General features: G+C 68.8%; 55 protein-coding genes, 1 pseudogene and 1 riboswitch (2 of these 57 only partly in view). Of the genes and pseudogenes, 25 read left to right on the forward strand and 31 right to left on the reverse strand.

Annotated features, from left to right (window positions below; genetic code table 11):
• The 4 genes from ABT313_RS16230 to ABT313_RS16245 form a co-directional block, all read right to left on the reverse strand.
• Positions 1–417: the beginning of a 3,4-dihydroxy-2-butanone-4-phosphate synthase gene (locus ABT313_RS16230; RefSeq protein ID WP_350853472.1), read on the reverse strand. The gene continues 786 nt to the left of window position 1, outside the view; the window shows 417 of its 1,203 coding nt (coding positions 1–417); the start codon lies at positions 415–417; its stop codon lies beyond the left edge, outside the window.
• 204 nt (positions 418–621) lie between these two features.
• On the reverse strand, positions 622–1,965 hold the full coding sequence (locus ABT313_RS16235) for a threonine/serine exporter family protein (RefSeq protein ID WP_350853475.1): 1,344 nt from the start codon (positions 1,963–1,965) through the stop codon (positions 622–624).
• A complete protein-coding gene (locus tag ABT313_RS16240) occupies positions 1,966–2,940 on the reverse strand; it encodes a sugar-binding transcriptional regulator (protein ID WP_350853478.1) in 975 nt (324 codons plus the stop codon).
• A 31-nt stretch (positions 2,941–2,971) separates the two neighbouring features.
• On the reverse strand, positions 2,972–4,429 hold the full coding sequence (locus ABT313_RS16245) for an apiosidase-like domain-containing protein (protein ID WP_350853481.1): 1,458 nt from the start codon (positions 4,427–4,429) through the stop codon (positions 2,972–2,974).
• A gap of 45 nt (positions 4,430–4,474) precedes the next feature.
• Positions 4,475–4,608, forward strand: a riboswitch (FMN riboswitch).
• A gap of 90 nt (positions 4,609–4,698) precedes the next feature.
• Here ABT313_RS16245 and ribB point away from each other — a divergent pair.
• Positions 4,699–5,328 carry a 3,4-dihydroxy-2-butanone-4-phosphate synthase gene (ribB, locus tag ABT313_RS16250; RefSeq protein ID WP_350853484.1) on the forward strand — a complete coding sequence of 210 codons (630 nt, stop codon included), beginning with the start codon at positions 4,699–4,701 and terminating at the stop codon, positions 5,326–5,328.
• Here the strand turns inward: ribB and ABT313_RS16255 are convergent.
• Genes ABT313_RS16255 through ABT313_RS16285 form a run of 7 tightly spaced genes read right to left on the reverse strand, consistent with a single transcriptional unit; the run spans position 5,312 to position 12,132 of the window.
• Complete coding sequence (locus ABT313_RS16255; RefSeq protein ID WP_350853487.1) at positions 5,312–6,280, reverse strand: transketolase family protein; 969 nt, start codon at positions 6,278–6,280, stop codon at positions 5,312–5,314. The two genes, ribB and ABT313_RS16255, sit on opposite strands and share 17 nt — an antisense overlap.
• Positions 6,277–7,155: a transketolase gene (locus ABT313_RS16260; RefSeq protein WP_350853490.1), complete on the reverse strand. Its 879-nt coding sequence runs from the start codon at positions 7,153–7,155 to the stop codon at positions 6,277–6,279. The genes ABT313_RS16255 and ABT313_RS16260 overlap by 4 nt, the downstream gene beginning before the upstream one ends.
• A complete protein-coding gene (locus ABT313_RS16265; protein WP_350853493.1) occupies positions 7,152–8,147 on the reverse strand; it encodes a sugar phosphate isomerase/epimerase family protein in 996 nt (331 codons plus the stop codon). The genes ABT313_RS16260 and ABT313_RS16265 overlap by 4 nt, the downstream gene beginning before the upstream one ends.
• 9 nt (positions 8,148–8,156) lie before the next feature.
• Positions 8,157–9,053, reverse strand: coding sequence for a carbohydrate ABC transporter permease (locus ABT313_RS16270; protein WP_350853496.1), 897 nt, complete (start codon positions 9,051–9,053; stop codon positions 8,157–8,159).
• Entirely contained in the window at positions 9,050–9,952 is a 903-nt protein-coding gene (locus ABT313_RS16275) for a carbohydrate ABC transporter permease (RefSeq protein ID WP_350853499.1), read from the reverse strand. Before ABT313_RS16275 ends, ABT313_RS16270 begins: the two co-directional genes overlap by 4 nt.
• Before the next feature lie 3 nt (positions 9,953–9,955).
• Positions 9,956–11,242, reverse strand: a complete 1,287-nt coding sequence (locus ABT313_RS16280; RefSeq protein ID WP_350853502.1) for an ABC transporter substrate-binding protein — start codon at positions 11,240–11,242, stop codon at positions 9,956–9,958.
• Complete coding sequence (locus ABT313_RS16285) at positions 11,239–12,132, reverse strand: nucleoside hydrolase (RefSeq protein ID WP_350853505.1); 894 nt, start codon at positions 12,130–12,132, stop codon at positions 11,239–11,241. Before ABT313_RS16285 ends, ABT313_RS16280 begins: the two co-directional genes overlap by 4 nt.
• A gap of 118 nt (positions 12,133–12,250) precedes the next feature.
• Between ABT313_RS16285 and ABT313_RS16290 the strand changes: the two genes are divergently transcribed.
• The 8 genes from ABT313_RS16290 (at position 12,251) to ABT313_RS16325 (ending at position 21,219) form a co-directional block, all read left to right on the forward strand.
• Positions 12,251–13,693, forward strand: coding sequence for an FGGY family carbohydrate kinase (locus ABT313_RS16290; RefSeq protein ID WP_350853509.1), 1,443 nt, complete (start codon positions 12,251–12,253; stop codon positions 13,691–13,693).
• 183 nt (positions 13,694–13,876) lie between these two features.
• Positions 13,877–14,605, forward strand: a complete 729-nt coding sequence (locus ABT313_RS16295; protein WP_350853512.1) for a cupin domain-containing protein — start codon at positions 13,877–13,879, stop codon at positions 14,603–14,605.
• 11 nt (positions 14,606–14,616) lie between these two features.
• A complete protein-coding gene (locus ABT313_RS16300) occupies positions 14,617–15,777 on the forward strand; it encodes a Gfo/Idh/MocA family protein (RefSeq protein ID WP_350853515.1) in 1,161 nt (386 codons plus the stop codon).
• Entirely contained in the window at positions 15,777–16,943 is a 1,167-nt protein-coding gene (locus tag ABT313_RS16305) for a dihydrodipicolinate synthase family protein (protein WP_350853518.1), read from the forward strand. The genes ABT313_RS16300 and ABT313_RS16305 overlap by 1 nt, the downstream gene beginning before the upstream one ends.
• The gene (locus ABT313_RS16310; RefSeq protein WP_350853520.1) at positions 16,940–17,755 is read left to right on the forward strand and encodes a sugar phosphate isomerase/epimerase family protein; all 816 of its coding nucleotides are present in this window, start codon (positions 16,940–16,942) and stop codon (positions 17,753–17,755) included. Before ABT313_RS16305 ends, ABT313_RS16310 begins: the two co-directional genes overlap by 4 nt.
• Before the next feature lie 19 nt (positions 17,756–17,774).
• Entirely contained in the window at positions 17,775–18,521 is a 747-nt protein-coding gene (locus ABT313_RS16315) for a sugar phosphate isomerase/epimerase family protein (RefSeq protein ID WP_350853523.1), read from the forward strand.
• Positions 18,522–18,612: 91 nt separating this feature from the next.
• Positions 18,613–20,052 (forward strand): diguanylate cyclase domain-containing protein, encoded by a 1,440-nt coding sequence (locus tag ABT313_RS16320; protein ID WP_350853526.1) that lies wholly within the window; start codon positions 18,613–18,615, stop codon positions 20,050–20,052.
• 87 nt (positions 20,053–20,139) lie between these two features.
• Positions 20,140–21,219, forward strand: coding sequence for a hypothetical protein (locus ABT313_RS16325; protein WP_350853529.1), 1,080 nt, complete (start codon positions 20,140–20,142; stop codon positions 21,217–21,219).
• Between the two features lie 27 nt (positions 21,220–21,246).
• On the opposite strand, the gene ABT313_RS16330 is transcribed toward ABT313_RS16325, so the two are convergent.
• The 3 genes from ABT313_RS16330 to ABT313_RS16340 form a co-directional block, all read right to left on the reverse strand.
• Positions 21,247–21,849: a DUF6461 domain-containing protein gene (locus ABT313_RS16330; RefSeq protein ID WP_350853531.1), complete on the reverse strand. Its 603-nt coding sequence runs from the start codon at positions 21,847–21,849 to the stop codon at positions 21,247–21,249.
• 240 nt (positions 21,850–22,089) lie between these two features.
• Complete coding sequence (locus tag ABT313_RS16335; protein WP_350853534.1) at positions 22,090–22,572, reverse strand: GNAT family N-acetyltransferase; 483 nt, start codon at positions 22,570–22,572, stop codon at positions 22,090–22,092.
• Positions 22,573–22,606: 34 nt separating this feature from the next.
• The gene (locus ABT313_RS16340) at positions 22,607–22,834 is read right to left on the reverse strand and encodes an antitoxin VbhA family protein (protein ID WP_350853537.1); all 228 of its coding nucleotides are present in this window, start codon (positions 22,832–22,834) and stop codon (positions 22,607–22,609) included.
• Positions 22,835–23,001: 167 nt separating this feature from the next.
• On the opposite strand from ABT313_RS16340, the gene ABT313_RS16345 reads away from it, so the two are divergent.
• On the forward strand, positions 23,002–24,582 hold the full coding sequence (locus ABT313_RS16345) for an alkaline phosphatase D family protein (protein WP_350853540.1): 1,581 nt from the start codon (positions 23,002–23,004) through the stop codon (positions 24,580–24,582).
• Positions 24,583–24,594: 12 nt separating this feature from the next.
• Here ABT313_RS16345 and ABT313_RS16350 read toward each other — a convergent pair whose 3' ends face one another.
• Positions 24,595–25,599 carry an aldo/keto reductase gene (locus tag ABT313_RS16350; RefSeq protein WP_350853543.1) on the reverse strand — a complete coding sequence of 335 codons (1,005 nt, stop codon included), beginning with the start codon at positions 25,597–25,599 and terminating at the stop codon, positions 24,595–24,597.
• Between the two features lie 117 nt (positions 25,600–25,716).
• Between ABT313_RS16350 and ABT313_RS16355 the strand changes: the two genes are divergently transcribed.
• The 6 genes from ABT313_RS16355 (at position 25,717) to ABT313_RS16380 (ending at position 29,983) form a co-directional block, all read left to right on the forward strand.
• Positions 25,717–26,277: a TetR/AcrR family transcriptional regulator gene (locus ABT313_RS16355; protein ID WP_350853546.1), complete on the forward strand. Its 561-nt coding sequence runs from the start codon at positions 25,717–25,719 to the stop codon at positions 26,275–26,277.
• Between the two features lie 67 nt (positions 26,278–26,344).
• A complete protein-coding gene (locus tag ABT313_RS16360; RefSeq protein ID WP_350853549.1) occupies positions 26,345–27,223 on the forward strand; it encodes an aldo/keto reductase in 879 nt (292 codons plus the stop codon).
• A gap of 38 nt (positions 27,224–27,261) precedes the next feature.
• On the forward strand, positions 27,262–27,591 hold the full coding sequence (locus ABT313_RS16365; protein ID WP_350853552.1) for a tetratricopeptide repeat protein: 330 nt from the start codon (positions 27,262–27,264) through the stop codon (positions 27,589–27,591).
• Between the two features lie 177 nt (positions 27,592–27,768).
• Positions 27,769–28,914, forward strand: coding sequence for an LLM class flavin-dependent oxidoreductase (locus tag ABT313_RS16370; RefSeq protein WP_350853555.1), 1,146 nt, complete (start codon positions 27,769–27,771; stop codon positions 28,912–28,914).
• Entirely contained in the window at positions 28,911–29,513 is a 603-nt protein-coding gene (locus ABT313_RS16375) for an FMN reductase (protein ID WP_350853558.1), read from the forward strand. Before ABT313_RS16370 ends, ABT313_RS16375 begins: the two co-directional genes overlap by 4 nt.
• 20 nt (positions 29,514–29,533) lie before the next feature.
• Entirely contained in the window at positions 29,534–29,983 is a 450-nt protein-coding gene (locus ABT313_RS16380; protein ID WP_350853561.1) for a hypothetical protein, read from the forward strand.
• Here the strand turns inward: ABT313_RS16380 and ABT313_RS16385 are convergent.
• Positions 29,909–30,697, reverse strand: a complete 789-nt coding sequence (locus tag ABT313_RS16385) for a TetR/AcrR family transcriptional regulator (RefSeq protein ID WP_350853564.1) — start codon at positions 30,695–30,697, stop codon at positions 29,909–29,911. The genes ABT313_RS16380 and ABT313_RS16385 overlap by 75 nt on opposite strands.
• 94 nt (positions 30,698–30,791) lie before the next feature.
• Between ABT313_RS16385 and ABT313_RS16390 the strand changes: the two genes are divergently transcribed.
• Both ABT313_RS16390 and ABT313_RS16395 read left to right on the forward strand, forming a co-directional pair.
• Positions 30,792–31,739, forward strand: coding sequence for an ATP-binding cassette domain-containing protein (locus tag ABT313_RS16390; protein ID WP_350853567.1), 948 nt, complete (start codon positions 30,792–30,794; stop codon positions 31,737–31,739).
• Entirely contained in the window at positions 31,739–32,521 is a 783-nt protein-coding gene (locus ABT313_RS16395) for an ABC transporter permease (protein WP_350855126.1), read from the forward strand. The genes ABT313_RS16390 and ABT313_RS16395 overlap by 1 nt, the downstream gene beginning before the upstream one ends.
• A gap of 120 nt (positions 32,522–32,641) precedes the next feature.
• Here the strand turns inward: ABT313_RS16395 and ABT313_RS16400 are convergent, their stop codons facing one another.
• Complete coding sequence (locus ABT313_RS16400; RefSeq protein ID WP_350853570.1) at positions 32,642–33,409, reverse strand: SDR family NAD(P)-dependent oxidoreductase; 768 nt, start codon at positions 33,407–33,409, stop codon at positions 32,642–32,644.
• An 82-nt stretch (positions 33,410–33,491) separates the two neighbouring features.
• Between ABT313_RS16400 and ABT313_RS16405 the strand changes: the two genes are divergently transcribed.
• Positions 33,492–34,031 (forward strand): GNAT family N-acetyltransferase, encoded by a 540-nt coding sequence (locus tag ABT313_RS16405; RefSeq protein WP_350853573.1) that lies wholly within the window; start codon positions 33,492–33,494, stop codon positions 34,029–34,031.
• A 173-nt stretch (positions 34,032–34,204) separates the two neighbouring features.
• Here ABT313_RS16405 and ABT313_RS16410 read toward each other — a convergent pair whose 3' ends face one another.
• The 6 genes and pseudogenes from ABT313_RS16410 to ABT313_RS16435 all read right to left on the reverse strand — a co-directional run bounded on the left by ABT313_RS16410 (position 34,205) and on the right by ABT313_RS16435 (position 40,927).
• Positions 34,205–35,020 carry a bifunctional allantoicase/(S)-ureidoglycine aminohydrolase gene (locus tag ABT313_RS16410; protein WP_350853576.1) on the reverse strand — a complete coding sequence of 272 codons (816 nt, stop codon included), beginning with the start codon at positions 35,018–35,020 and terminating at the stop codon, positions 34,205–34,207.
• Positions 35,017–36,357 carry an allantoinase AllB gene (gene allB, locus ABT313_RS16415; protein ID WP_350853579.1) on the reverse strand — a complete coding sequence of 447 codons (1,341 nt, stop codon included), beginning with the start codon at positions 36,355–36,357 and terminating at the stop codon, positions 35,017–35,019. The genes ABT313_RS16410 and allB overlap by 4 nt, the downstream gene beginning before the upstream one ends.
• Complete coding sequence (locus tag ABT313_RS16420; RefSeq protein ID WP_350853582.1) at positions 36,354–37,436, reverse strand: glycerate kinase; 1,083 nt, start codon at positions 37,434–37,436, stop codon at positions 36,354–36,356. Before ABT313_RS16420 ends, allB begins: the two co-directional genes overlap by 4 nt.
• Positions 37,436–39,211: a glyoxylate carboligase gene (gcl, locus tag ABT313_RS16425; RefSeq protein WP_350853584.1), complete on the reverse strand. Its 1,776-nt coding sequence runs from the start codon at positions 39,209–39,211 to the stop codon at positions 37,436–37,438. The genes ABT313_RS16420 and gcl overlap by 1 nt, the downstream gene beginning before the upstream one ends.
• Positions 39,211–40,101 (reverse strand): annotated as a pseudogene (locus ABT313_RS16430) (2-hydroxy-3-oxopropionate reductase); the annotation flags it as partial. The gene gcl and the pseudogene ABT313_RS16430, both read right to left, overlap by 1 nt.
• A 13-nt stretch (positions 40,102–40,114) precedes the next feature.
• Complete coding sequence (locus ABT313_RS16435; protein WP_350853587.1) at positions 40,115–40,927, reverse strand: hydroxypyruvate isomerase family protein; 813 nt, start codon at positions 40,925–40,927, stop codon at positions 40,115–40,117.
• Between the two features lie 153 nt (positions 40,928–41,080).
• Here ABT313_RS16435 and ABT313_RS16440 point away from each other — a divergent pair, with 153 nt between their 5' ends.
• The 6 genes from ABT313_RS16440 to guaD all read left to right on the forward strand — a co-directional run bounded on the left by ABT313_RS16440 (position 41,081) and on the right by guaD (position 50,704).
• Positions 41,081–42,613 (forward strand): PucR family transcriptional regulator, encoded by a 1,533-nt coding sequence (locus tag ABT313_RS16440; RefSeq protein ID WP_350853590.1) that lies wholly within the window; start codon positions 41,081–41,083, stop codon positions 42,611–42,613.
• 142 nt (positions 42,614–42,755) lie between these two features.
• A complete protein-coding gene (gene uraD, locus ABT313_RS16445) occupies positions 42,756–44,669 on the forward strand; it encodes a 2-oxo-4-hydroxy-4-carboxy-5-ureidoimidazoline decarboxylase (RefSeq protein ID WP_350853593.1) in 1,914 nt (637 codons plus the stop codon).
• Entirely contained in the window at positions 44,666–46,102 is a 1,437-nt protein-coding gene (locus ABT313_RS16450; protein ID WP_350853597.1) for a xanthine dehydrogenase small subunit, read from the forward strand. The genes uraD (ABT313_RS16445) and ABT313_RS16450 overlap by 4 nt, the downstream gene beginning before the upstream one ends.
• Positions 46,099–48,558, forward strand: a complete 2,460-nt coding sequence (gene xdhB / locus ABT313_RS16455; protein ID WP_350853600.1) for a xanthine dehydrogenase molybdopterin binding subunit — start codon at positions 46,099–46,101, stop codon at positions 48,556–48,558. Before ABT313_RS16450 ends, xdhB begins: the two co-directional genes overlap by 4 nt.
• Before the next feature lie 5 nt (positions 48,559–48,563).
• Positions 48,564–49,430: a xanthine dehydrogenase accessory protein XdhC gene (gene xdhC, locus ABT313_RS16460; protein WP_350855129.1), complete on the forward strand. Its 867-nt coding sequence runs from the start codon at positions 48,564–48,566 to the stop codon at positions 49,428–49,430.
• Positions 49,427–50,704, forward strand: a complete 1,278-nt coding sequence (gene guaD, locus ABT313_RS16465) for a guanine deaminase (RefSeq protein WP_350853603.1) — start codon at positions 49,427–49,429, stop codon at positions 50,702–50,704. The genes xdhC and guaD overlap by 4 nt, the downstream gene beginning before the upstream one ends.
• Before the next feature lie 25 nt (positions 50,705–50,729).
• On the opposite strand, the gene ABT313_RS16470 is transcribed toward guaD, so the two are convergent.
• The 8 genes from ABT313_RS16470 to ABT313_RS16505 form a co-directional block, all read right to left on the reverse strand.
• Complete coding sequence (locus ABT313_RS16470) at positions 50,730–51,605, reverse strand: type IV toxin-antitoxin system AbiEi family antitoxin domain-containing protein (protein WP_350853605.1); 876 nt, start codon at positions 51,603–51,605, stop codon at positions 50,730–50,732.
• Between the two features lie 114 nt (positions 51,606–51,719).
• A complete protein-coding gene (locus ABT313_RS16475) occupies positions 51,720–53,063 on the reverse strand; it encodes an 8-oxoguanine deaminase (protein WP_350853608.1) in 1,344 nt (447 codons plus the stop codon).
• Positions 53,064–53,065: 2 nt separating this feature from the next.
• Positions 53,066–53,971 (reverse strand): factor-independent urate hydroxylase, encoded by a 906-nt coding sequence (gene pucL, locus ABT313_RS16480; RefSeq protein WP_350853611.1) that lies wholly within the window; start codon positions 53,969–53,971, stop codon positions 53,066–53,068.
• A 4-nt stretch (positions 53,972–53,975) separates the two neighbouring features.
• A complete protein-coding gene (uraH, locus tag ABT313_RS16485; RefSeq protein ID WP_350853614.1) occupies positions 53,976–54,290 on the reverse strand; it encodes a hydroxyisourate hydrolase in 315 nt (104 codons plus the stop codon).
• Positions 54,287–54,781, reverse strand: coding sequence for a 2-oxo-4-hydroxy-4-carboxy-5-ureidoimidazoline decarboxylase (gene uraD / locus ABT313_RS16490; RefSeq protein ID WP_350853617.1), 495 nt, complete (start codon positions 54,779–54,781; stop codon positions 54,287–54,289). Before uraD (ABT313_RS16490) ends, uraH begins: the two co-directional genes overlap by 4 nt.
• 91 nt (positions 54,782–54,872) lie before the next feature.
• Positions 54,873–55,331 (reverse strand): helix-turn-helix domain-containing protein, encoded by a 459-nt coding sequence (locus tag ABT313_RS16495; RefSeq protein WP_350853620.1) that lies wholly within the window; start codon positions 55,329–55,331, stop codon positions 54,873–54,875.
• A complete protein-coding gene (locus tag ABT313_RS16500; RefSeq protein ID WP_350853623.1) occupies positions 55,324–55,563 on the reverse strand; it encodes a thiamine-binding protein in 240 nt (79 codons plus the stop codon). The genes ABT313_RS16495 and ABT313_RS16500 overlap by 8 nt, the downstream gene beginning before the upstream one ends.
• A 9-nt stretch (positions 55,564–55,572) precedes the next feature.
• Positions 55,573–56,203: the 3' portion of a DUF6986 family protein gene (locus tag ABT313_RS16505; protein ID WP_350853626.1), read on the reverse strand. It continues 557 nt past the right edge of the window; the window shows 631 of its 1,188 coding nt (coding positions 558–1,188); its start codon lies off the right edge, out of view — the gene reads right to left on this strand; its stop codon occupies positions 55,573–55,575.

The following is a 56,203-nucleotide window of genomic DNA, read 5'->3' on the forward strand; positions in this document are numbered from 1 at the left end:
GGTGATGCTGACGCCGTCGACCGCCACCGAGGTCTTCGCCACCAACCGCGCCAGCAGTCGCTCCGGCGGCTTGATCCACACCCGATGACCGGCCGGCTCGACGTCGACGCGCAGTACCTTGCCGACACCCTCGACGTGGCCCTGGATCAGATGCCCGTCGATCCGGTCCCCGATCGCAACCGGCAGTTCGACGTGCAGCGTCGTACCGCCGCAGATCCGGTCGAACGTCGTACGCCGGCGGGTCTCGTCCGTGACGACGACGCTGATCTCACCCGGCGGGCCCGGCTCCGCGGTGAACCTGATCCCGTCGAGGCAGACCGCGCCGCCCGGCGCGACCGCGACGTCCGACCGGACCCGCAACAGGTCGCCGGCGATCTCGGCGACGGTGCCTACATTCTCGATTCGTCCTGTGAACATGCTTCGCTCTCCGCCATTCGTTCATGGCCAGGGACCACCATCCGAGGTCCGAGCTGAAGCGGGGTATCACCGCGTGGCCCCGGTCGCACCGGGTCACTCCGCCTTGCGGCAGAGCCGACGGGCCTGGAACCACGTCCAACCGTCACACCGTGGAATCGCACCACTCGGCAGTAAACCACAGCACGATCGCACCGCGCCCAGGAGTTATGCGGAGCGACGCCGGCGGCGCGGTCGGGCGGTTCGCCGGCGGACCGGGCGGCGCGGGCCTACCAGGCGGGGGCCCGCGAGCCGGTCTTCCAGGCGACGGGCCTCGCGGCGGATCGGCTGGGCGAGATACTCGCCCAGGATCAGACCGGAGGCGAGCGCGACGCCGACGGCGACCGCAGTACCGAGGCTGACGATGCCGATCAAATTGCCGAGGCCCATCAACTCGTAGAGGCCTTTGTAGATCGTGAGTCCCGGCAGCAGCGGGATCGAGCCGGCGACGACCACAACCAGCGGCGGCACGCCGACGCGACGCCCGACGGAGTAGCTGCCCAGCCCGACGACACACGCCGCCGCGGCCGTGGACCAAGCGGGGCCGAACGACGCGCGCGTCATCAGCGTAAAGACCAACGACCCCAGCCCGCCCATGACGGCAACCGGCAGCAATGCGCGCAGGGGTGCGTACGTCGCATAGGCGAACGCGACCGCCATCACCGCGCCGGAGAGGACCATCACCGGCAGGTTCCCGAGCTGGATCGTCTCGGCCTCGATACCGACGTGCAGCCCGAGCTTCAGCCCCAGTGCGAGCCCGAGCGAGACGCCCGCGATGATCCCGCCGGTGAGCAGCATCGCTTCGAGGCTGCGGGCCGCCGCGGTCACGTAGTACCCGGTGATCGCGTCCTGGACGGCACCGGTGAGTGCGATCCCGGCCAGCAACATAATGATGCCTGCGGCAACGACCAGCGACGGCTTCACCGGCGCGTGGACGGCGTACAGGATCAAGGCAACCGCGGTCGCGACGAAAGCGCCCGCGACCTGCTGGTAGAACGCGGGCAGCCGCTGCCGGTTGAACCAGCGGTTGCCGACGTCGATCACGATCGCGGTGAGCACCGCCACCAACGTGATCAGCCAGCCACCACCGAGCAGCAGCGTCGCGCCGCCCGCCATCACGCCCCAGGCGAGTACGGCGCTCCACCGCGGGTACGGCGGACCCGCCGACGTCAGCCTGGCCAGCTCACGCGACGCCTCCTCGCGGGTGACGTCGCCGCGGGCGAAGCGCCGTACCAGCTGGTCGACGTCGGTCAGGCGGGAGAAGTCCTGCGAGCGATACCGGACCAGGCGGATGTGGGTCTCGGGCGCGACGTCGGGCGCGGCCTGGTACGACACCGCCATCGAGGTGAACGTGATGTCGACCTCGCATCCGCGCAGTCCCCCGGCCGCGGTGACACCGAGGATCGTCGCGGTCGCGTCCGCCGTACCGGCGCCGCTGGACAGCAGCACCTCACCGACGCGCAAGGCCAGGTCGATGGTGGCGTAGACCTCCCGCTGCTCGTCGGGCTCCATCTACTGCTCGAGCAGCCGGTGGGCCATCGCGAGGTCGGTGATCAGGATGTTGACCCAGCCGCCGAGCATCGCGGCCCGGATCGCGGAGTACTTGCGGTCACCGCCGGCCACCCCGATCCGCCGCGGCACCGCCAGCAGCTCCTTCGCCGTCACTCCGATCACCCGCTGGTCGAACGTCGAACGCACCAGATTTCCCTCTTCGTCGAAGAACCGGAAACACACGTCCCCGACGGCACCGAGCCGGCGCAGCTCGTCCTGGTCGGCCTCCGCGACCGCGTTCCCACTGCGCTGCAGCAGCGGCGAGGGCTCGAGGCTGCCGATCCCGACCAGGGCGTCGGTGAGCTGTCCCCACGTGCCCAGAACGTCGCGAACCGACACGTCGTTCATCATCGCCCGGCGTACGGCGGGGGTCCCGACCAGCCCGGGCGCCGGCAGGTAGACCGGCATCCCGCCGGTCAGCTCGGCGAACCGCGCGGTCAGCCGGGTGGCCTGCATCTGCACCGCCGCGTCGCCCAGACCGCCGACGATCTGGACCACCTTGTCCACCACCGGCACGCTCTTGCGCGGCATCCGGTCGACGGCGCTGATCAACGTCTCGCTCCACGACGAGATCCCGACCACATGCCCGCCGGTGAGCGTCATGTCCAGGTACGCCGCCGCGCCCGAACCGAGCGCCGGCAGTACGTCGTCGCCCACGCCGAGCGTGTCGACGACGACCGCGTCGCGCAGCCCGTACCGTCCCTGCAGCTCGTCCTCGAGGTCGCTGTGTACGCCGCTCGGCATGGTCACCACGGTGTGCACGATGCCGACATCGACGGCCTGCTTGAGCATCCGCGACACCCGCGCCTGCGACAGGTTGAGCTCGGCCGCGATCTGGGGCTGACGGATGCCCTTCTCGTGATACATCCGCGCAACCTTCGCGAGCAGCCGCAGCTCGTCCAGCCCCGGCTGGCGTACTGCGCGGTTCGCGTTCACTCGACCCCCTCGAAACGTTCAGGAATACGGACTATAGGTCAGGCAGACAGAGGTAGACCCGTGGCGCTCCACCGGCGTCCGGGATCGGGGCGTTCCAGGTGTCGCGCTTGCCGGCGGCGACGATCGAGCCGTCGCGCGGGTCCACGATCGTGTAGGCCAGCGGGACCGTGTCGTCGAAGACCATCACCGGGCCGCCGTCCTCGCGGTACACGATCAGCATCCCGTCCGCGCCGCTGAGCGCCCGCCCGGAGAGCACCCGGGTCCAGTCCGGTGCCATATCGGTGGTCGGCAGGCCCGCCAGGATCTTGCCGAGCATCCCGACGTACGCCGAACCCTCGAAGCCGACCGCCTCCCGCCAACCCGCACCCGGCGCCAGGAAGAACTCGGAGTGCCCCGGCTCGTCGGGATGCAGCCGCCATTGCCACAGACTGCCCGCGCCGTAGACGACACCCATCGTCCCGCCCGCGCAGAGGTTGCTCCACGCTTCGTGGCCTTGCCACCAGCCCTCGGCCACACCGGTCCGGCCGGTGTGCTCGTACGTCGGTTCGCCGTTCGCGACCGCCTTCACCGGCTCGTTGCGCCACATGTCCGCGACTCGCTCGGGCACGTGCTCGCCTGTGTGACCGGTCTGGCACCACTGGAAGTCGAGCCAGTCGGCGTCCTGGTGGGCGTTCGCGCGGATGTGCGGGCGGTAGTGGATGCCGGTCGGCTGCTCGTAGCAATCGACGGCGTGTACTTCGGCGCCACCTGCCGCGGTCTGCCGTTCCTCGCCGGAGCCGTCGCCGCCGACCAGGTAGATCGCCGGCCTCGCCCCATAGCGAGCCACGAGGTAGCGGCAGTAGGCGGCGTACTCCTCCGGTGGGACGACTGTTCCAGCGACGTCGAGTCCCTTCCAGCCGAAGCCTTGGAAGACGGGCTGCAGCACGGGGACCAGCCCGTGCTCGACCAAGATGCCGAGCAGCTCGTCGAGGTACTGGAAGTACTCGACGTTCAACTGGTTGATGTGCCCGTCGGGGAGATCCTCGAAGCCGACGTCGAAGCCTTCGTCCTGCGTCCGGTCCCGCGGCCCGACCGCCCGCATATCCGGCTGCACCGTCATCAGCAGGACTGCGTTGAAGCCTTTGGCCTGCCGATCGGCGGCGTACTCACGCACCTGCTCCGGCGTAGCGCGCCACGGAAGCGCCCACGCAGTGTCGGCAACCAGAACCGCCGGCGTCCCATCAGCGTGAACCAGGCTGCGACCCCCGGAAGACATCCGCCAGAACCCATGCCGGTAGAACGGGTTGGATTCGTCAGCGGTCTCGACGTCGAACTGACCACCCGCCCACACCCACCGTCCGGGCAGCGGTGCGGCGAAACGGACACGACAGATATCTCCACCGTCCCAGAACGTAGGCCGCCGGAGTACGAGACCGCTCTCGTGCTCGAAGTCGACCCAGTCGCCGGTCGCCGGCAGTTCGATCTCGCGCCAGACGGATGAGATGGACATGACACTCCCGGGGTGCTGGTTGCCGTTAAGCTGATGATGAAAGACACACGTGCTCTGGGGTCGGTGAAATTCCGAGCCGGCGGTGACAGTCCGCGACCCGTGACTTCGCAAGAAGGAGCGGTTGACCTGGTGGAACTCCGGGACCGACGGTGAAAGTCCGGATGGGAAGACGCACGTGGCAGCCGCACGTTTCCTGCGCGAAAACAGGAGGCGTGAGGTTTGTCGTTGCCCCGGAGTGCTGTCGGAGCACTGCCGAGAGGACAACGACCGTGAACACCATCACCACCAGCCCAGGCATCAGCTTGGACACCGTCGAACGCGCCGTCGCCGAGATCGCGGCCGGACGGCCGGTCGTGGTCGTCGACGACGAGGACCGTGAGAACGAGGGCGACCTGACCTTCGCCGCCAGTCTCGCCACGCCCGAGCTGATGGCCCTGCTCGTCCGCCACACCAGCGGGTACGTCTGCGCGCCCGCTGCGCCGGAGCTGCTGGACCGGCTCGAGCTCCCGTTGATGGTCCCGGACAACCAGGACAGCCTGCGGACGGCGTACACGATCTCCGTGGACGCGGCGACCGGCGTCGGCACCGGCATCTCCGCGGCCGACCGGGCGCGGACCGTCCGCGTGCTGGCCGACCCCGCGGCGCAGCCCACGGACCTGATCCGGCCCGGTCACATCCTTCCGTTGCGCGCGGTCGACGGCGGAGTACGGCAGCGCCCGGGCCACACCGAGGCCACGGTCGAGCTCGTCCGGCTGGCCGGCCTGTCGCCGGTCGGCGTGATCGGCGAACTCATGAACGACGACGGCACGCTGATGACCGGCGCGGACCTGCGCGCGTTCGCCGACGCTCATGACTTCGCGATGATCTCGATCGCCGACCTGGTCAGCTACCTGGGCTGACGAGCTTGCGGGCGGCATCAGCGATGCCGTCCGCCGAAAGCCCGTACCGGTCCAGCAGATAACCGGCCGATCCGGTCGGCGCGAACTCGGGGAACCCGAGGATCGACACCCGCGCCGGATGATGCTGTACGACGGTCTCCGCGACCGCGCCGCCGAGGCCGCCACCGGTCACGGCCTCCTCGGCGGTCACGATGCCGGCCGTCTCCCGCGCGGCCGCGACCACGGCTTCGGTGTCCAACGGCTTCACCGTCGGCATCGACAACACCCGGACCGAGATCCCTTCTTCGGCGAGCCGCTCCGCCGCCACCAGCGCGCGCCACAGGACCGTACCGTTGCTGATCACCGTGACGTCGTTTCCGTCCCGGACCGTGATCGCCTTGCCGAGGTGGAACTCGTAGTCCTCCGAGTACACCTTCGGCACGCTCATCCGGCTGACCCGGATGAACACCGGCCCCTCCGACGCCGCCGCCCACCGCAGCGCGGCGGCCGTCTCGATCGGGTCGGCCGGCACGATGATCCGCATCCCGTCGATCGCCCGCAACCAGGCAATGTCCTCGACGGAGTGGTGGGTCGGCCCGAGTTCGCCGTACGCGACGCCCGGGCTCATGCCGCAGAGCTTCACGTTGGTGCTCGAGTACGCGACGTCGGCCTTGATCTGCTCGAGCGCGCGAGCGGTGAGGAAGCAGGACGCCGCCGAGACGAACGGGATCCGGCCGCCGTTGGCCAGCCCGGACGCGACGCCGACCATGTCCTGCTCGGCGATCCCGACGTTGATCAGCCGGTCCGGGAACGCCTTGCGGAAGCTGTTCAGCTTGCTGGAACCGACCGAGTCGTTGACCACGCCAACGATCCGGTGATCGGCCTCGGCCAGCTGCGCCAGCGTCTCGACGTACGCGTCCCGGCAGTCGTAGCGGGGCTGGTCGGCGATCGAGCGGGTCTCCAGAACAGTCATGCCAGCTCCTTGAGGGCCTGCGCGAACTCGGCGTCGTCGGGGACGCGGTGATGCCAGGCGACGTTGTTGCTCATGAACGAGATCGGGTGCCCCTTGTGGGTATGGGCGATCACGAACGTCGGCTTGCCCGGCCGGAACGGTACGGCGGACAGCACGTCGAGCAGCTCGCCGTGATCGTGACCGTTCACCTCGACCACCGCGAACCCGAACGCGGCCGCCTTCTCCGGCAACGGGTCGAGGTCGTTGGTCTCCTTGGTGGTCGCGCCCTGCTGCAGCCGGTTCCGGTCGACGATCACGGTCAGCCGGTCGAGCTGGTACTGCGAGGCCGCCATCATCGCCTCCCAGTTCGACCCCTCCTGCAACTCGCCGTCCCCGACGAGCACGTAGGTACGGCGCATCGAGACGTCGAGCTTGGCCGACAGGGCATGCCCGACCGCGACCGGCAGACCGTGCCCGAGCGGACCGGTGTTCGCCTCGACGCCGGCCACCTTCGTCCGGTTCGGGTGACCGTTCAGCGCGGACAACGGCTTGAGGAACGTCGCGAGCTCCTCGACCGGCAGGAAGCCGAACGCGGCGAGCGTGGTGTAGAGCGCGCCGGCGACGTGCCCTTTGCTCAGGATGAAGCGGTCCCGCTCGGGATCGTTCACGGTCTCGGGCGAGATGTCGAGCACAGCGCCGTACAGCGTGGCCAGGATGTCGATCGCGGAGAAGTCACCGCCGATGTGCCCGGCTCCGGCGTAGTGGACCAGCTTCAGGTCCTGGATCCGGATCTGCCTGGCGGCCTCGGCGATGTGCGCGATCTGCTCGGTCCGGCTGCTGTGCGCAGGCAGCCGTCCGAGCACCGGCATGGTGGTGTGTTCGATGGTCAGCGTCATGCGATCTCTGCCATCGAACTCAGCAGCACCTTCTGCACCAGCTTCTGCGCGGCCAGCGCGTCGTGCGAGGCCTGCGCGGCGGCGAGAGCGTCCTCGTCCAGTACGTCGAGGGCATGGTGTACCGCCTTCAAGAAGGTGATCGCCTGCTTCGCGGCCTGGACGCTGTCCTCGCGGAACGGGAACTGGTCCAGCTGCCAGACGCCCTCCCAGTTGTTCTTCCGCAGCGTGTGGAAGAACTCGAACGTCTCGACCAGGTGCACCGAGCCGACGACCATGTCGTCGTCCCAGCCCTTCATGTTGTCGTTGACATCGATCGCAAACAGCCGGTTGTAGTCGATCGCGAGCTGGGCCGCGTCGGCCGGCGTCTCCTGGCCGTACAGCGAGTGGCCGAAGTCGAGCAGGATGCCCAGGTTGGGCAGGCCGATCTTCTCGATCCCGAGCAGCGTCCGGGCGACGTTCGGGAAGATGATCTTCACCCGCGGCTCGCGCGGCTTGTACTCGATCACGAAGTTGATGTCGGGATGCGCCGAGACGAGTTCGCGAAGGCCGTCCAGCGCGAGGTTCCAGATGTCGTGGTAGTCGACCTGGAACGGGTAGTCCCAGCCGTCCTGTCCCGGCCACAGCTTCACGTACGAGCAGCCGAGGTCCTTCGCCAACTCGGTTGCCTGGTGCAACAGTTCCATCGCCTGTTTGCGGACGCCGGGGTCGGGGTTGGTGAACGAGCCCTTGACGAAGTCGCGGGTGTAGATCTCCGGCGTGATCGCGATCGCCTTCAGGTTGTTGCGTTGCAGCGCGGCCTTCACCTCGTCGAGCGTGCCGTCGTACCCGGCGAACGGCCAGTTCAGGTCGACCACGGACAGGTCGCCGACGGCGCCGGCGCGGTCGATCTGCTCGAGCAGGGTGACGGGATCGCCGTACCCGTCGGTGGCGTAGCGGTCCTTGTAGGTGGCGAAGTGCCAGATACCCGCGCCGAAGACCGGCATGTCAGTCATATCGTGTTCCTATCCTTTGAGGGAGCCGGCGGTCAGACCGCCGACGATCCAGCGCTGGAGCAGGGTGTAGGCGATCAGGATCGGCACCACTGCGATCAGGATGCCCGCCGCGAGCCCGGTGTTGTTGTTGGCGAACTGGCCCTGGAAGTTCAGCAGCCCGACCGGGATCGTCTTGTGCGCGTCGGAGTTCAGCAGGATCAGCGCGAACAGGAACTCGTTCCAGGTCGCGACCGCGTCGAGGATCGCGACCGTCACGAGCGCCGGCACCGACAGCGGCAGGATCATCGTGAAGAACACCCGCCAGTCGCCGGCGCCGTCGACCTTCGCGGCCTCGATGATCTCGTCCGGGATCTGCCGGAAGAACGACTGCAGCACCAGCACCTCGAACGGGATGCCGAAGGCCAGGTACGGCCCGATCAGCCCGAAGATGCTGTCGGTGGCGCCGAGCGAGCGCATCATGATGAAGACCGGGACGATCGTGATGTAGATCGGGATCGTCAGCCCGAGGAACACCGAGAACATCACCGTCCGGCGGAACTTCATCCGCAGCTTGGCCAGCGCGAACCCGAGCATCGCCGACACCAGCACACCGAGCGGCACCTTGATCGCCGCCAGGATCGCACTGTTCTTGTACGTCGTGGCGAAGTTGCCGATGTCCCACGCGTCGGAGAAGTTCTTCCAGGTCAGCTGGTCCGGCCACGACAGCGGGCCGTTGCCGATGAAGTCCGCGAGCGGACGGACCGCGGTGATCACCAGCAGCGCGAGCGGTGAGATCCAGAAGATCGCGATCACGGCCAGCACGAGCGTGATCACCAGGCCGCGGCGGCCCTTCGGCGGCGCCGGCACCGGCTCGTCCGCAGCCGTGTCGAGCGGCAGGTCGACACGGGCAGGAGCGATCGAGGTCATGATGCCTCCCTCGTCTGCGAGCGTACGTACGGGATGCCGACCGCGATGGCCACGAGCGTGATCACGACGGCGATCGCGGTGCCGTAGCCGGCCTGGTAGTACTGGAAGACGTTGAAGTACATCCACGTTCCCATCACCTGCGTCGACGTACCGGGACCGCCGTACGTCATCGCGTAGATCATGTCGAAGACCTTGAACGAGTCGATCAGCGACAGCGCCAGCACGATGTAGTGCGCGGGCCGCAGGCTCGGCATCGTCACGTGCCAGAACTGCTGCCACTTCGTCGCACCGTCGACGGTCGCGGCCTCGTACAGCTCGTTCGGGATCCCCTGCAGGGCAGCCAGGTAGAGCAGCATCGGGAAGCCGGTCCGCAACCAGATCGCCGGGATCATCACGGCCCACAACGCGGTCGAGTCCTGTCCGAGCCACGGCTGCGCCAGCCCGTCCAGCCCCAGCAGGCGCAGGAACGAGTTGATCGCGCCGTACTGCGGGTTGTACAGCCAGCCCCAGATGCTCGCGATCGACACGAGCGGCAGCACCGCGGGGGTGTAGAAGATCAGCCGCAGGATCGGCTTCCCGTGCACCTTGCCGTTCAGCGCGATCGCCAGCAGCAGGCCGATGACTGTCGGCACCGCGATCGTGACGACGGTCCAGATCAGGTTGTTCCGGACCGCCGTCACCACGACCGGGTCGTGCGGCAGCTTGAAGTAGTTGTCCAGGCCAACGAACTTGTACGTCGCGCTCAGGCCGTCCCAGTTGGTCAGACTGAACCACAGCGACGACACCGCCGGGTAGACCAGGAACGCGACGTACACCAGCAGCGCGGGCAGGGCGAACAACCACGGGGACCAGCGGCCGCCGCGTTTGGGCTGCTTGGCAACAGCGACTGTCGTTGCCATCGGCTAGCTCTTCGCCCAGGCGGAGATGATCTCCTGCATCTTCTTCGACGCCGCGTCCGGGGCGACCTTGCCCTGCAGCAGGTCGCTCTGCACGCTGAAGTACTGGTCGGCCTGCTTCTTCGGGAACGCCTGGTCCTGGATCGTGTAGAACGGGTTGCTCCCGTACTTCTGCGACCACTCCGCTGCCAGCGGCAGCGTCTTCGGGTCGGGCTCGGCGCCCTTGACCGTGGAAGCGGTGATGTTCATCGCCTTCTGGGTGGCGGGCTGGACGATGAAGTCGATCAGCGCCGCGGCCTTGTCCGCGTTCCCGGACTTGGCGTTGATCATGTAGCCCTCGACGAAGCCCGAGTGCCGGGCCGGCGACTTGTCGGTCGGCAGCTCGAAGGTGCCGAACGCGGACGAACTCTTCTTCGCGGCCAGGATCGCCGCCGCCTCGGTCCATGGTCCGGTGATCGTGTACGCCGTCTTGCCCTGGACGTACCACGGCTCGACATCGGCCGGGTCGAGGGCGAGCGCACCCTGCGGCAGCCACTTCTTGTCCTGCCACTTCTTGAACAGCGTGAACGCCTCGACCACCTCGGGCCGGTCCCAGCTCTCGGCGCCGGTCAGCAGCTTGTCGTGCAGATCCGGGCCGGCGGTGTGCTCGAGCAGGTACTCGAACAGCCGCATGATGTCCCACCCGTACTTGCCGCCCAGCCCACACGGCGTGACACCGACAGCCACCAGTTTGTCGTTCACGGCCTCGAGCTCGGCGTACGTCGTCGGCGGCGCGCTCACGCCGGCCTTGGCGAACAGCGACTTGTTGTACCAGGCACCGATCCCGAGCGAGAGGAACGGTACGCCGGACTTCACGCCGTCGAACGTCATCCCGCCGATCGCGGTGGTGTTGATCTTCGAGTCCCAGCCGTACTTGTCGTAGTACTTGCTCAGGTCCAGCGCCTGCTTCGCCTTCGCGAACGGGCTGCCGATCTGTCCGCCCCAGATCCGCCAGACGTCGGGACCCTTGCCGCCGAGCAGCTCGGTCCGCAGCTTGTCCGGGTACACGGCCGCGCCGGAGCCGGGCAGGCTGTCGACGGTGGTCGTCGTACCGTTCTGCTCGTCGAACTTCTTCACCTGGGCCTTGAGCAGGCCGATCGTCGAGTCGTCCTCGTAGGTGAACAGGCGCAGGTTGTTCGACGCCGCCTGCGTGGCTCCCCCGCCCGTCGACGTACCACCGCCGGTGCAGGCGGACAGACCGGCGCCGAGTGCGGCGGCGGACGTGAACCCCAGGAATCCTCTACGGGTGATCATTGGGCACTCCTTTGGCGGGCGAAGCGGCGGATCTTGGCGAACATGTCCTCGAGCAGGAAGCGCACGTCGACCTGCTCGCAGACCTGGATGGGGTTGTCGGTGCCGGGCAGGTACCAGCCGTCGACACCGAAGCGCGGCGCCGGACGGGTCCGGAAGTTGCCGCTGTGCGGGTAGAGCATCAGGGAGATCGCGGGCGAGTCGCCGAGGGAGCGGGACTCGATCGGCTCGCCGTGGTACGTCGCGTTCCACTCGACCAACTGGTCGATCAGGTACCTGCCGAGCGGGCCGGCGTCGCCGATCTTCTCCTCGAGCTCCGCGTAGCTGACCGACACCTTCGTGTAGACGTCACTGGTGACCTGCCAGACGGTGATGCCCGAGCCGAACACGACGTTGGCGGCGTGGATGTCGTTCGAGAGGTTGAACTCCATCCGGTGATCGGCCGCGTAGCCGTTGTAGCCGCGGCCGCCGATCCAGACCACGATCACGTTCCGCTGCACGATCGCCGGGTCGAGCAGGATCGCCGACGCCATGTCGGTGAGCGGGCCGAGGAACGAGACGAACAGCGGGTCGTTCTCGCCGGCCAGCTTCGATTCGTCGATGATCAGCTGCGCGCCTGGCGACTCGAGCGGGGTCTGCTCGTCCGGGATGCCGGTGGTCGCGCCGTTCGCCACCGGGACCTTGCCGGTCAGGTCGAGCAGGTCCAGCAGCAGGTCGATCTCCTCGCGGGACTCCGCCATGCTCCGGTCCGACCGGTGGGTGCCGAAGTGCGCGGGAATCAGGCCGCGGATGTCGAAGGTCGGCGACAACAGCCCGTGCACGATCGCGAACTGGTCGTCGGCCTCGTTCTTGGCATCGGTGTTGATGATCACCCGGCGTCTGCTCGGCTTCACTCGCGCTCCCTTCCCTTCGGTCTACGAATAGATATTCAGTAGTGCATAAGCTGTCGCCATGAGTGTCACCACGACGCTAGAGTCCCGTCAAGAGCTCGGTTGAAAGTTGGAGGGACGGATGGTCCAGGCGGTACTCGCGATCGACCAGGGCACGACCAACTCCAAGGCGGTGCTCGTGAGCGCCGACGGCCGCGTACTCGCGACCGGCTCCGCGCCGGTCGGACTGTCCACACCCCGTCCGGGCTGGGTCGAGCAGGACGCGGACGATCTCTGGCAGAGCGTGCTAACGGCGATCGCAACCTGCCTGGCCCGCGCAACCTCGGCGACCTCCGGCGCCCCCGTTCCCGCGGCCTCCGCCGTCGAGCTTGTCGGGATTGCGCTCTCGACTCAGCGCGAGTCCGTGGTCGGCTGGAGCCGGTCAGGGCAGCCGGTCGGCCCGGTCCTGGGCTGGCAGGACGCCCGTACCGCCGCCTGGTGTGCCCAACTCCCTTCCACCGTTGACGATCTGGTCCGTCGACGGACCGGGCTCCGGGTGGATGCGATGTTCTCGGCACCGAAGATGCGCTGGCTCCTCGATCAGTCCGACGCCCTCCTCGGCACCGTCGACTCGTGGCTGATCCATCGCCTGACTGGTTGCCGTGAGCATCTGATCGAGGCCGGGAACGCCTCGCGGACCTTGCTTTTCGACGTACGGGAGCTGGACTGGTCGCCGGAGTTGCTCGACGCGTTCGGCGTACCGCGGGCGGTGTTGCCCGACGTACGGCGGTCCGATGCGGGTTTCGGCGTGACCGCCGGCGTGCCGGGTCTGCCGGACGGGGTTCCGATCATCGCCGTACTCGCGGATTCGCATGCGGCGATGTACGGACAGGGCTGCACGCGAGCCGGGATGGTGAAGGCGACGTACGGCACCGGGTCGTCGGTGATGACGCCGGTCGACGGCTTCGTCGAGACCGGCTGCACGCTGGCGTGGCTAACCGATCGACCGGTCTACGCGCTCGAGGGAAACATCGTGTCATCGGGCGCGGCACTCGCCTGGACGGCCGATCTCCTCGGTCTGCCCGACGTCGGCGCCCTCGTCGATCTCGCCGCGACCGTGCCATCGGCGGAAGGCGTCGTACTAGTGCCGGCCTTTGCCGGTTTGGGCGCACCACACTGGGACCGCGAGGCGCGGGCAGCGCTGACCGGCATGAACAGCTCGACGACCCGCGCCCACATCGCCCGAGCAGCCGTCGACGCCGTCGCCCACCAGATCTGCGACATCACCGACACCATCCCCGCCCCGGTAAAGAGCCTGAACGCCGACGGCGGCGCAACCGCCTCCGACCTCCTGATGCAAACCCAGGCCAACCTCCTCGGCCACCCAGTCGCGGCCGCCGACGTACCAGAAGTCTCCGCCCTCGGCGCCGCCGAACTCGCATGGACAACCTTGGGTACGACGACCGGCTGGGCCGCGCGACGCTCGTACCGGACGTTCGAGCCCAGGCTCGACGCCGTCACTCGGGCCGAGCTTCGCGCCGCCTGGTCCGCGGCCGTCGCGAGCGTCCGCGCTTCTGCGCTCTAACGACATCTCGACAGGACGCATACGTCCACTGCCGCCCGCGGCCGCAGGTAACTCGCTGTCACCGGGCGTGCGTGGCGGAGATCGCTTTCCATTGCAGGTTGACTGGCTGTATTGCCGCACCTATGGTTACGGGCACAGGCTGTGGAAAGCCCTTTCCCAGGCAGGCTCAGGAGGGAGGCGTGCGTGTGTGAGGTCGAGTTCGGGCCGGCCATGCCGCTGCCGGGCGGGATCGGTATCTCGAAGCTGACGGTGTACGACGCCGAGGCCTCCGACGGCGTGGTCGGCGGTACGCCGCATGTTCACCTGGCCTGCTCCGAGGGGTACTACGTGCTCGCGGGCGACGGCGCCGTACAAACGCTGTCCACGAAGGGCTACAGCGAGACCCCGCTGCAGGCGGGTGCCGTGGTCTGGTTCGGGCCGGGGATGATCCACCGGCTCGTCAATCGCGGCGGGCTCGAGATTCTCGCGCTGATGTCGAACTCCGGTCTGCCTGAAGCCGGCGATGCCGTGATGACGCTGCCGCCGGAGTACCTGGCCGACCGGGAGACGTACTTGGCCGCGACCGCACTCACCGACGAGGCGCGGACGGAGTCGGCGATGGCTCGGCGCGAGCTGGCCGTGCAGGGGTACGGCGTACTGCGGGAACGGTACGAGGCGGACGGGCCGTCCGCGCTGGACGACTTCTACGCGGCCGCGATCCGGATCGTGCAGCCGCAGCTCGCGGACTGGCGGAAGCGGTGGGAGCACGGTCCGCGCCGCCTCGCCGACGAGACCGCGGCCGCACTGGACGCCCTGGAGGCCGGTACCGCGCCGCACCTGGAGACAGCTGAGCTGCACCAACTTCCTGCACCTACTGAGTCCGGCCTGCACGGCATGTGCGGCCGCCTCGACGTTTATGACACTCGAGCGTGAGAGGTACGACAGTGAACGAGCGACGCATCGGCATCGTGATGAACGGCGTCACCGGCCGGATGGGCCTGCGCCAGCACCTCGAGCGTTCCATCGTGGCGATCCGGGAGCAGGGCGGACTGCCCGCCGCGGACGGCACGATGATCATCCCCGAACCGATCCTGGTCGGCCGCAACGAGCTCAAGCTGCGCCGGATCGCCGAACAGTACGGGCTGGAGCGGTGGACCACCGACCTGGCCGAGGCGCTGGCCGAGCCGGACGTCGAGATCTACTTCGACTCGCAGCTCACGCAGCTGCGCGAGAAGGGCGTTCGCGCCGCGGTCGAGGCCGGTAAGGCCATCTACTGCGAGAAGCCGATCGCCGAGAGCCTGGACGCGGCGGTCGACCTGGCCCGGACGGTGATCGACTCCGGGCTGAAGAACGGCGTCGTGATGGACAAGCTGTCACTGCCCGGCCTGCGCAAGCTGAAGCGGCTGGTCGACGGCGGCTTCTTCGGCCGGATCCTGTCGGTCCGCGGCGAGTTCGGCTACTGGGTCTTCGAGGGCGACTGGCAGGAGGCGCAGCGGCCGTCGTGGAACTACAAGTCCGAAGAGGGCGGCGGCATCATCCTCGACATGTTCTGCCACTGGCGGTACGTGCTCGACCAGACGTTCGGGCCGGTCAGGTCCGTGTACTGCCAGGGCGCGACCCACATTCCTGAGCGGGTCGACGAGCAGGGCGACAAGTACGCCGCGACCGCGGACGATGCGGCGTACGGCGTGTTCGAGCTCGAGGGCGGGATCGTCGCGCAGATGAACTCTTCGTGGGCGACGCGGGTGTTCCGGGACGAGCTGGTCGAGTTCCACGTGGACGGGACCGAGGGGTCCGCGGTCGCGGGGTTGCGGCGGTGCCGGGCGCAGCACCGGTCGGCTACTCCTAAGCCGGTGTGGAACCCGGATCTGCCGGCGACGGAGAAGTTCCGGGAGCAGTGGGCCGAGGTGCCGGACAACGAGCCCTTCGACAACGGCTTCAAGGTGCAGTGGGAGATGTTCCTGCGTCACGTGGTGGACGACGCTCCGTTCACGTGGGACTTCGTCGAGGCCGCCAAGGGTGTGCAGCTGGCGGAACTCGGTCTGCAGTCGTGGCACGAGGGCCGCAAGCTCGAAGTCCCCAAGCTCGACCTCGAGGCCCGTTGATGACGCTAGAACTCAAGCTACCCACAAGCGCAGAAAACGGAAGTGCGCTGGAGAGCTATCGGTTGTCGGGGACGCCGGTTGCTCGGGGCACGTATTCTCCTGCGCGGTCGCGGGTGGCGTTTGCGGCGGCTCATGTGGTTGCGGATCCGTTGGGGGAGAATTCGCCGGGGGCTCCGGCGGTGGTGGATTGGGAGCATACGCTGGGGTTTCGGCGGTATCTGTGGTCGTTGGGGTTGTCTGTGGCCGAGGCGATGGATACGGCGCAGCGTGGGATGGGGCTGGACTGGGCGGCTACGCAGGAGCTGATCCGGCGGTCGGCGGCCGAGGCACCGGACGGGCGGATCGCGGTCGGCGCGGGCACGGATCAGCTTGCTGCTGGCAAGCATTCGCTGGAAGACGTGATCTCGGCGTACGAAGAGCAGTTCGCGGTCGCGGAGGCGGCGGGCGCGCAGCCGATCATGATGGCCAGTCGTGCGCTGTGTTCGGCAGCCGAATCGCCCGACGACTACCGCAAGGTCTACGACCGGCTGCTGACACAGTCGACCAAGCCGGTGATCCTGCACTGGCTCGGCCCCATGTTCGACCCCGCCCTGGAAGGCTACTGGGGCAGCGCATCGTTCGAGTCGGCCGCCGACACGGTCGTTGGCCTGATCAACGACAACGCGGCCAAGGTCGACGGCGTCAAGATCTCGTTGCTCGACGCATCGTATGAAGTTGCCCTTCGCAACCGCCTCCCCGAAGGCGTCCGGCTCTACACCGGCGACGACTTCAACTATCCCGAGCTGCTCCGCGGCGACGAGAACCGCCACAGCGACGCCCTCCTCGGCATCTTCGCGGCAATCGCCCCCGCCGCCGCGGCCGCCCTGAAGGCCCTGGACGACGACGATCTGGCCGAGTACGAGCGGGTGTTCGCGCCTACCGTCCCGCTCGCCAGGCAGATCTTCTCCGCGCCGACGTACTACTACAAGACCGGAATCGCCTTCCTGGCTTGGCTGAACGGGCACCAGCCCGGTTTCACGATGGTCGGCGGCCTGCAGACGGGACGCTCGCTCCCGCATCTCGCCGACACCTTCCGCCTGGCCGACCAAGCCGGCGTACTCACCGATCCTGAGCTCGCCGTCGACCGGTTCCGCCGGCTGTTGCGCGTGAGCGGTGTCGACGCATGAACAGATACAGCCTGAACCAGGCGACCACGAAGTACTGGCCACTCGAGGACGTCGTCGCGGCGAGCTCCAACGCCGGCCTGGAATGGATCGGCCTGTGGCGCGAGCCCATCCAGGAGTACGGCGTCGACAAGGCCGCGAAGCTCGTCGCCGACGCCGGCCTGAAGGTCTCGTCGCTGTGCCGGAGCGGATTCTTCACCTCGACCGATCCGGCCGAACGCAAGGCGAAAATCGACGACAACCGGCGCGCGATCGACGAAGCAGCAACCATCGGTACGTCGGTCGTCATTCTCGTCAGCGGCGGCCTGCCCCCGGGCTCCCGTGATCTCGACGGAGCACGCGGCATGGTGCGCGACGGCCTCGCCGAGCTGGCGCCGTACGCCGCGGAACGCGGGGTCAAACTCGGCATCGAGCCGCTGCATCCCATGTTCTGCTCGGACCGTTGTGTGGTGTCGTCGCTCGGCGGCGCGCTGGACCTGGCCGAGCAGTTCCCCGCGTCGCAGGTCGGCGTGATCGTGGACGCGTACCACCTGTGGTGGGACGCGGACGTGTACCGGCAGATCGAGCGGGCCGGCGAGCGGATCCTGTCGTACCAGGTCAGCGACTGGGTCGTCCCGCTGCCCGCGGACACGCTGCTCGGGCGCGGCATGATGGGCGACGGCTCGATCGAGCTGCGCCGGCTGCGCGAGGCGTGCGACGCCGCGGGGTACGCCGGGCCGATCGAGGTCGAGATCTTCAACCAGCAACTGTGGGACGCGCCCGGCCAGGAGGTCTTCGACCTGGCACTGGCGCGGTACAAGGAACACGTCATCTAGTTACCGAGGAGCTGTCTGCATGACTATTCCCGCCGGTGGTATCGGGATGCACCTCTACACGATGCGGGACGTCCTGGCCGAGGACTACCCGGGGACGCTGAAGCGCCTCGCCGGGATCGGCTATCAGACGGTCGGCGTGAGCGGCCGGTTCGACCACAGCGCCGAGGAGATCCGGTCGTACGCCGACGACGCCGGGCTGAAGATCGTGCTCGAGCACGTCGGGTACAAGCGGCTGGCCGACGACTGGGCGGGCGCGCTCGCGGACGTGAAGACGCTCGGCGCGCAGTGGGCCGTCGTACCGTCGATCCCGTACGAGCAGCACTCGGTCGAGGGCTTCAAGGCCGCGGCGGCCGCGTTCACCGAGGCCGGGAAGGTCGCGCGGGACGCCGGGCTGAAGCTGCTGTTCCACAACCACGGGCGTGACTTCGACGAGGTGGACGGGCAGGTGCTGTACGACATCCTGCTGGGCGTGGACCCGGACCTGCTCGGCTTCGAGCTGGACCTGTACTGGGCGGTCGACGGCGGGCACGACCCGGCGAAGCTGTTCCAGGAGCACCCCGGCCGGTTCCCCGCGCTGCACGTCAAGGACATGGCCGAGGACGGTTCGTGGGAGGACGTCGGCGCCGGCAAGCTCGACTTCGGCGCGATGTTCGAGCACGCCCGGGCGGGCGGCGTGGAGCAGTGGCTGGTCGAGCACGACAAGCCCACCGACGCCTGGAAGTCGGCCGAACGCAGCTACCGCGGCCTGACCGAGATCCGGTACTGAGAAGTTCTCAGAACTGTGAGAACGAACGCTTAACCGGATCAATTTCGGTTACGCCTGCTCACAGTTGGTGAGATCGGCCTATTCTCAACGGGTGCAGAACGATCCAACGGTGCGGCTGAGTGCCGTCCGTCGCCTGTACGAGGTGAGCGCCCGGATGGGTGCTGGGCGCAGCCTTGCCGAAACCCTGCAGGCCGTCGTCGACGGGGTCGTGAACGGGCTCGGCTTCGGGATCGCCGTACTGAACCTGCGGCACGCGGACGGCAAGTTCGAGGTGATCGCGGTCGCAGGTTCACCCGAGGCGCGCGAGGCGCTGCTCGGGCGGGTCAGCGCGCCGGACATCTTCGACACCGAGTTCGCGATCGCGGACGCGTGGGGCAAGCTCCGGTTCGTGCCGCACGAGCGGCTGCCCGAGGGCGAGGTGGTCGGCTGGGTGCCCGACGTACCCGTGTCCGACGATCCGGGAGCGTGGCATCCGCTCGACGCGCTGTTCGCGCCGCTGTACTCCTCGGACGGTGAGCTGGTCGGGATGCTCTCGGTCGACCTGCCCGAGGACCAGCGCCGGCCCGGGCCGATCCACCGGGAGCTGCTGGAGATTTTCGCGACACAGGCCGGGCTGGCGATCGACAAGGCCCGGCTGGCCGATCAGCTGCTCGCCGAGAAGACCCGGCTGGAGGCGAGCGAGGCGACGTTCCGGCTGGTCTTCGAAGGCGCCGGGAACGGGATGGCCACGATCGGCTTCGACGGGCCTGAGCGCGGCCGGATCCTGCGCGTGAACGACGCGTTCTGCCGGATCACGGGGTACACCGCCAGTGAGCTGCTCGGGGCCCGGCTGGCACAGTTCCTGCGCGACGAGGAGCCCGGGTCGACCCGGACCGATTTGGAAGATGTTGCTGCCAGCAACGGAACGTACCGGTTCGAGCGGGTCTTCACGCAGCCGAACGGGACCGCGATCTGGCTCGGGGGTACGGCGGCGATCGTCGAACAGGGCGCCGAGCGGCCGCGGATCATGCTCATCCAGATCGACGACGTGACCGCACGCAAGGACGCCGAACGCGAGCTGCGTCACCATGCCGCGCACGATCCGCTCACCGGCCTGCCGAACCGCCGACTGCTGCAGCACCGCTTCACGAAGGTACTGGAGCGAACGCGTACGACGGGCCGCCCGGGCGCGCTGCTCTTCTGCGACCTGAACCACTTCAAACTCGTCAACGACGGATACGGTCACGAGGCGGGCGACCGGGCGCTACGCGAGATCGCGAACCGACTGACCACAGCCGTCCGCCACGGCGACACAGTCGCCCGGCTCGGCGGCGACGAGTTCGCCGTACTAGCCGAAGACATCGCGGGCGAGGACCTCGTCGCCCTGATCACTCGCTTGGAGTCGGCCGTCAGCCGCCCCCTACCCAACATCGCCGTCAAGGTCACCACCAGCGTAGGCACCGTCCCCATCACCCCCACCACCACCGACCTGGACACCCTCCTCCACGAAGCCGACCAGGCCATGTACACCGCCAAGAACCGCCGCGCCTAGTTGCATCAACCTGCAACCCGCGCGGCTTGAACGCGGCGATCGGCTGTGGTTCAAAGGAGATCCAACGACCTGTGGGGGGATCGATTCATGCTGCGCACGCTGATGACAGGCCCGGTCTGGCTGTCGTACGGGCAGATCATGGTGGAGAGCACCGGCGAGTTCGCCGAGCTCGGCGAGTGCTTCGGCGGGCAGCGCAACGGCCTGTGCGGAGCCACGATCGAGGGGCACCTGCGCCTGATGACCGGCCTGCACACCGGGACCGTCGACTTCACCGCGGAACTGCACGACGGCGAGCCGCCCCTCGACGACACCTGGGAAGAAACCGTCGAGACGTCGTACCGTCCGTTGGCACGGCCAACGTTGTCCGGGTTGGACGCGAGGGACTGCTGGACACTGGATCTGGACCTCGTGCACTATCGCGTCCGGTACTGCGGCTGGGGTATGGACGCGGCTCACCGGAACGGACAGCAGGACGGCGAGCCACCCGTGGACCGATACCTTCTGCAGTTCTGGCCGGCACCGCCTGCCCCGGACCGGGTCGTCAAGGTGACGAGCAAGCAAGCGGCGTACTGGCACGAGTTCGCGCGCGAGCAGCCATTTCCCGCCGAGATCGCCGCGCGGAAACTGGAGAATGCGCGGCAGGACGAAGCACGACGCCTTGCCGAGCGCGCGGCAGCCTGGGGCGGAGCTCTCCCGGGCGAGCGGCTGGAGCGCACCATGAACGGTCAGGAGCTGGCGTCCTTCGACCGGGCCTTGGTGGACGAGCTCGAACAGACCGACTCGCAGACGTTGCGCTGGATCGCGCGGTGGGCGGCACGCCGCGCCTGCGAGGAAGCCGGGTACGCCGACGACGAGCGGATCGCCGGCATCTTGGACCGCATGGACCGTGGCGCCGACTGGCTCGAAACCCTCAACGGACCCCCGCGACAGGTCGAACCGGGCGGACCGGCGAGCGCCACCGTCCACCAGTTCATCACGCAAGCCTACGGCTGGTTCGCCGACCGCGACCCCATCGACAACACCATCACGGTGGTCAGCGCCACGTTCAACGTCGACTCCTTCTCGGCCGCAGTCGAGACAGTCTGGCTGGCATCCGAACCGTTCCCCGACAAGACGCGGCTACTCACCGAGTTGCACGAACGGTTCCTCTCCAATCCGACCGTGTAAGCGCCGGCAGGATGGGCGTGCCCGGCGCTACCGGATGGGAGCCTTCGCGCAGACATACTCGGCCGTGTCGAGCGACTCCTGCGTCACCCTCACGCCGGTCAGATGCTCGGCAAGTGCGAACGTGGCTCCCGTGCGCATCGACGGGTCTCGCTCCTCGAGTGGTCTGAGGTCGTAGCCCACCTGTGCCATCACGTCGATCAGACCGTCGGGGTCAGTTCCGGAGCGTCGATCGGCGAGGAACGGCTCGAAACTCAACCGCATCACGCCGTCCACCATCCAGCAGAACCGGTCTTCACCGTCGACGTTCTTGTGGTGCGACACAACCTGCGTCCCGGCCGACAGCGGTTCGAGGATCCGCTTGGTCACGCCAAGGAACCCGTTCCACTCGAGCAGCAAAGTCCATCCGTCGAGCGGCACTGCGCCGATGGCGTGTCGCTGATCATCCCGGCCGGCCCACGGAAAGTTCCGCTGGGCGAAGTCGGAGAAGGCAGCCAAGCCGGCACGGCGTTCCAACTGCTCACCACCGATCCGGCGGAGCGCCTCATCACAGTCCAGGCCTCGTACGAGCGTGACGCAATACCCGTAATCCAAGGGCGTCCCAGCAAACCAGCCGTAGTCCTGAGCTTCCACCGGCCCAGCCTAGTAAGTCACCGGTCCGACACACGGACCCGGCGGGCACGCGCTGACCCCTGCACGGGGCCACATCCGCCTCAACTCACCAGCAGCCGGGACCCACCACGCCGCACTCACGCGCGATAAGCGCCACAAGGCGCGATAAGCGCCGGGCGGGCGGGAGCGGCGCGCAGCACGGCGACGAAGGAGCCGCGCGTAGCACCGCGCGGGCTTTCCTTCCCGCCGCACGAGAGAGTTTTATGAGCCGAGCTTGGTGAGGGCGGTGTCGGTTAGGCGGTAGACGGTCCAGTCGGATTGGGGGGTGGCGCCCAGGGATTTGTAGAAGTCGATGGCGGGGGTGTTCCAGTTGAGGACGGACCATTCGAGGCGTTCGTAGTTGTTGCGGACGCATTCCTGGGCCAACGCGGTCAGCAGGGCTTTACCGAGGCCGGTGCCGCGGGTTTCGGGGCGGACGAAGAGGTCTTCGAGGTAGATGCCGTGGACGCCGCGCCAGGTGGAGAAGTTGAGGAACCAGATGGCGCACCCAGCCACCTCGCCTTCATGCTCCGCGACATGGCAGAAGGCCGCGGGGTCAGGACCGAACAGCGCGGTCTCCAGCTGTGAAGCGGTCAGGTGGCACTCGTCGGGCGCGCGTTCGTACTCCGCCAGCGCGTACACCAGCTCCACGATCGCCGGGATGTCTTCCGGCCGGGCACGGCGAATCCGTTCGTCGGTCTGCATGTCCCCATCCTGCACCGCGCCTGACGGCCGACTGTCAGATCGGGTCGCCGGTGACCTTCGACATCATGCGGCGGATGTACTCCGCGGTGTCGATGCGCCCGGCCTCGCGATCGGCCAGGTCGGCGACGTCGTCGCGCTGTGGCTCCCAGCCTTCTAGCTGGTTGTTCGCCAGTGCGTCGCTGACCCGCTGCTTCTGGTCGTCGTCGAGCGATTCGAACAACTCCGGCCAGCGTTGGGCGTAGCGGCACGGTTCGTAGGCCATCAGTCAGCTCCCCGAGTAGCTAGCAATCGGCCCAGCGTAGCGAAGTCGGGTTTTCTACCGTCGACACGCGTTAATTTACCGACGAAGTCCGTTAACCCTACCGCCATCTGCCGTCGAAACACTGACACCGCTTTCCCCCACCTGACCGCCCTTCATCTGGAGGAACCATGTCCGTGTCACGCCGTCGCTTTCTCGGGTACGGCGGTGCCGGCGCCGCCGCCGTACTGCTCGGCACCGGGGCCTGGGACGCCTCGACCACGTACGCCACCCCGGCCGCCGCCGGCAACCCGTTCACGCTCGGGGTCGGCTCGGGCGATCCGCAGTACGACGGTGTCGTGCTGTGGACCCGCCTCGCCACCGACCCGTACGCCGTCGACGGGAAGGGCGGCATGCCCGCGAAGCCGGTCCGGGTCGAGTACGAGATCGCCCTCGACGACCGCTTCCGGTACGTCGTGCGCCGGTCGAGCGTGATCGCCACGCCCGAGCTCGGCCACAGCGTCCACCCTGAGGTCCGCGGTCTGCTGCCCGACCATGTGTACTACTACCGCTTCCGCACCGGCCGCGAGGTCTCGCCGACCGGTCGGACGCGGACCGCGCCGCTGCCGTTCAGCACTCCCCGCGACCTGAGGTTCGCGTTCGCGTCCTGCAACGCCTGGCAGGACGGGTACTTCACCGCGTACGACCATATGGCGAACGAGGACCTCGACCTGGTCGTGCACCTCGGGGACTACATCTACGAGTCCGGGATCAAGACCAACAAGCGCGGCGTCACCACCGATCCGCGGTTCGACACCGAGACCTTCGACCTGGCGCGCTACCGCCTGCAGTACAGCCTCTACAAGACCGAGGCGCCGCTGCAGGCCGCGCATGCGGCGCACCCGTGGATCCACACGTTCGACGACCACGAGGTGGAGAACAACTGGGCCGGCGACATCTCCCAGATCGACACCGAGCCGGACCAGGACCCGGCCGTGTTCCGGCAGCGTCGCGCGGCGGCATTCCAGGCGATGTACGAGAACATGCCGCTGCGGCACGCGCAGATGCCGTCCGGTCCCGACATCCGCTACCACCGCCGCCTCCCGTACGGGCGGCTCGCGGACTTCACCATCCTCGACACCCGCCAGCACCGCACCGACCAGCCGTGCGGCGACGGCGACTCGTCCACCTGCGACGACCGGTTCGACCCGGACAACACGATGCTCGGCGGCAAGCAGCGCGCGTGGTTGCTGGACGGGTTCCGGCAGTCGAAGGCCCGCTGGCAGGTGATCGGCAACCAGACCCCGATGGGCCAGACCGACTGGACGCCGGGTCCGGAGACCCATGTCTGGCTGGACCCCTGGGACGGTTATGTTGCCGAGCGCAACAAGGTGCTCGGCGCCGCGCAGGACAGCGGGGTCCGCAACCTGGTAGTCATCACCGGCGACCGGCACCAGAACTACGCCCTCGAGCTCAAGCGCGACTACGCGAACCCGGACTCGTCCACCGTCGGCACCGAGTTCGTCGGTACGTCGATCACGAGCGGCGGCAACGGTGCCGACATGACCGATCAGGGGCAGCAGTTCCTGGCAGCCAACCCGCACCTGAAGTTCTTCAACTCCCAGCGCGGGTACGTCCGGGTCACGGTCGACCAGAAGCAGTGGAAGTCCGACTTCCGTGTCGTGCCGTACGTCGAGACTCCGGACGCCCCGATCACCACGCGGGCGACGTACGTCGTCGAGGACCGCCGCCCGCACGTCCACTCCGCCTGACGGCCGGCACGGCTAGCTCAGCGGCGGGGTGACGCCGCTGAGCCAGTTGTCGCTGATCTGCATCTCGCGTTCGCCGACGACCTTCAGGGTGTCGAGCCGCTCGATGTCCGCGGCGGTCAGCACCAGGTCGGCGGCGGCCGCGTTCTCCTCCAGCCGGCGCACGTGCAGCGTGCCGGGGATAGGGACCACGTTCGGCGCCTTGGCCAGCAGCCACGCGAGAGCCACCTGGCCGGGCGCCGCTTCGTGTGCCGCGGCGATCTCGCGGACGACCTCGACAGCGGCCAGGTTGGTGTCGAACACCTCGCGGGAGAACCGCGGCATCCGGCGCCGGTAGTCGTCCGCGGGCAGGTCGTCGTACGACGTGAGGTTGCCGGTCAGCATGCCGCGACCCAGCGGGCTGTACGGGACGACGCTGATGCCGAACTCCTGCGTCAGCGGGAAGATCTCGTCCTCGATCTCGCGCGACCACAGCGACCACTCGGTCTGCAGCGCGGTGATCGCGTGGACGGCGTGCGCCCGGCGGATCGTGTCCGGCGCCGCCTCGCTCAGACCGAGGTACCGAACCTTGCCCTCGGCAACCAGCTCGGCCATGGCACCGACGGTCTCTTCGATCGGGACGCCGGGGTCGACGCGGTGCTGGTAGTAGAGGTCGATGTGGTCGACGCCGAGCCGCCGCAGCGAGCGCTCCACCGCCTGCCGCACGTACTCCGGGCGGCCGTTGACGACCGGGCCATCCTCGTTCGAGCCGCTCTCGATGCCGAACTTCGTCGCCAGCACGACCTGGTCGCGGCGGCGGGCGATCGCCCGGCCGATGATCTCCTCGCTGTCGCCGTACCGGTCGGAGGTGTCGATCAGGGTGACGCCGAGGTCGAGTGCGCGGCCGATCAGTGCGTCCGCGGCGTCGTCACCGGACTGCTCGGCGGTCTGCCCGTACGGCCGGGCGAACCCCATCGCGCCGTAGCCGATGGCGCCGACAGCGGGACCGGCCGAACCGAGTGTGCGCTGTGAAATGGGCATGACGAAGTTCCTTCGAGGTGGTCGGGAGTCTGTCGGGCTGAGATAAGTCCTCAGCTGTGGACTAAGGTAAGTCCACACTCGTGGACTTGCAAGAGGCCACCTCGTACGCTGGCTCCCATGACCGACGAACAGCCCGCGACCAGGCGCCGGGACGCGACCGCGACCCGGGCGGCGATCCTGCGGGCGGCCCAGGCCGCGTTCACCGAGCGCGGGTACGACGGGGCCGGCGTCCGCGAGATCGCCCGCGCGGCCGAGGTGGACCCGCGGCTGATCGGCAAGTACTTCGGCTCCAAGGAAGGCCTGTTCGCCGAGGTCGTCGAGGTGGCGTACGAGAAGTCGATGATGATGACGCCGGAGCTCAATCACGAGGCGGCGAAGGCGCTGCTGACGGGTGAGGACCAGCACGCGACCGACGGCATGCTGCTCACACTCCGCTCGGTCGCGAATCCGCGGGCCGCCGCGATCATGCGGGACAGCCTGGAGCGGAACTACCAGGCCCGGCTCGCCGACGCACTGCCCGGACCCGACCGGACCGGGCGGTCGGCGCTGCTGATCGCCATCTGCGCAGGGATGATGCTGAATCGGACCGTCCTCGGCTCGACCGTGCTCAACGACGACGTCGACAAACTCGTCCCGTACCTCAAGGCGGCGCTGGACGCGGTGGCCGACATTCAGTAGCTGCACTGCTGAGTGTGTTCGGATATTCCTGTTGGAATTCGTAGTCCTCGCGCGGGAGGTTTGACGCATGGCAGCTGACACGAACAAGACCCGCCGGATCGGTGACGTCGAGGTATCCGCGATCGGACTCGGCGGAATGCCGATGTCGATCGAGGGCCGGCCCGACGAGGCCCGGTCGATCGCGACCATCCACGCGGCGCTGGACGCCGGGATCACGCTGATCGACACGGCCGACGCGTACCACCTGACCGCGACCGACGACGGCCACAACGAGAGCCTGATCGCCAAGGCGCTGGCGTCGTACGGCGGTGACACCTCCGACGTGCTGGTCGCGACCAAGGGCGGCCACCTGCGCCCCGGCGACGGCAGCTGGACGCTCGACGGCTCCCCGAAGCACATCGCGGAGGCGGCCGAGGCGTCGCTGAAGCGGCTCGGCGTCGAGGCGATCGGGCTGTACCAGTTCCACCGGCCGGACCCGAAGACGCCGTACGAGGACTCCGTCGGCGCGATCCGCGACCTGCTCGACGCGGGCAAGATCCGGATGGCCGGCATCTCGAACGCGAACCCGGCCCAGATCAAGCAGGCCAACGAGATCCTCGGCGGCCGGCTCGTCTCGGTCCAGAACCAGTTCTCGCCGCGGTTCCGCTCGAGCGAGCCGGAGCTGGAGCTGTGCGACGAGCTGGGCATCGCGTTCCTCCCGTGGTCCCCGCTGGGCGGCATCTCCAGCGCGAGCGAGCTCGGCGCGAAGTACCCGGCCTTCCAGACCCTGGCGGCCGAGCTCGGCGTCAGCCCACAGAAGCTCACGCTTGCCTGGATGCTCGCGAAGTCGCCGGTCGTGATCCCGATCCCGGGCTCCAGCCGCCCGGAGACCATCCGCGACTCGTACTCCGCGGTGGACCTGCAACTGACGGCCGACCAGGTCGCCGTACTCGACGCCACGGAATAACCGGAGCCACGTCCGGCGTTCTGCGCCGCGTGGAGGATATGCGTGCACTGAGCTACGGACTGGGACAGCAGTACTTCGAGGAGCGGGACTACCGGGGTGCGATCCGGGCACTGAAGCCGATCGTCGATGAGACGCCGGACGATGTCGGGACGCGACTCCTGTTGGCCCGGGCCTACTACCACGCGGCGTTGCTCAAGCCGGCCGAGGAGCATCTGCTCGAGGTGATCGAGCGGCAGCCGACGGAGTACTACGCCCACCTGATGCTGGCGCGGACACTCGAGCGCCAGTCCCGCCGCGACGAGGCCGGCAAGCACCGCCGCATCGCCGCCGCCCTCACCGGCGACGACGAGCTACTGGAACGGCACTGACCCCGGACCGCCACCACTCACCAACCCGCAAGAAGCAACGCCGACCCCACCGCGCTGAGCGCGGTGCCGGGTCGGCGTTGCTGTTTGATGAGTGGTGGCGGTCCGCCGCCCGGAATGACTCGCGCAGGATCGGCGTTGTGTAGTTTAATAGTGAACTACTTAGACCGAGGAGAGCCGATGCAGTTCGGGGTGTTCAGCGTTGGGGACGTGACCGAGGACCCGACGACCGGGGTCACGCTCAGTGAGGGTGAGCGGATCAAGGCGATGGTGGCGATCGCGCTCAAGGCCGAAGAGGTCGGGCTCGACGTGTTCGCGCAGGGTGAGCACCACAACCCGCCGTTCGTGCCGTCGTCGCCGACGACCCAGCTCGGGTTCATCGCGGCGCAGACGTCGAAGATCATCCTGTCCACGTCGACGACCCTGATCACGACCAACGACCCGGTGAAGATCGCCGAGGACTACGCGATGCTGCAGCACCTGGCCGACGGCCGGGTCGACCTGATGATGGGTCGCGGCAACACCGGTCCGGTGTACCCGTGGTTCGGTCAGGACATCCGCAACGGCATCGCGCTCGCGGTCGAGAACTACGCGTTGCTCCGCCGGCTCTGGCGTGAGGACGTCGTCGACTGGGAAGGCAAGTTCCGTACGCCGCTGCAGGGGTTCACCGCGACGCCGCGGCCGCTGGACGGCGTACCGCCGTTCGTGTGGCACGGGTCGATCCGGTCGCCCGAGATCGCCGAGCAGGCGGCGTACTACGGTGACGGGTTCTTCCACAACAACATCTTCTGGCCGATGTCGCACACCAAGCAGATGATCGACCTCTACCGCCGGCGCTTCGAGCACTACGGGCACGGCGCCGCGGACCAGGCGATCGTCGGGCTCGGCGGCCAGGTCTTCATGCGGAAGAACTCGCAGGACGCGGTGCGCGAATTCCGGCCGTACTTCGACAACGCTCCGGTCTACGGGCACGGGCCGTCGTTGGAGGACTTCACCCGGGAGACGCCGCTGACGGTCGGCAGCCCGCAGGAGGTTATCGAGCGGACGCTGTCGTTCCGGGAGCACTTCGGTGACTACCAGCGGCAGTTGTTCCTGATCGACCACGCCGGGTTGCCGTTGAAGACCGTGCTGGAGCAGCTGGACCTCCTCGGTGAAGAGGTCGTTCCGGTACTGCGGAAGGAGTTCGCGGCGCTGAAGCCGGCGCACGTTCCGGACGCGCCGACGCACGAGTCTTTGAAGGTCGCGGCCGAGCGGGCGCGCGCACTGGAGACAATCGAGGAGCCGGCCGTGGTGGCCGAGCCGACCGCCGAGGAGCCGACGCGATGAACGAACGCGTGATTGCCGTGGTGACGGCCGGGCTGACGACACCGTCGTCGTCCCGGCTGCTCGCCGACCAGCTGTCGGCCGCGGTCGCGGACGAGTTGTCGGGCCGCGGCATCGCGTCCCGCATCGAGACGATCGAGGTCCGGGACCACGCACACGACCTGACCAACAACCTGCTCACCGGTTTCCCGTCGGCCGAGCTGCGTGAGGTCCTGGAGACGGTTGCGGCGGCGGACGCGCTGATCGTGGTCAGCCCGACGTTCAGCGCGTCGTACTCCGGTCTGTTCAAGATGTTCTTCGACGTACTCGACGACCAGGCCCTGGCCGGCAAGCCCGTGCTCCTGGGCGCAACCGGCGGCACCGAACGCCACTCGCTCGTGCTGGACTACGCCCTCCGCCCGCTCTTCGCCTACCTGAAGGCCCTACCGGTCCCCACCGGCGTCTACGCCGCCTCGACCGACTGGGGCCCCAACGCCGCCACCCTCCGCCCCCGCATCACCCAGGCCGCCGGCGAACTCGTCTCCACCCTCCACCACGAGCCCCCCACCAAGTCCGACCCCTTCACCAACCCCACCCCCTTCGAAGACCTACTCAACAGCTGAACCTGCGGGATCATCAGTCCGTGTGGACGTGGGTTGTTCAACGGCGCTGGGCGCTGGGCTTTCTGGCGTGGGCAGCGCTGGCATTCACGATCGCCCACTTCGACGACTACGAGAACCGGCAGTTGCAGGGGGCGCCGACAGCGCCGGCAGTCATCACGGACATCGACCGCTGGACGAAGGGCGGTACGGTCCTGCATCTGCGGATCGAGCTGCCCGACGGCAGCACCGTGGAGTCGTCGACGCACAACTTCTACGACGTACCCGCTCCTAGCCAAGGCGCACGGATCACGGTTCAGTACGCCGTCGACGGGCAGGACGTGTGGTCGCGCGAAGCGGGCTTGGGGCCAAACCGCGCAGGCGTCTGGGGATGGTCCATCGCCGGAGCCGCCGCAGCGCTAACCGGCGTGATCCTGCTGGTCCTGCGCACGCGCAGAAACAAGCTGGGTGAGGCCGTCGAGGATTGTGGTTAGGCCGAAGGTTAGGGCGTGGGACGGGTCGAGGGTGGACTGGAAGTGTTCGCCTACGGCGGTGCCTACTCGGCCGGCGACCGGGAAGTGGGTGCCAGACATGACCGTGGTGAGGGTCGGGGAGATCTGACGCCACCACTCCTCGTCGGTCAGGCCGGAGTCGCGTTGGGTGCGGAGTTGTTCGGCGCCGGCGCGAGCCGTGCCCTGGACGTGGGTGAGGACGAGCGTGAGCGCGGAGTCCATCTCGACGTCGGTCAGGCCGAGGCCGTCAAGCGGGCGTAGCTCGGCCTCGTACTTGCGGGTGATGTTCGGGCCCAGCGCCGTACGCATCGTCGGGACCTCGTGGATCCAGGGGTGCGCGGTCAGGATCTCCCAGTTGCGCCGGGCAATGAACTCGAGCGCACCCCGCCAGCCGCCGGGCTGCTGCGACGGCTCGTCGGCGTCGGCGTACAGGTCGCCGTACGCGCGGTCGAACATCAGGTCGGTCAGCTCGCCCTTGCCGGGAACGTGCGTGTAGAGCGACATCGTGCCGACCTTCAGCCGGTCGGCGACCATCCGCATCGAGAGCGCCTCGAGCCCTTCGGCATCGGCGAGCTCGATCGCGGCGTCGACGATCGCGCGCACGGTCAGACCGGAGCGGCCGGCTTTGGCGTGACTCCCCCAGAGCAGTGCCAGACTGCGCGCCGGATCGGGCGCAGCCGCCTTCCTTCCCGCCACCGGAACCTTCTTCCACCGCTCGTCGTTGAACGCATCGTACCTGAGCCGTACAATGTACGGTACACTCTACGGCTCAACGACCCGAGAGGTGGGAATGACTACGGAAACAGTGATCGAGGCCGTCGACGTCCGGAAGCACTACAAGGGCGGTACGGCGGGCGCGGGCCTCAACGGCTTCGACCTCGAGGTCACGGCCGGCACGGTGACAGGGCTGCTCGGCCCGAACGGCGCCGGCAAGACGACGGCGGTGCGGATCCTGTCCACGCTGCTCGAGATGGATTCCGGTACGGCGAGGATCGCGGGGTACGACGTCCGCCGCCAGGGCGCGGAGGTCCGTCGGCGGATCGGGCTCGTCGGGCAGTACGCCGCTGTCGACGAGGTGCTCACCGGGCGGCAGAACCTGGTGATGTTCGGGCGGCTGAATCATCTGCGGAACCCCCGCAGCAGGGCGGACGAGCTGCTGGAGCGGTTCAGTCTGACGGAGGCGGCGGGGCAGGCGGTGAGCAAGTACTCCGGCGGGATGCGCCGGCGGCTGGATCTCGCCGCGAGTCTGATCGTGGCGCCGCGGGTGCTGTTCGTGGACGAGCCGACGACCGGGCTGGATCCGGCCGGGCGGCTCGAGGTGTGGTCCGCCGTACGGCAACTGGTCGACGGCGGTACGACGGTGTTGCTGACGACGCAGTACCTGGAGGAGGCGGATCAGCTGGCGAACCGGATCTCGATGCTGAAGGCGGGGAAGGTCGTTGCCGAGGGCACCCCTGATGAGTTGAAGACGCAGCTCGGGTCGGACCGACTGGAGATCGTACTCGCGGATCTGGCCGACGTACGGCGGGTGGCGGAGCTGGCCGGGCCGTTGGCGGACGGGGCGATCGCGGTGGTCGACGGACGGGTGAGTGTGCCGGTGGCGGATCGGACGAAGGCGTTGGTGGTAATGGCGAACTCGTTGCATGAGGCAAAGATCGAGCCGGAGGACATCACGTTGCGGCGGCCGACGCTGGACGAGGTCTTCCTGCACCTGACCGGGGCGGAGGTGGCCGCGTGATGTGGGTATTGGCGGACAGCTGGACGATCACGCGGCGGACGCTGACGCACTGGCGGATGCAGCCCGGGTTGGTGCTGTTCCAGTGGTTCTTCCCGGTGCTGATGCTGCTGATGTTCGGCGGGTTGCTGGGCGGGGCGATGGAGTTCCCGGAGGGTTCGTCGTACTACGAGTTGCTGGTGCCGGGCATCTTCGCGTTGTCGATGCTGTTCGGGCTCGAGGGCACGATGACGGCGGTCACCACCGATGTGTCGAAGGGGGTGACGGACCGGTTCCGCTCACTGCCGATGAGCTCGACGGCCGTCGTACTCGGCCGCTGCATCGCGGACATGCTCGACTCGGCGGTGACGCTGCTGGTCCTGGCCGCGACGGGGCTCGCACTGGGTTGGCGCTGGCACGAAGGGCTGCCGTCCGCGCTGGCAGCGTTCGGGTTGCTGTTGCTGCTGAGGTTCGCGCTGCTGTGGGTCGGCATCTTCATCGGCCTCTCCGTGAAGAACGCCCAGAGCGTGACCATGGTCCAGGTCCTCGTCTGGCCCGTCGGCTTCCTCTCCAGCGCCTTCGTAGCCACCTCCACCATGCCCACCTGGCTAGGCACCATCGCCCAGTGGAACCCGTTGTCAGCAACAGCCACCGCTTCCCGAACCCTCTTCGGCAACCCCGACCCCTCCACCACCGCCACCTGGATAGGCACCCACGCAACACTCGCCGCCGTCATCGCACCGCTGTTGCTGACCGCGGTCTTCCTCCCACTCAGCGCCCACCGCTACCGAACGCTGTCGCGGTAGCACTCACCACGGTCGCCACAGGCTCGGGTAGGCAGCCGGACAGGCGCACCGGACTTTCGCTAGCGCCCGTTGGCGTGGAGATGCAGCCTGTGATGATGTCGTGGGCGGCGGAATGGTTGCCTAGGGCGTTAATTGGCCGCCGTTGATCTCGATGATCTGGCCGGTGACGTACGACGACATCCGGTCGGAGGCGAGGAACAGGATCGTGCCGACGCACTCGTGCGGCGTACCGGTGCGGCCCATCGGGATGGTGGCGAGCATGGCCTGCATCTGGGCGTCGGCGGTGTGGCGCTCGTGGAACGGGGTCTTGATCACGCCCGGCGCGATCGCGTTCACCCGGATTCCCTCCGGGGCGAGCTCCTTGGCCAGGCCGCGGGTGAACGTGCTGACCGCGCCCTTGCTGGTCGCGTACACGACCGAGCCGCCGGCGCCGCCGGTCCGCCCGGCGATCGACGTGACGTTGATGATCGAGCCGCCGCCCTGCGCCCGGAACACCGGCACGATCCGCCGGCTCAGCGCGAACACCGAGGTCAGGTTCACGTCGAGGATCCGGTGGAACTCCTCGTCCGGTACGTCGGCGATCGGCGACCGGTGCACCAGGTCGCCGGCGTTGTTCACGAGTACGTCGATCCGCCCGTGCTGCGCCAGCACCTCGTCGATGAACGCGTCCGCCGACTTCGGGTCGGCCAGGTCCGCCTGGTGCAGCGACGCCGTACCGCCGGCCGTCTGCACCGCCCCGACGGTGTGCTTCGCCCCCTCCTCGTTCTGGTGATAGTGCAGCGCGACCGCGGCCCCACTCTCCGCGAACCCGACCGCCGCCGCAGCCCCGATCCCACTACTGGCCCCGGTAACCACAACAACCTGATCCCTGAAATCCAGATATCCCATGACCCCTATCCTCTCCTGCTCCTGCCGCCGTAACGCGCCGTACGCGCGTCCGCTGAGACTGACCCGGCGGTAGATTCGATGGATGGGATACGCGCTCGGGGAGCTGGGGCTGCGGCGGTGGCGGACCGGTGATGCGTTGCGGCTGGTCGCGGCGCATGCGGATCCTGAGATGGTGAGCCAGGGCGGGATCGTGGACCGGGCGTCCGCGGTCGACTGGATCGGGCGGGTCGCGGACCTGGACAACGGGCATGTGTACGCCGTGGCGGACGCCGACGATCACCCGATCGGATGCGTCGCCGTGACGAATATCGACCGCCACCGGGTCGGCTGGACCTGGTACTGGACGCTGGCGGACGTCCGCGGCCACGGCGTGGCCCGGGACGCGCTCCGCGCGCTGGCCGGCTGGGCGCACGAGCAGGCCGGGCTGCACCGACTGGAGCTCGGTCACCAGTTGAACAACCCAGCCTCCTGCGCAGTCGCCGAGGGCGCCGGCTTCCTCTCCGAAGGCATCGAACGCCAACGCCTGGCCTTCGACGGCACCCGGTACGACGTGGAACGCCACGCCCGCCTCGTCACCGACCCGCTCACCCCACCCCAACGCCCGGTCCGCATCACCGACTGACCAAACCGGCATCTCGACGGGAGGTGTCCACTCGCCACTAGTGCGCCTGAGCGTGCGCGTACAGCGTCCCGGGAGTGCACTACCTGTCGAGATGTCGGCGGCGGCGGTTAGCGTCCAAAGGCATGACCTTCACTGTCGTGCTAACCGATGAGCCGAGCGCCGACGGAAGGACCTCAGAGCGTGAGTTTCGGGTGGCGGTTGACGTCCTTGTAGAGGAGGTAGCGGAAGCGGCCGGGGCCGCCGGCGTAGCAGGCCTGGGGGCAGAAGGCGCGGAGCCACATGAAGTCGCCCTCCTGGACCTCGACCCAGTCCTTGTTCAGCAGGTAGATCGCCTTGCCCTCCAGCACGTACAGCCCGTGCTCCATCACATGCGTCTCCGGGAACGGGATCACCCCGCCCGGCTCGAAAGTGACGATGTTGACGTGCATGTCGTGCCGTACGTCGTCCGGGTCGGCGAACCGCTGCGTCTTCCAGCGGCCCTCGGTGCCCGGCATCTCCCGGCCCTCGACGTCCGCCTCGTTGGTGACGAATGCCGCCGGTACGTCGATCCCGTCGACCCGCTCGTACGCCTTCCGCACCAGGTGGAACGTCGCGACCGCGTCACTCGTGTTCCGCACCGTCCAGTCCCCGCCCGGCGGCAGGTACGCGTACCCGCCCTCGGTCAGCGTGTGCTTCTCCCCGGCGACCGTCAGCACAACGTTGCCTGAGACAACGAACAGCACGGCCTCGGCGGCCGGGTCGGTCTCCGGCTTGTCGCTGCCACCGCCGGGCCCGACCTCGACGATGTACTGCGAGAACGTCTCCGCGAACCCGGACAGCGGCCGCGCGATCACCCACAACCGGGTGTCGTCCCAGAACGGCAGCCGGCTGGTGACGATGTCCCGCATCGTCCCGCGCGGCAGGACGGCGTACGCCTCGGTGAATACCGCGCGATCGGTGGTGAGGTCGGTCTGCGCGGGCAGCCCGCCCTTCGGGGCGTAGTAGCTCATCGTTCTCCTCGGGTCAGCAGGCGGCCGCGTGGGTCGACGGCGATGTCGACGGGCCGGCCGCGGAGCCAGGTACTGCGGACGACGCCGGTGAGCGTGCGTCCGTCGTACGGCGTGATGGCGTTCTTGTGCTGGAGCTGCGTCGCGTCGACGGTGAAGGTCTCGTCCGGGGCGAGCACGCAGAAATCGGCGTCGGACCCGATCTCGAGGCTGCCCTTGGCGGTCAGGCCGGTCTTCGCGGCGGGCGCGGCGGACATCCAGCGGACGACGTCGGAGAGGGTGCAGCCGCGGCGGCGGGCCTCGGTCCAGACGGCGGGCAGGCCGAGCTGGAGCGACGCGATCCCGCCCCAGGCCGTGCCGAAGTCGCCGGTGTCGAGGTGCTTGAGGTCGATCGTGGACGGCGAGTGGTCGGAGACGACCAGGTCGATGACGCCGTCGCGAAGCCCCTCCCAGAGCAGCTCACGGTTGGCGGCCTCGCGGATCGGCGGGCAGCACTTGAACTGCGTGGCGCCGTCGGCGATGTCCTCGGCGTTGAAGCTCAGGTAATGCGGGCAGGTCTCCGCGGTGATCCGTACGCCGTCCGCGCGGGCCTTCGCGAGCAGCGGGAGCACTTCGGCGCTGGAGACGTGCAGGATGTGGACGCGGCAGCCGGTCTCGCGGGCGAGATCGATGACCTCGGCAACGGCATCGTTCTCGGCGGTCCGCGGCCGGGAGTTGAGGAAGGCTTCGTAGCTCGCGCCGTCGGGCTCGGTCGCCTCGTCGATGCGGTGGGCGTCCTCGGCGTGCACGATGAGCAGACCGTCGAAGCTGCTGATCTCACGCATCGCGGCCTCGAGCTGCGCATGGTCGAGCGGCGGGAACTCGTCGACGCCCGAGTGCAGCAGGAAGCACTTGTACCCGAACACGCCGGCGTCGTGCAGCGGGCGCAGGTCGGGAACGTTGCCCGGGATCGCGCCGCCCCAGAACCCGACGTCGACGTACGCCTGGGTCTCGGCGGTCTTGCGCTTGAGCGTGAGCGCCGGGACGTCGCAGGTCGGCGGGATGCTGTTGAGCGGCATGTCGATGATCGTCGTGACGCCGCCGCGGGCCGCTGCCTTGGTCGCCGACGTGAAGCCCTCCCAGTCGGTCCGGCCGGGGTCGTTCACGTGCACGTGGGAGTCGACGAGGCCCGGAAGCAGTACTTCGTCGTCGGCGAGGCGGACCTCCGCGGTCGCCTGCAGGTCGGCGTCGTACGGCGCGATCGCCACGACGCGCCCGTCCCGGACGCCGATCGCGCCCGGCTGCTCGCCCGCGGGGCGCACGACTCGCCGGGCCCGGATCACCAGATCAAGAGCGTTCATGCGATCCCTCTCTCCCTTCTCGCCATCGTAAGGTGCTCGGCCGCGATCCGTTCGCCGAGCTGTTCGAGCAGCGGCTTCGGTTCGGCGATGCAGCGCTCGACGTTCGGCTCGAGGTCGGTGAGCGCGTACGCCGCGTGCACGCCGGCGTCGTGTAGCTCGTGCGACTCGAGTTTGTTGACGCCGCAGACGGCGACTACCGGGATCGCGGGGATGGTGGCAGCGCCGACGGCGTGGCGGCGGACGGCGGCGGCCACACCGGCTACGGCCTTTCCGTGCAGGGTCTGCTCGTCGAGCGCCCCTTCGCCGGTGATCACGAGGTCGGCACCCGCAAGCTGCTCCTCGAACCCGACCATCTCCAGCACCAACTCGATCCCCGGCCGGAGCTCGGCACCCAGGAGCGCAAGCGCCGCGAAGCCGACTCCGCCCGCGGCCCCCGCACCAGGCACGTCCCGCAGATCCCGGCCGGTCTGCTCGGCGACCAGGTCGGCCCACACGCTGAGTTTGCGGTCGAGCTCGACAACCTGCTCGGCGGTGGCGCCCTTCTGCGGTCCATAGACAGCAGCCGCACCCCGAGGTCCGGTCAACGGATTGTCCACATCGCAGGCCACGACAACCTGCACGCCCTCCAGCCGACCCCCCAGCCCGGCGATGAGGCCGGCGCCGCCGTCGGTGGAGGCGCTGCCGCCGATGCCGAGGATGATGCGGGTGCAGCCGGCGGCGACGGCTGCGGCGATCAGCTCGCCGGTGCCGTACGACGTGGCGGTCAACGGAGCCGGTACGCCGCCGGGGAGGCGGACGAGCCCGGAGACGTCCGCGAGCTCAACTACCGCGGTGTCGCCGCGGCGGGCGTACCCGGACTTCACCGGCTCGCCCGTGGGGCCCGAGGCAACAACCGGGACCAGCTCGTACCCGGCCCCGACGGCGGCGGCGAGGGTCCCGTCGCCGCCGTCGGCCACCGGCACCGCGACCACGGTGGCGTCGAGGTGGACTCGTCGTACCCCAACACCAACCGCAGCCGCCACCTCGGCGCTGGTCAGACTCCCTTTGAACTTGTCGGAGGCAACTACTACCCGGACCATCAGTCCAGCAGGGCCAGCGCCGTTGGCGCGTCTTCGGGGGAGATGGCCAGGTCTTCGAATTCGACGACGTTGTCGATCTCGACGCCCATCGAGACGTTGGTGACGCGTTCCAGGATCACCTCGACGACGATCGGGACCTGGTGTTCGACCATCAGCTTCTTCGCCTGCTCGAGGGCCGGCAGGATGCCGTCCGGCTCGAACACCCGAAGCGCCTTACAGCCAAGGCCTTCCACGACCTTGACGTGGTCGACGCCGTACCCGTTCACCTCGGGGCTGTTGATGTTCTCGAAGGACAGCTGGACGAAGTAGTCCATGTCGAAGTTCCGCTGCGCCTGCCGGATCAGCCCGAGGTACGAGTTGTTCACGACCACGTGGATGTACGGGATGTTGAACTGCGCCCCGACCGCCAGCTCCTCGATCAGGAACTGGAAGTCGTAGTCGCCCGACAGCGCGACCACGGTGCTCTCCGGGTCCGCGACCGCGACCCCCAGCGTGGCCGGTACGGTCCAGCCGAGCGGCCCGGCCTGGCCCGCGTTGATCCAGTGCCGCGGCCGGTACACGTGCAGCATCTGCGCGGCCTGGATCTGCGACAGCCCGATCGTGCTGACGTAGCGCACGTCCGGCCCGAACGCCCGGTTCATCTCCTCGTAGACCCGCTGCGGCTTGATCGGCGTGTTCTCGAAGTGGGTCTTCCGCTGCAGCGCCGTACGCCGGTCGCGGCACTCCGCGGCCCACGCCGTACGGTCGGCCAGCCTGCCGTCGGCGGCCCACTCGCGCGCCACCTCGACGAAGATCTCGAGCGCGGCCCGCGCGTCGGACACGACCGAGTAGTCCGGAGCGAACACCCGTCCGATCTGGGTCGGCTCGATGTCCACGTGGATGAACTTCCGCTCACCGCGATACACATCCAGACCGCCGGTGTGCCGGTTCGCCCACCGGTTGCCGATGCCGAGCACTACGTCGGAGGCCAACATCGTCGCGTTCCCGTACCGGTGCGAGGTCTGCAGACCGACCATGCCCGCACTCAGCGGGTGGTCGTCGGCGATCGAGCCCCAGCCCATCAACGTCGGTACGACGGGAATCCCGGTGATCTCCGCGAACTCGACCAGCAGCTCGGACGCGTCCGCGTTGATCACGCCGCCACCGGCGACGATCAACGGCTGAGCGGCGGCACCGAGCATCTGCAGCACCCGCTCCGCCTGCGCCCGCGTCGCCGCGGGACGAGACACCGGAAGCGGCTCGTAGGTGTCGATGTCGAAGTCGATCTGCGCGAGCTGTACGTCGAGTGGCAGGTCGATCAGCACGGGACCCGGACGGCCTTCGCGCATCACCTGGAACGCCTTCTGGAAGGTGCCCGGCACCTGCGCGGCCTCCATCACCGTGACCGCCCACTTCGCGACCGGCTTGGCGATCGCCGAGATGTCGACGGCCTGGAAGTCCTCCTTGTGCAGCTTCGCGACCGGCGCCTGGCCGGTGATGCACAGGATCGGGATCGAGTCCGCGGCCGCGGAGTACAGGCCGGTGATCATGTCGGTGCCGGCCGGCCCCGACGTACCGATGCAGACGCCGATGTTTCCGGCGCGGGCCCGGGTGTAGCCCTCGGCCATGTGCGAGGCGGCCTCGACGTGGCGGGCGAGGACGTGCTTGATGCCGCCGTGGGCGCGCATCGCGCTGTAGAACGGGTTGATCGCCGCGCCCGGCAACCCGAACGCCTGCGTCGAACCCTCCTTCTCCAGGATCAGTACTGCGGCATCGACCGCACGCATCCGTGCCATCAGCCGATCTCCTTCCCGGACAGTCGCTCGACGCCGCGCAGCAGACCCGAGTGGTCGAGCCCGCCGTCGCCGTTCGCCCGCGCCGACGCGACGAGCTGCGCGACGAGAGCACCGAGCGGTACGACGACGCCGGCTTCGCGCGCGGCGGCCGTGACGATGCCCATGTCCTTGTGGTGCAGGTCGATCCGGAACCCGGGCTGGAAGGAGCGCGACAGCATGTTCTCCTTCTTCTGGTTGAGCACGGTCGACCCGGCCAGGCCGCCGCCGAGCACCTCGAGCGCTGCCTTCGTGTCGACGCCGTACGCCTCCAGGAAGACGACTGCCTCGGCGACGGCCTGGATGTTGGCGGCGACGATCAGCTGGTTGGCGGCCTTGACCGTCTGGCCCGAACCGCTCGGGCCGACGTGGACGACGGTCTTGCCGACCACGTCGAACAGCGGCTTGGCCTTCGCGAAGTCGTCCGCGTCGCCGCCGACCATGATCGACAGCGCGGCGTTCTTCGCGCCCGCCTCGCCGCCGGACACCGGCGCGTCGAGCAGGTGGAAGCCGAGCGCCCGCGCGCGTTCCGCGAGCTGCTGGGTGACGTCCGGCCGGATGCTGGAGAAGTCGATGATCAGCGTGCCGGTCTCGGCCAGCTGGAAGACGCCGTCCTCACCCTCGAGCACGTCCTGGACGTCGGGTGAGTCGGGCACCATCACGCAGATCACGTCGGCGCCCTTGACGGCCTCGGTCAGCGAGGTCGCGGCGCGGCCGCCGGCTGCGATCAGGTCCTTCGCCCGCTCGGGGCTGCGATCCAGCCCGACCACGCTGTGGCCGGCGTTGGCGAGGTGAACGGCCATCGGGTTGCCCATGATGCCGAGGCCGATGAAGGCGATGTTCGTCATGTGTCGTCTCCTAGGTGTGTCAGCGGCGCTCGAACGGCAGCCAGCCGAAGCTTTCGTCTGAGGTGGTGGACGGCTTGTACTCGAGTCCGACCCAGCCGGCGTAGCGGTTCGCTTCGAGAGCGGTGAGCTGCTGGTCGAGCGGGAGCGTGCCGGTGCCGGGCTCGTTGCGTCCCGGCGCGTCGGCGATCTGCACGTGGGCGACCCAGTCGGTGCTGTCGGCGATCACCTTGTTCACGTCGTCGCCGTTGACCGCGAGGTGGTACAGGTCGGCGAGCAGTCCGACGTTCGGTACGTCGTACGCCGTCCGGACCCGGTCGATCACGGTGAGGGCGTCGGCCGCCGTCTTCAGCGGGTACCGCTCGGCGCCGCTGACCGGCTCGACCAGGACCGTGGCGCCGATCCGCGCGGCGGCTCGGGCGGCGAGGGCGAGGTTCTCGACCGCGAGGTCGTCCTGCTCCTGCTCGCTGCTGCCGTCCACCCGGTTGCCGTACAGGGCGTTGAAGCCCTGGGTCCCGAGCCGCTCGCCGATGCCGACGGTGACGTCGACGTTGTCGCGGAACTCGCTCGACCGCTTCGGCCAGGACACCAGCCCGCGGTCGCCGCCGGGCATGTCGCCGGCGAAGAAGTTGAGGCCGGTCAACTGGACGCCGGCGTCGGTCACTGCGTTGACGAACGCGTCGACCTGCCGGTCCGGCGGGACCGCCTCGACGAACGGCCACCAGAACTCGACCGCGCTGAACCCGGCCCGGCGAGCGGCGGCCGGTCGCTCCAGCAGGGGCAACTCGGTGAAGAGCAACGAGCAGTTCACCGTGTACCGCAGTTGGTGGCTCATCCTGACTCCAATTTCCGTATTGCGGAAGTTCGTTTCTGTTCTGCGAAAACCATAGGTTGGCCGGGGCGAGAGCGTCAAGGTCTGGGTCCGGGACGGCGAGGGGCTGTCTCACGTGGGCGCGCGCGTTGTACGTTCCTCTAAAGGAGGTACGCCGTGCTGCTGTCCGAACTGCTGGATGCGCCCGAGCTCGGGTTGCGACTGCTGCATTCGGCGGGCGGGGTGCTGGATCGCCCGATCGGGCGACTCGTCACCACCGACCTGCTCGAGCCGGGCCGGTACCTGAACGGCGGCGAGGTCGTGCTGACCGGGCTGGTCTGGCGGCGACGGCCGATGGACAGCGAGGTGTTCGTGGCCTCGATGGCGGGACGTGGCGCGACGACGATCCTGGCCGGTAAGGCCCAGCTGGGGGATGTGCCGGGCGACCTGCTGGACGCGTGCCGCCGGCACGAGGTGACACTGATCGAGGTGCCGATCGAGATCGCGTTCGCGGACGTGACGGAGTACGCCGCGGCGGCGGGATCAGCCGAGACCGGGGCCCGGCTGTCGGCGAGTCTGGTCCGCCAGCGGCAGCTGCTGTCGTCGATCGCGGCCGGGCGCAGCCTCGACGAGTTGGCGGCCCGGATCTCCGCGGAGATCGGGCACGACTGTCGCGTGCTGACCCCGACCGGGCGCCACGTCGTACCGGGGCCGGGTGAGCTCGACGCGGCCGCAACCGACGCCGTGACCCGCAAGTTCCTGACCGCGGATCGCACGCCTGCGGTCGCGATGACGATCGATGCGTCGTACAGCCTGTTCCCGGTCGGATCCGGGCTGGGGAACCGGCTGACCGCGTGGGTGCTGGTGATCGAGGGCGACCACAACGAATGGTCCCGCGACCACGTCGAGGCGGTGCACGAGCTGTGCGCAATCGCCGCGCTGGACCGCGCCCGCCGTGACGAAGGCCGCCGGGCGCTGCGTCCGCTGGTCGCCGACGCACTCGCGCTGGTCGAGTCCGGCGCTCCGCAGGCCGAGGTCGCAGCCCGGCTCAAGCAGGCCGGTGCGCACTCGGAGCGACCGATGGTCGTGGCGGTCGCCGAGCTGCGCGACGACGGGCCGAGCGAGGTCGCGCTGAGCCTGCTCGAGGACGTTGCGCTGACCGTCGGCCCGGCCGTCGTCGCGCCCGGACGCGACGGCTTGCTGGTCGGCTTCCTGCCCTACACACCGGGCCTGCCGGAGCACGTACGGCGAAGCTTCAGCCGTCTCGGTCCGGGGCTGAGCCGAGGTCGGCTCGCGGTGGGAATCAGCGGCGAGACCTCGGTCGACGCGCTCGCCGGCGCCCTCGAAGAAGCCCGCTTCGCGCAGCGTGCAGCCGGGGCCGGGCGGGCCCCGGTCTCGGTGGTCACCTCGGACGAGGTCGCGTCCCACGTCCTCCTGCTCGCGACACTGCCCGACGACGTACGGCGTACCTACACCAACCGGGTCCTCGGAGCGGTCCTCGAGCACGACCGCCGTACCCATGCCGACCTGCTCACCACGCTCCAGGCGTTCCTCGCCTGCTCGTGTTCCTGGACGCGCACGGCGGAGTCGCTGCACCTGCACGTGAACACCGTTCGCTACCGGATCGAACGCGTTGAGCAACTGACCGGTCGCGATCTGTCGAGCCTGGAGGACCGGGTCGACGTGTTCCTGGCGCTCAAATCGCTCTGATTGTGTGATCACACAAAGCGGAGTGTTCTCCGGGCGTTCATCTTCGGAGGTTCACCGGGTGCAATCCGGGGCTCGATGAGCCGATGCTCAGGGGCAGGTCAAATCCCCCGCCGCCCCATGCAGCCCGAGGAGCGTGTCCCCGATGAAGGCAAACCTGCGGTCCAGCCGCCACCCCGTCGATCAGGTGCTGCCACCTGGCAAGCTCGCGGTGTACGGCGCTCAGCATGTGCTGGCGTTCTACGCCGGGGCGGTGATCGTACCGATCCTGCTCGCCAGCGCCATCGGGCTCACCACCGAGCAGCTGATCCACCTGATCAACGCGGACCTCTTCACCTGCGGTATCGCCTCGATCATCCAGTCGGTCGGTTTCTGGAAGGTCGGCGTCCGGCTGCCGCTGCTGCAGGGCGTCACGTTCACGGCGGTCTCGCCGATGATCGCGATCGGGCTCGCGGCCGGCGGCGGTACCGACGGCCTGCTGGTGATCTACGGCGCCGTCCTGGTCGCCGGGCTGGCCACGTTCTTCATCGCGCCGTACTTCAGCAAGCTGATCCGGTTCTTCCCGCCAGTCGTGACCGGCTCAGTGATCACGATCATCGGTCTGGCGCTGCTGCCGGTCGCGGCCGGGGACGCTGTCGGCGGGGCCGGCCCGGATGCCGCACCGACCAGCGGGAAGAACATGGCCTACGCGCTGGGGACGCTGGCCTTGATCGTGCTGATCCAGCGGGTGTTCAAGGGCTTCATGGCGACGATCGCCGTGCTGATCGGCCTGGTCGTGGGGACCCTGGTTGCCTGGGCACTCGGCGACGCACACTTCGGGGCGGTCGGGGACGCTGCCTGGGCCGGGGTGACCACGCCGTTCTACTTCGGCTGGCCGAAGTTCTCGGTGGCGGCGATCATCTCGATGATCGTGGTCATGCTGATCACCGCGGTCGAGACCACCGGTGACGTCTTCGCGACCGGTGAGATCGTCGAGAAGCGGATCGGCCGCGAGGACATCGCCCGGGCGCTGCGGGCCGACGGCCTGGCGACCACGATCGGCGGCGTCTTCAACTCGTTCCCGTACACCTGCTTCGCCGAGAACGTCGGCCTGGTCCGGCTGACCCGGGTCCGCAGTCGCTGGGTGGTCGCCACCGCCGGGGCGATCATGATCCTGATCGGGCTGCTGCCGAAGGCCGGCGCGATCGTGGCCGGCGTACCGCATCCGGTCCTGGGCGGCGCGGCGCTGGCAATGTTCGCGACCGTCGCGGTGGTCGGCTTCCAGACCCTGACGAAGGTCGACTTCCACGACCACCGCAACGTGGTCATCGTCGCGACCAGCGTCGGTCTGGCGATGTACGTGACCGCGCAGCCGCAGGTCGCGCAGGCCGTGCCGGACTGGGCCGAGATCATCTTCGGCAGCGGCATCACGCTGGGCAGCCTGACCGCGATCCTGCTGAACATCCTGTTCCACCACGTCGGCAAGAACTTCGGCCCCGCGGTCGCCGGACAGCCGGGTGACTCGGTGCGGCTGGACCAGGTGAACCAGATGACGCGGGAGGAGTTCGTCGAGACCTTCGGCGGGCTGTTCCAGGGTCCGCGCTGGGCCGTCGAGCGGGCCTGGGACATGCGGCCGTACGCCGACACCCACGCGCTGCGACGTTCGTTCCAGGAGGCGTTGTTCTCCGGTTCACGCGAGGAGCAGCGCGATCTGATCCAGGCGTACCCGCAGCTCGGCTCGCAGCTCGTCGCCGACGGCCTGAGCGGCGAGGCGTCGCTGCGGGACCAGTCGGACAAGGGGCTGACGTTCCTGGGCGATCCGGAGCGCGACCAGCTGGCCGCGATCACCTCGGAGTACGAGCAGCGGTTCGGGTTCCCGTTGGTGATCTCGGTGCGCGATGCCGAGTCGTACGACCGGATCGTCGAGCAGGGCCGTGAGCGGCTGGGCAACTGCGAGAACCAGGAGCACGCCGCCGCGCTGCTCGAGATCGCGAAGATCGCCGGCTACCGGTTCGACGACTTCGTGTCCGACGCCAACCCGATCCATAGCGCACGAACCCGTTGGAGCACGAACCGATGACTACCCAAGCACTGCGAGCCCCGGCCGTGACGGTGAACGGTGAACTCACCGCTCTCGGCGACATCCCCGTGCACACCACGGTGCTGGACTGGCTGCGCGACCGCGGGCTGACCGGCGCCAAGGAGGGGTGCGCCGAGGGCGAGTGCGGCGCGTGCTCGATCCTCGTCGCCCGCGCCGGCACCGACACCCCGACCGAGTGGACCGCGGTCAACGCGTGTCTGCTGCCGATCGCCTCACTGGACGGCCAGGAGCTGGTCACCTCCGAAGGTCTCGGCTCACCGGCCGACCTTCACCCGGTGCAGCGCGAGATGGCCGTCCGCGGGGGTTCGCAGTGCGGCTACTGCACACCAGGTTTCGTGTGCAGCATGGCGGCCGAGTTCTACCGTCCGGGCCGGTCGTGCGGTGAAGGCGATCACGAGCACGGTCCGAACGGCTTCGACCTGCACTCGTTGAGCGGGAACCTGTGCCGGTGCACGGGCTATCGCCCGATCCGGGACGCGGCGTATGCGCTCGAGGACCCGACCGAGAACGACGCTCTCGCCGTACGCCGGAACTCGCCGCCGCCCGCTCCGGCGCCGACCGGCATGGCCTCCCCTGAGGGCGAGTTCATCCGCCCGAGCTCGCTCGACCACGCGCTGACTGTCCTGGGCGAACGGACCGATGCGCAGGTCGTGGCCGGTTCGACCGACCTCGGCGTACAGGTGAACATCTTCGGGTCCCGGCCGCCGCTGACCATCGCGATCGACAGGCTGGAGGAGCTGCGCGAGTTCTCCTTCGGCGACGACGAGGTCCGGCTGGGAGCGGCGCTGACGCTCACCGAGATCGAGCGACGGCTGGCGGGCCGGGTGCCGTTGCTGGCCGAGATGTTCCCGCAGTTCGCGTCGCGGCTGATCCGCAACGGCGCGACAATCGGCGGGAACCTGGGGACCGGATCTCCGATCGGCGACACCCCGCCCGCGCTCCTGGCGCTGGATGTTTCTCTGGTCCTCGCCTCCAGCCGCGGTGAGCGGACTGTGCCCCTCGCCGACTACTTCACCGGCTATCGGCAGACCGTGAAGGCTGCCGACGAGCTGATTAGGACGATCGTCGTACCGTTGCCGTTGGCACCGATGACTGCGTTCCACAAGATCGCCAAGCGCCGCTTCGACGACATCTCCAGCGTCGCGATCGGGTACGCCGTCGACGTCCGGGACGGGGTGGTGCGGGACGCGAAGATCGGTCTCGGCGGTGTCGCAGCTACCCCGTTGCGGGCCCGCGAGACCGAGGCGGCGCTGATCGGTCAGCCGTGGAACGAGACGACCGTGCGGACGGCGGCCGGGGTGATGACCGCGGAGGGTACGCCGATGGACGATCACCGCGCGAGTTCGGCGTACCGCTCGGCGATGCTCGGGCAGTCGTTGTTGCGGCTCTACTTCAAGGGGGTCGAGGCATGAGCTCGCTGTCGGAACGGCCTGCTGTTGCCGTCGTCGGCGTACCGCTGCCGCATGAGAGCGCTGCGCTGCATGTGACCGGAACTGCCTTATATACCGACGATCTGGTGATGCGCACCCGCGACGTACTGCATGCGTGGCCGGTGCAGTCGCCGCATGCGCACGCACGGGTGACTGCGCTGCGCGTGAAGCCGGCGTACGACGTGCCTGGCGTCGTGCGAGTGTTGACCGCGGACGACGTACCGGGCATCAACGATGCCGGCGTGAAGCATGACGAGCCGCTGTTCCCGGGCGAGGTCATGTTCAACGGGCACGCGGTGTGCTGGGTGCTCGCGGAGACGTTGGAGGCTGCGCGGCTCGGGGCATTGGCGGTCGAGGTCGAGTACGAGCCGCTGGCCTCGCTGGTGACCGTGCGCGAGGCGATCGAGGCGGGCAGCTTCCAGGGCATCGGGCGGCATCTGGAACGTGGCGACGTGTCAGCTGCGCTGGCAGGCGCTTCGCATGTGTTCAGCGGGGAGTTCGAGTTCGCCGGCCAGGAGCATTTCTACCTAGAGACGCACGCGGCGTTGGCGCTGGTGGACGAGTACGGACAGATCTTCGTGCAGTCGAGTACGCAGCATCCGTCGGAGACGCAGGAGATCGTCGCGCACGTCCTCGGGCTGGCAAGTCACTCGGTCACCGTGCAGTGCTTGCGGATGGGCGGCGGCTTCGGTGGTAAGGAGATGCAGCCGCACGGGTTCGCCGCGATCGCGGCGCTCGGCGCGACGCTGACCGGCCGGCCGGTGCGGTTGCGGCTGAACCGGACGCAGGACATGACGATGTCGGGCAAGCGGCACGGGTTCCACTCGTCGTGGACCGTCGGCTTCTCCGACGACGGCAAGCTGGTCGCCCTGGATGCGACCCTGACCGCGGACGGCGGGTGGAGTCTCGACCTGTCGGAGCCGGTGCTGGCGCGGGCGATGTGCCACATCGACAACGCGTACGAAATCCCCCACGTCCGCGTGGACGGGCAGATCGCGCAGACCAACAAGACGTCGCAGACCGCATTCCGCGGGTTCGGCGGCCCGCAGGGCATGCTCGTCATCGAGGACATCCTCGGTCGGTGCGCGCCGCTTCTCGGGTACGACGCTCTGGAGCTGCGGCGACGGAACTTCTACCAGCCGGGCGACTCCACGCCGTACGGGCAGCCGGTGCGGCACGCGGACCGGCTCGAGTCGTGCTGGAGTCAGGTCATCGCCGGCGGGGATGTCGCTGCGCGGGTTGCTGAGGTGGAGGCGTTCAACGCGTCGCACGAGCATGTGAAGCGTGGGCTGGCGATGACTCCGGTGAAGTTCGGGATCTCGTTCAACCTGACCGCGTTCAACCAGGCCGGGGCGCTCGTCCACGTGTACAAGGACGGGTCGGTGCTGATCAACCACGGCGGCACCGAGATGGGCCAGGGTCTGCACACGAAGATGCTGCAGGTCGCCGCGACCACGCTTGGGGTGCCGCTGTCGCGCGTGCGACTGGCACCGACCCGAACGGACAAGGTGCCGAACACGTCCGCGACTGCTGCATCGTCCGGTGCCGACCTGAACGGGGCCGCGATCAAGAACGCTTGTGAGCAGATCCGGGAGCGGTTGGCTGTCGTTGCCGGCGGGCGGCTGGGGATCAGTCCGTTGGACGTGCGGTTTACAGATGGTCTTGTGACTGGCCTGTCGGGCGACGGTCTGCCGTGGAACGAACTCGTTGGCATGGCCTACATGCAGCGCGTGCAGCTGTGGGCAGCCGGGTTCTACCGGACCGAAGGGCTGCACTGGGACGCCAACGCGATGCGCGGCGAGCCGTTCAAGTACTTCGCGTACGGCGTGGCCGCGTCCGAGGTCGAGGTGGACGGGTTCTCCGGGGCGTACACGGTGCGGCGCGTCGACATCGTGCACGACGTCGGCGACAGCCTGAGCCCGCTGATCGACATCGGGCAGATCGAGGGCGGCTTCGTGCAGGGCGCCGGGTGGTTGACGCTCGAGGACCTGCGCTGGGACGAGAGCACCGGCGATCGGCGCGGTCGGCTGTCCACGCAGGCGGCCAGCACGTACAAGCTGCCGAGCTTCTCGGAGATGCCGGAGGTCTTCAACGTCCGGCTGCTGGAGAAGGCCCACGAGGACGGCGCCGTCTACGGCTCGAAAGCCGTCGGCGAACCGCCACTCATGCTCGCCTTCTCGGTCCGCGAGGCCCTACGCCAAGCAGCCGCGGCCTTCGGCCCAGCCGGAACCAGCGTCGACCTACCATCCCCGGCTACGCCGGAGGCGGTCTACTGGGCGCTCGAGCGCGCCCGCTCGGGCGAACCGGACTGGACTCACGCGAGAGGGCCGGCCTCCACACCCCCGGCCTCCACACCGCCGGGCCTGGCGCCGTCCGGCTTCGCCGGCGGGGCTTCGACTGCGGCGCGATCTATCTCTCCCCGTGGAACGGGAGGGTGATCGAGATGGAGTGGGTGAAGGCGATTCAACGGTTGCGGGCCGGCCGGCAGGCCGGAGTACTGGTGACCGTCATGTCCGTGCGCGGGCACGCTCCGCGGGAGGCCGGCGCCAAGATGGTGGTTGCTGCTGACAACGTCTGGGCGACTGTTGGCGGTGGCAACCTCGAAGCGTTGGCTGTCGAGCGTTCGCGGGAGATGATCGCGGACGGGATCACGGTTCCCGAGGAATTGACGGCTGCGTTGTCGGACAAAGCGCCGTACCAGCACGGGGTTCAGTGTTGTGGTGGAGAGGTGAAGCTGTTGCTGGAACCGTTGCCTGTGGTGCCTTCGGTGGCGATCTTCGGGGTCGGGCACGTCGGACTCGAGCTGGGGCGGATCCTCGCGCGGCACGACATCGAGCTGCATCTGGTCGACTCACGGCCGGACCAGCTGACCGCGGATCGCCTTGCTGTGTTGGACGATGCGGTGGCGCAGGTCCACGTGCACAACGTGCCGGTACTGCCGGAGCTCGTGGTCGGCGAACTGCCGCCGGGTACGCACGCAGTGATCATGACGCACGACCACGCCGAGGACGCCGCCCTCTGTGACGTTGCCATCCGCAACGACGACCTGGCCACGATCGGCCTGATCGGCTCCAGCGCCAAGTGGACCCGCTTCCAGCGCAAGCTCGCCGAGGACGGCAACTCCGCGGCCGCGATCGCCCGGATCACTACGCCGATCGGCATTCCCGGCGTGACCAGAAAGGAACCGGCCGTCATCGCGGTCAGTGTCGCGGCCTGGCTGCTCGAACGTTTTACCGCCGACCGGCATCCCGTGTCGGCCCATCCTGCCGAACGTCGCCCCGCGTCGGCTCATCGTGAGGCGAAGGCATGACTATCTTCCGTGGCACGTTCATCGACACGCCGGAGAACCCGTTCAACGGCGGGAACCTGCGCGTGGACAGCGACACGGGACTCCTGGTCCAGGACGGCGTAATCGTTGCCCGCGGCCCCTTCCTGGAGATCCGGACCGCGCACCCCGCCGAGCAGGTCGTCGACCTGACCGACGGTGTCGTACTCCCGGGCTTCGTCGACACCCACGTCCACTTCCCGCAGATCCGCGCTGTCGGCGGTCTCGGGCTGCCGCTGCTCGAGTGGCTCGACCGGTACGCGCTGCCGGAAGAGGCTCGGATGGCGGACGTCTCCTACGCCACCGGTGTCGCCAACGAGTTCGTCCGCGGCCTCGCTGCAGCCGGTACGACGTCGGCGCTCGTCTTCGGCGCGCACTACGCCGACGCGGTCGATGCGCTGTTCAACGCCGCGTCCGGCGTCGGCCTGCGGGTGACGAGCGGTCTCGTGCTGAGCGACCGGTTGCTCCGGCCGGAGCTCCTGACGACACCGGTCCGCGCGTACGCCGAGTCGCTCGCCCTCGCGAACCGCTGGCACGGCGTCGGCCGCAACCGGTACGCCGTGACACCGCGCTTCTCGCTGTCCTGCACCGACGACCTGCTCGCGACCTGCCGCGAGCTGATGGAAGCGATCCCCGGCGCTCTGTTCACCTCCCACGTGAACGAGAACGAGGCCGAGATCGCGTCGGTCGCCGACCTGTTCGGCGGTGCCGACTACGTCACGACGTACGACAGGCACGGCCTGGTGGATCGCCGTACCGTGCTCGCTCACAACGTCCACCCGACGGACGTGGAGCTCAAGATGCTCGCGACCAGCGGCGCGACCGTCGCCCACTGCCCGACGAGCAACGCGGCGCTGGGCAGCGGCCTGTTCCCGCTGAGCCGCCACCTGCAGTACGGCGTACGCGTGGCCCTCGGATCGGATGTGGGCGCCGGCACGGGCTTCTCCCTCTTGAAGGAAGGTCTGCAGGCGTACTTCTGCCAGCAACTCCTGGCAGACCAAGGTCGCCCGCTGACAGCAGCCCACCTGCTCTACCTCTCCACTGCCGCCGGCGCCGAGGCTCTGGATCTCCCGCACGTCGGCCACTTGAGCGTCGGCCAGCACTTCGACGCCCAGCTCCTCCGCCCCGCGGACGGCTCCCCGCTCGCCGTCGCCATCACCCACGCCGAGGACACCGAAGAGGCCCTGGCCCGCATCTTCACCCTGGGGACGCCCGCGGACGTCCAGGCAGTGTGGATCAACGGCACCCTCCTCCACTGACCGCCGGCCGGCCTTGGACCAGCTGCTACTCGTCCAAGGCCGGCCGGTGCGGCTGACCCACGCAGCCTGTGTCTGACCACAAGCTATTGCCTATCGCCAGTCCCCACGGTGTACCTCGACACCGCCCGCCAGAGGCGCGCGGCCGTTTCGTGAGGGTCCCGAGGAGGAGGAAGTCGACGCGGCCGATGAAGCGGCCGGCCTCGTCGCGGATCTCGACCTGCAGCTGCGGCACGGGCAGTCCGTGGTTGGCCATCAGGACACGGAGGCGAGACTCGCCGACCGACTCGCTGCGGCCGTCCGCGAACTCCACGGCCGCACGCGCTGCCGGCAGGCCGTGCCAGTGACGATGACGCCGTACGACGGCCGCGAGTCGATCGCGGGTCGACAACCCCAATCGCAATGCGCCGTCGGCCAGGACGACGCCGACCTCGTACGACGTCGTACACGCGGTCTCCACGACAGCGCGCTCGCACGCGGTGACCTGCAGCCCGTTCAGCTCCACGATCTCGTCGGCGGCGAGCGCACTGCGATGCACACGGATCCGGCGACCGGAGCGGGACTGCCCGGTCCCCAATCGGGTGAAATGCGCGGCAGAAAGGTCAGCGCCCCATACCGGTAGCCCGTGGAGCAGCGCCGCCGACTGATGGCTGACCACGACGGCCCCGAGTCGTTCGCGAGCCATTCGCACGCTGAGCCGATGGAGCCGGATCGCACGCTCCCACGGCGGCTCGTCAGCGGGCCAGCCGCGCGGATCGACGTACGAGTTGAAGCTCATCCGGACCCACTGCCCGCTCCGCACCCGCTGCCGCACCTGGCTGTCGCTGTACCCGGCGGCGAGCGCGTCCGGGCGGGTGAACCACCCACCCCGCCCTGCCGCGATCACTTCCAATCTCCTGTTCATGCCCAAGAACATGCACGCGCCGCAGCCCCCCTCGGCCCATGATTGCCTGTTTGTGGATAACCGCCGGGGACTGCCGATAAGCGATTGCCTATCGGCAGTCCCCAGGGCTGGTGCTCAGTCGAGGAGCTTGGCCTGGGTGCGGGCGACGCCGGCGGCGAGAGTGGCTGCGTCGGCGGTGAGGAGTACGTCGTTCTCCACGACGGGGCGGCCGTTGACGAGGAGGAGTGCCAGCGGGGGTGGCGTTGAGAGCACGAGGGCGGCCACCGGATCGGGGATGCCGGCGTGGGGCAGGGTGTTCAGGTTCCAGACGGCCAGGTCGGCGAGCTTGCCCGGCTCCAGCGAACCGATGTGGTCCTGACGGCCGAGGATGCGGGCGCCGTCCAGGGTCGCCATTTCCAAGGCGGCTCTGACCGTCAGGGACTGGGGGCCGCCGCGGGCTCTGGCGAAGAGCAGGGCGTGGCGGACTTCCTCGACCAGGCTGCCGGATTCGTTGCTGGCGGCACCATCTACGCCCAGTCCCACCGGAGCGCCGGCGGCACGGAGGTCCGCAGTACGGGCGATGCCTGCGCCCAGGCGAGCGTTGGAGCTCGGGCAATGTGCCACGCCGGTCCCGGTGCTGCCGAGGTGCTTGATCTCGGTGTCGTCGAAGTGGATGCCGTGGGCAAACCACACGTCGGACCCGGTCCAGCCGAGGCTGTCGGCGTACTCGAGCGGCGTGCAGCCGTGCGTCTCCCGGCACCAGTCCGTCTCGTCCGTCGTCTCGGCGAGATGGGTGTGCATCCGTACGCCGCGGCGCCGCGCCAGCTCGGCCGAGTCGCGCATCAGTTCGCCGCTCACGCTGAACGGCGAGCAGGGCGCGACCACGATCTGCAGCATCGAGTCCGGCGACGGATCGTGCCAGCGGTCGATCGCGACCTCGGTCGCGGCGAGGATCTCGTCGCGGTCCTCGACGACGGAGTCCGGCGGCAGTCCGCCGTCCTTCTGACCGCGATCCATCGACCCTCGAGCCGGATGGAACCTCAACCCGATCTCGCCGGCCGCAGCGATCTCCGCCGCGAGCAGGTCGCCGCCAGCACGCGGGAAGACGTAGTGGTGGTCGGCTGCCGTCGTACATCCAGTTAACGCCAGTTGGGCGAGCGCCGCCTGCGCGGCGACGTACACGGTCTCCTCGGAGATCCGGGCCCAGACCGGGTACAGCGTCGTCAGCCATTCGAACAACGTCGCGTCCGCGGCGAGACCGCGCGTCACCCATTGGTACAGGTGCTGATGCGTGTTCACGAAGCCCGGCGTGACCAGGCATCCCGAGCCGTCGACGACCCGGGCGCCGTCGTACGCCGGTGCCGGACCGGGGCCGACCGCAACGATCTGCTTGCCTTCGACAACGACATGCCCGGTGAACTCACGCCGGGACGGATCGAGGGTCGCCACGTGGGCGGCCTCGATCACGATCCTCGCCATGGTCAGCAGAATCCGGGTACGGCGTGCCACGCGCTCCCGGCGTCGCTCGCGTCGTCGCGGGTCACCGTGGCCTCGATCAGGCCGTAGGGACGGTCCGCGGCGATGAAGACCTCGCCCGGGTTCTCGACCCCGAACGGCGACAGGTCGACCAGGAAGTGGTGCTTGTTCGGCGCGGAGAACTTGATCTCGGCAACCTCCGGGTGCTGCTCGAGCACAGCCTCGCCCATGCCGTACAGCGTCTGCTGCAGGGCGAGGCTGTGGATCGTCGCGAACCGCGAGAGCAGCAGGCCCTTGATCTGGTCGTACGACTTGTCCCAGTCGACGTCGGTGTGGTCGTACCGCCACCGCGCGACCAGCGACGTCGCGAGGATCCGGTCGTTCGTCTCCGGCAGCGTCGTGTACTTGTCCTTGAGGAACCCGTGGAACTCCGACCCGGTCGACTTCAGGACGACGAGATCGCTGATCCCCGACACGACGTACGACTTCCGATCCGCGCCGCGGCCCTCGACGTTGACGACCGTCGTACGCACCCCGCCGCCGGTCCGGACGAACGAGTGGTCGTGGTCCTGGCCGTCGACCTGGATCCGGTCCCAGGCGTACTCCTCGACCTCGATCCGCGCGCCCTCGGCGGCCGGCGACGCGTCGAGGAAGTGCGCGCCGAGCGTCAGCGCGTAGTCCTCGATCGCCCCGACGCCCTTCTCCTTGGCGAAGGCGAACGCGGTGTTCTTCTGCGTGTCGGTCGGCAGTACGTCGCTCTGGTCGCCGGTCGTGTGCGCGGCCTCGAAGTTGCCGCGCAGGGCGGTCGAGACGTTCAGGTCGCGGATCTGGTGGCGCGGCGTGTCCCGGTAGATCCGGACTACGCGGCTCTCGGCTTTGCCGTACTGGTTGGCGCCCAGGTGGATGGCCATGGGGTCAGCTCCCTCGGTAGGTGGAAAACGCGAACGGGCTGAGCAGCAGGGGGACGTGGTAGTGCCGCTCGTCGGCGACCGTGAAGGTCACGGAGACCTCGGGAAAGAAGATGTCCTGACCGGTCGCGGCGGCGTACGACGCGACGTCGAACCAGAGCCGGTAGGTGCCCGGCGCGAGCGTCTGGGTCAAGGCCAGCCGCCCGTCCTCGTTCGTCGCACCGGTGGCGAGTACGACGTCACCGTGGAACAGCTGCAGCGGTACACCCTGCGCCGGCCGGCCCAGTGCGGTGTCGAGCACATGGGTGCTGAGAGAGCTCATGCGTCCACCACCTTGGCCAGCCGGAGCAGCGCGATCTTGCGCAGCTCCTCGTGAACGACCTTCGCCTCGGTCACGTCGTCGTGCCGGAGACGCTCGCGAAGACTGGTGAGCATGTCCTGCGCGGACAGCCCGGTGGCGCAGATCAGGAACACCCGGCCGAACCGCTCCTCGTACTGACGGTTGCCTTCGGCAAGCTCTCGGCGGGCGCCCGGGTCGGCGCCGACCCCGGACTGCTCGTTCCGTGACCAGGACGCCTCCGTGGTCGCCCCTTGCGGCCGGTCACCGATCCGCGGGTGCGCCTGGAGCGCCCGATCGACCTCGTCGTCGTCGAGCTCCCGCAGCGATTGGTCCGCGACCGCGGTCAGTGCGGCGAGGTCGCCGTACGGCCGCTTGGCCAGGATCCCGTCGACCCACTCGGGTACGTCGCAGCAGGCCGCCAGGGCCGGCCTCAGCCGGTCAGCCGGAGTGGAGTTGAACTCCTCCAGGTCCACGGATCACACACCTTCTCGAATCCCGAAATCGACTTTCCGTATGACGAGAGCGTGACACCGGACCCGCCCGGCGTCAACAGTTTGTTGAAAATCAGCGGGCGCGGTTCAGGTAGTTGTAGACGGTGAAGCGGGTGACGCCGAGCGCCTCGGCCACGATCTCGGCCGACTTCCGGAACTCGAACGCACCCCGCGCCTCGAGCATCAGCACAGCCTGCTGCTTGTCGTGGCGCGAGAGCTGGTCGAGCGGCCCGCCCAGCTCGGCGGCCACCTCCGTCAGCAGCCCCTGGACGCCGCCAGGCCCACCCGCGGTGCTCGCGCCGGCCGGACTGCTGTCGGCGCTCGGCCGGCGCGCCTCTCCCGCCCGGCGCGCCTCTCCCGCCCGGCGCGCCTCGCCCGCGGCTGCGGGCGGCAACCGTACGGCTGCTACCGGTTTTCCCTCCCACACGAGCGGGATGTCGTCGGCCCGGGCGTCGCCGGGCGCGACGACTTCCGCGTTGAGCCGCTCGACCAGCGGAGTGATCGCCTCGACGAGCGGATGCTGCTCAGGCATCGCGACGTACCTGCAAGGTCACCTGGCTCGCGCCGCCCGCGAACGCCGCCTCGAGCACCTTCGGGAGCGCCGGCAACAGCAGATGCTGCTCGCCGCTCACCTGCGTCCCGAGCGGGCCGAACTCGCACTCCAGCCCGGCCTCCTCGGCCGCCCGCAACGCCTCGGTCGCATGCGCGGGCGGCGAACCCTCGACATCGAAGGGCTCCGTGGTGAACTCCGCAACGAGTCTCATGTCGCGAGGCTAACTCTCGGGGACCGCCCTGCGGGCCAGTTTGGCGAGACCTGTGGTGTCGAACTCCGTTGTGTCGATCGCGCCGCACTCGATGCCGCGCAGTACGAACGCAGCGAGCGCCGTCGCGGTGGCCGGCTCGTCGAGGTAGCCGGACTCGCCGTCGCCCAGGTAGGCGCGGAGTCGGCGAGCCGCTTGGTCGAAGCCCTCGCGGTAGAAGAGGTACGTCGCCGCGAACCGGGTCGGGAGCTGGGCGGGGTGCATGTCCCAGCCCTGGTAGATGGCGCGCGCGAGCGAACGCCGTACCAGCCGGAAATGCAGCCGCCATGCGTCGTGGACGGCGTCGCCGACCGGGAGAACGTTGGTCGAACCATCGGATACGAACACGCCGGTGCCGGCCGCGGCCAGCTGCATCACGTCCTTGGCGTGGTCGGCGACCGGGTGCTCCATGCTCTGGTACGCCGCCGCGACGCCGAGCGAAGCGGAGTAGTCGTAGGTGCCGTAGTGCAGCCCGGTGACGCGATCACCGCCGGCCTTGACCATCCGGGCGATCAGCGCGGTGCCGTCGGCGCCGAGGATCGCCTGCGGGGTCTCGACCTGGATCTCGAACGTCAGCCGCGGTACGTCGTACCGCTGCTCGAGG

It is taken from the genome of Kribbella sp. NPDC000426, assembly GCF_040300265.1.
GTDB lineage: Bacteria > Actinomycetota > Actinomycetes > Propionibacteriales > Kribbellaceae > Kribbella.

Coding starts and splice junctions, on each gene's coding strand:
- ABT313_RS16405 (WP_350853573.1), top strand. CDS start 33,492: ATGGGATACGCGCTCGGGGAGCTGGGGCTGCGGCGGTGGCGGACCGGT.
- ABT313_RS16345 (WP_350853540.1), top strand. CDS start 23,002: ATGTCCGTGTCACGCCGTCGCTTTCTCGGGTACGGCGGTGCCGGCGCC.
- ABT313_RS16310 (WP_350853520.1), top strand. CDS start 16,940: ATGAACAGATACAGCCTGAACCAGGCGACCACGAAGTACTGGCCACTC.
- ABT313_RS16335 (WP_350853534.1), bottom strand. CDS start 22,572: ATGCAGACCGACGAACGGATTCGCCGTGCCCGGCCGGAAGACATCCCG.
- ABT313_RS16435 (WP_350853587.1), bottom strand. CDS start 40,927: ATGAGCCACCAACTGCGGTACACGGTGAACTGCTCGTTGCTCTTCACC.
- ABT313_RS16325 (WP_350853529.1), top strand. CDS start 20,140: ATGCTGCGCACGCTGATGACAGGCCCGGTCTGGCTGTCGTACGGGCAG.
- ABT313_RS16450 (WP_350853597.1), top strand. CDS start 44,666: ATGACTACCCAAGCACTGCGAGCCCCGGCCGTGACGGTGAACGGTGAA.
- ABT313_RS16235 (WP_350853475.1), bottom strand. CDS start 1,965: ATGGAGCCCGACGAGCAGCGGGAGGTCTACGCCACCATCGACCTGGCC.
- xdhC (WP_350855129.1), top strand. CDS start 48,564: ATGGAGTGGGTGAAGGCGATTCAACGGTTGCGGGCCGGCCGGCAGGCC.
- gcl (WP_350853584.1), bottom strand. CDS start 39,211: ATGGCACGGATGCGTGCGGTCGATGCCGCAGTACTGATCCTGGAGAAG.
- ABT313_RS16495 (WP_350853620.1), bottom strand. CDS start 55,331: ATGCCTGAGCAGCATCCGCTCGTCGAGGCGATCACTCCGCTGGTCGAG.
- ABT313_RS16420 (WP_350853582.1), bottom strand. CDS start 37,436: ATGGTCCGGGTAGTAGTTGCCTCCGACAAGTTCAAAGGGAGTCTGACC.
- ABT313_RS16305 (WP_350853518.1), top strand. CDS start 15,777: ATGACGCTAGAACTCAAGCTACCCACAAGCGCAGAAAACGGAAGTGCG.
- uraD (WP_350853593.1), top strand. CDS start 42,756: ATGAAGGCAAACCTGCGGTCCAGCCGCCACCCCGTCGATCAGGTGCTG.
- ABT313_RS16315 (WP_350853523.1), top strand. CDS start 17,775: ATGACTATTCCCGCCGGTGGTATCGGGATGCACCTCTACACGATGCGG.
- xdhB (WP_350853600.1), top strand. CDS start 46,099: ATGAGCTCGCTGTCGGAACGGCCTGCTGTTGCCGTCGTCGGCGTACCG.
- ABT313_RS16395 (WP_350855126.1), top strand. CDS start 31,739: ATGTGGGTATTGGCGGACAGCTGGACGATCACGCGGCGGACGCTGACG.
- ABT313_RS16340 (WP_350853537.1), bottom strand. CDS start 22,834: ATGGCCTACGAACCGTGCCGCTACGCCCAACGCTGGCCGGAGTTGTTC.
- ABT313_RS16260 (WP_350853490.1), bottom strand. CDS start 7,155: ATGACGCTGACCATCGAACACACCACCATGCCGGTGCTCGGACGGCTG.
- ABT313_RS16470 (WP_350853605.1), bottom strand. CDS start 51,605: ATGAACAGGAGATTGGAAGTGATCGCGGCAGGGCGGGGTGGGTGGTTC.
- ABT313_RS16255 (WP_350853487.1), bottom strand. CDS start 6,280: ATGACTGTTCTGGAGACCCGCTCGATCGCCGACCAGCCCCGCTACGAC.
- ABT313_RS16275 (WP_350853499.1), bottom strand. CDS start 9,952: ATGGCAACGACAGTCGCTGTTGCCAAGCAGCCCAAACGCGGCGGCCGC.
- ABT313_RS16265 (WP_350853493.1), bottom strand. CDS start 8,147: ATGACTGACATGCCGGTCTTCGGCGCGGGTATCTGGCACTTCGCCACC.
- ABT313_RS16370 (WP_350853555.1), top strand. CDS start 27,769: ATGCAGTTCGGGGTGTTCAGCGTTGGGGACGTGACCGAGGACCCGACG.
- ABT313_RS16390 (WP_350853567.1), top strand. CDS start 30,792: ATGACTACGGAAACAGTGATCGAGGCCGTCGACGTCCGGAAGCACTAC.
- ABT313_RS16355 (WP_350853546.1), top strand. CDS start 25,717: ATGACCGACGAACAGCCCGCGACCAGGCGCCGGGACGCGACCGCGACC.
- ABT313_RS16360 (WP_350853549.1), top strand. CDS start 26,345: ATGGCAGCTGACACGAACAAGACCCGCCGGATCGGTGACGTCGAGGTA.
- pucL (WP_350853611.1), bottom strand. CDS start 53,971: ATGGCCATCCACCTGGGCGCCAACCAGTACGGCAAAGCCGAGAGCCGC.
- allB (WP_350853579.1), bottom strand. CDS start 36,357: ATGAACGCTCTTGATCTGGTGATCCGGGCCCGGCGAGTCGTGCGCCCC.
- ABT313_RS16500 (WP_350853623.1), bottom strand. CDS start 55,563: ATGAGACTCGTTGCGGAGTTCACCACGGAGCCCTTCGATGTCGAGGGT.
- ABT313_RS16400 (WP_350853570.1), bottom strand. CDS start 33,409: ATGGGATATCTGGATTTCAGGGATCAGGTTGTTGTGGTTACCGGGGCC.
- ABT313_RS16290 (WP_350853509.1), top strand. CDS start 12,251: ATGGTCCAGGCGGTACTCGCGATCGACCAGGGCACGACCAACTCCAAG.
- ABT313_RS16375 (WP_350853558.1), top strand. CDS start 28,911: ATGAACGAACGCGTGATTGCCGTGGTGACGGCCGGGCTGACGACACCG.
- guaD (WP_350853603.1), top strand. CDS start 49,427: ATGACTATCTTCCGTGGCACGTTCATCGACACGCCGGAGAACCCGTTC.
- uraH (WP_350853614.1), bottom strand. CDS start 54,290: ATGAGCTCTCTCAGCACCCATGTGCTCGACACCGCACTGGGCCGGCCG.
- ABT313_RS16280 (WP_350853502.1), bottom strand. CDS start 11,242: ATGATCACCCGTAGAGGATTCCTGGGGTTCACGTCCGCCGCCGCACTC.
- ABT313_RS16365 (WP_350853552.1), top strand. CDS start 27,262: ATGCGTGCACTGAGCTACGGACTGGGACAGCAGTACTTCGAGGAGCGG.
- ABT313_RS16270 (WP_350853496.1), bottom strand. CDS start 9,053: ATGACCTCGATCGCTCCTGCCCGTGTCGACCTGCCGCTCGACACGGCT.
- ABT313_RS16350 (WP_350853543.1), bottom strand. CDS start 25,599: ATGCCCATTTCACAGCGCACACTCGGTTCGGCCGGTCCCGCTGTCGGC.
- ABT313_RS16245 (WP_350853481.1), bottom strand. CDS start 4,429: ATGTCCATCTCATCCGTCTGGCGCGAGATCGAACTGCCGGCGACCGGC.
- ABT313_RS16475 (WP_350853608.1), bottom strand. CDS start 53,063: ATGGCGAGGATCGTGATCGAGGCCGCCCACGTGGCGACCCTCGATCCG.
- ABT313_RS16410 (WP_350853576.1), bottom strand. CDS start 35,020: ATGAGCTACTACGCCCCGAAGGGCGGGCTGCCCGCGCAGACCGACCTC.